Source organism: Chitinophaga sancti, from assembly GCF_034087045.1.
GTDB lineage: Bacteria > Bacteroidota > Bacteroidia > Chitinophagales > Chitinophagaceae > Chitinophaga > Chitinophaga sancti_B.
This window is the reverse complement of the sequence record NZ_CP139247.1, coordinates 7775671-7833341: the sequence shown is the minus strand read 5'-3', so window position 1 is coordinate 7833341 and position 57671 is coordinate 7775671. Positions and strand designations below refer to the sequence as shown.

Annotated in this window: 48 protein-coding genes (2 of these 48 only partly in view); 25 read left to right on the top strand and 23 right to left on the bottom strand. The window is 43.9% G+C overall.

Translation table 11 applies throughout. The features are described from left to right. Positions 1–757, top strand: the 3' portion of a protein-coding gene (locus tag SIO70_RS31375; protein ID WP_320577600.1) for a YfbK domain-containing protein. The gene continues 1052 nt to the left of window position 1, outside the view; only the last 757 of its 1809 coding nucleotides appear in the window; the start codon falls outside the window, past its left edge; the stop codon is at positions 755–757. A 186-nt stretch (positions 758–943) separates the two neighbouring features. Beyond that, a complete protein-coding gene (locus SIO70_RS31370) occupies positions 944–2065 on the top strand; it encodes a glycosyltransferase family 4 protein (RefSeq protein WP_320577598.1) in 1122 nt (373 codons plus the stop codon). Between the two features lie 282 nt (positions 2066–2347). Here SIO70_RS31370 and SIO70_RS31365 read toward each other — a convergent pair whose 3' ends face one another. From SIO70_RS31365 to SIO70_RS31350, 4 genes are all read right to left on the bottom strand, one after another. After that, on the bottom strand, positions 2348–3388 hold the full coding sequence (locus SIO70_RS31365; RefSeq protein WP_320577597.1) for a glycosyltransferase: 1041 nt from the start codon (positions 3386–3388) through the stop codon (positions 2348–2350). Between the two features lie 212 nt (positions 3389–3600). Continuing rightward, entirely contained in the window at positions 3601–4545 is a 945-nt protein-coding gene (locus tag SIO70_RS31360; protein ID WP_320577596.1) for a class I SAM-dependent methyltransferase, read from the bottom strand. Between the two features lie 99 nt (positions 4546–4644). Next, on the bottom strand, positions 4645–5808 hold the full coding sequence (gene dnaJ, locus SIO70_RS31355) for a molecular chaperone DnaJ (RefSeq protein WP_320577594.1): 1164 nt from the start codon (positions 5806–5808) through the stop codon (positions 4645–4647). Positions 5809–5874: 66 nt separating this feature from the next. Next, a complete protein-coding gene (locus SIO70_RS31350; RefSeq protein WP_083726279.1) occupies positions 5875–6432 on the bottom strand; it encodes a nucleotide exchange factor GrpE in 558 nt (185 codons plus the stop codon). 200 nt (positions 6433–6632) lie between these two features. Between SIO70_RS31350 and SIO70_RS31345 the strand changes: the two genes are divergently transcribed. Continuing rightward, positions 6633–7805 carry a class I SAM-dependent rRNA methyltransferase gene (locus SIO70_RS31345; RefSeq protein ID WP_320577591.1) on the top strand — a complete coding sequence of 391 codons (1173 nt, stop codon included), beginning with the start codon at positions 6633–6635 and terminating at the stop codon, positions 7803–7805. Positions 7806–7852: 47 nt separating this feature from the next. Here SIO70_RS31345 and SIO70_RS31340 read toward each other — a convergent pair whose 3' ends face one another. The 4 genes from SIO70_RS31340 to SIO70_RS31325 form a co-directional block, all read right to left on the bottom strand. Beyond that, complete coding sequence (locus tag SIO70_RS31340; RefSeq protein WP_320577589.1) at positions 7853–8206, bottom strand: T9SS type A sorting domain-containing protein; 354 nt, start codon at positions 8204–8206, stop codon at positions 7853–7855. Between the two features lie 214 nt (positions 8207–8420). After that, the gene (locus tag SIO70_RS31335) at positions 8421–8891 is read right to left on the bottom strand and encodes a redoxin domain-containing protein (protein WP_320577588.1); all 471 of its coding nucleotides are present in this window, start codon (positions 8889–8891) and stop codon (positions 8421–8423) included. Positions 8892–8939: 48 nt separating this feature from the next. Further along, on the bottom strand, positions 8940–9971 hold the full coding sequence (locus tag SIO70_RS31330; RefSeq protein WP_320577586.1) for a PorP/SprF family type IX secretion system membrane protein: 1032 nt from the start codon (positions 9969–9971) through the stop codon (positions 8940–8942). Positions 9972–10009: 38 nt separating this feature from the next. Next, positions 10010–14881: a PKD domain-containing protein gene (locus SIO70_RS31325; RefSeq protein WP_320577584.1), complete on the bottom strand. Its 4872-nt coding sequence runs from the start codon at positions 14879–14881 to the stop codon at positions 10010–10012. 248 nt (positions 14882–15129) lie between these two features. Between SIO70_RS31325 and SIO70_RS31320 the strand changes: the two genes are divergently transcribed. Then, positions 15130–15756, top strand: coding sequence for a rhodanese-like domain-containing protein (locus tag SIO70_RS31320; RefSeq protein ID WP_320577582.1), 627 nt, complete (start codon positions 15130–15132; stop codon positions 15754–15756). A gap of 186 nt (positions 15757–15942) precedes the next feature. Here the strand turns inward: SIO70_RS31320 and SIO70_RS31315 are convergent, their stop codons facing one another. Continuing rightward, the gene (locus SIO70_RS31315; protein ID WP_320577580.1) at positions 15943–17451 is read right to left on the bottom strand and encodes a carboxypeptidase M32; all 1509 of its coding nucleotides are present in this window, start codon (positions 17449–17451) and stop codon (positions 15943–15945) included. 50 nt (positions 17452–17501) lie between these two features. On the opposite strand from SIO70_RS31315, the gene SIO70_RS31310 reads away from it, so the two are divergent. The 5 genes from SIO70_RS31310 (at position 17502) to SIO70_RS31290 (ending at position 23566) form a co-directional block, all read left to right on the top strand. Continuing rightward, a complete protein-coding gene (locus SIO70_RS31310) occupies positions 17502–18596 on the top strand; it encodes a Nif3-like dinuclear metal center hexameric protein (protein WP_320577577.1) in 1095 nt (364 codons plus the stop codon). A gap of 9 nt (positions 18597–18605) precedes the next feature. Further along, positions 18606–19361, top strand: a complete 756-nt coding sequence (locus tag SIO70_RS31305) for a zinc ribbon domain-containing protein (RefSeq protein WP_320577575.1) — start codon at positions 18606–18608, stop codon at positions 19359–19361. Between the two features lie 44 nt (positions 19362–19405). Next, entirely contained in the window at positions 19406–20974 is a 1569-nt protein-coding gene (locus tag SIO70_RS31300) for a tetratricopeptide repeat protein (protein WP_320577574.1), read from the top strand. Positions 20975–21035: 61 nt separating this feature from the next. Continuing rightward, a complete protein-coding gene (recN, locus tag SIO70_RS31295) occupies positions 21036–22685 on the top strand; it encodes a DNA repair protein RecN (protein ID WP_320577572.1) in 1650 nt (549 codons plus the stop codon). 68 nt (positions 22686–22753) lie between these two features. Next, a complete protein-coding gene (locus SIO70_RS31290; RefSeq protein ID WP_320577570.1) occupies positions 22754–23566 on the top strand; it encodes an enoyl-ACP reductase in 813 nt (270 codons plus the stop codon). 231 nt (positions 23567–23797) lie between these two features. On the opposite strand, the gene SIO70_RS31285 is transcribed toward SIO70_RS31290, so the two are convergent. Beyond that, positions 23798–24019 carry a DUF2795 domain-containing protein gene (locus SIO70_RS31285; RefSeq protein ID WP_012794455.1) on the bottom strand — a complete coding sequence of 74 codons (222 nt, stop codon included), beginning with the start codon at positions 24017–24019 and terminating at the stop codon, positions 23798–23800. Positions 24020–24119: 100 nt separating this feature from the next. On the opposite strand from SIO70_RS31285, the gene SIO70_RS31280 reads away from it, so the two are divergent. Both SIO70_RS31280 and SIO70_RS31275 read left to right on the top strand, forming a co-directional pair. Then, positions 24120–24770, top strand: coding sequence for an ABC transporter ATP-binding protein (locus SIO70_RS31280; protein WP_320577553.1), 651 nt, complete (start codon positions 24120–24122; stop codon positions 24768–24770). A gap of 10 nt (positions 24771–24780) precedes the next feature. Next, the gene (locus tag SIO70_RS31275) at positions 24781–25350 is read left to right on the top strand and encodes a cob(I)yrinic acid a,c-diamide adenosyltransferase (protein WP_320577551.1); all 570 of its coding nucleotides are present in this window, start codon (positions 24781–24783) and stop codon (positions 25348–25350) included. Positions 25351–25487: 137 nt separating this feature from the next. Here the strand turns inward: SIO70_RS31275 and SIO70_RS31270 are convergent, their stop codons facing one another. Together SIO70_RS31270 and gatC are read right to left on the bottom strand one after the other, a co-directional pair. Then, positions 25488–26201 carry an ABC transporter ATP-binding protein gene (locus SIO70_RS31270; RefSeq protein WP_320577549.1) on the bottom strand — a complete coding sequence of 238 codons (714 nt, stop codon included), beginning with the start codon at positions 26199–26201 and terminating at the stop codon, positions 25488–25490. Between the two features lie 60 nt (positions 26202–26261). Beyond that, complete coding sequence (gene gatC, locus SIO70_RS31265) at positions 26262–26552, bottom strand: Asp-tRNA(Asn)/Glu-tRNA(Gln) amidotransferase subunit GatC (RefSeq protein WP_083726247.1); 291 nt, start codon at positions 26550–26552, stop codon at positions 26262–26264. Positions 26553–26690: 138 nt separating this feature from the next. On the opposite strand from gatC, the gene trpS reads away from it, so the two are divergent. From trpS to SIO70_RS31205, 12 genes are all read left to right on the top strand, one after another. Further along, the gene (gene trpS, locus SIO70_RS31260; RefSeq protein WP_320577547.1) at positions 26691–27689 is read left to right on the top strand and encodes a tryptophan--tRNA ligase; all 999 of its coding nucleotides are present in this window, start codon (positions 26691–26693) and stop codon (positions 27687–27689) included. 123 nt (positions 27690–27812) lie between these two features. Continuing rightward, positions 27813–28448, top strand: coding sequence for a deoxynucleoside kinase (locus SIO70_RS31255; RefSeq protein WP_320577546.1), 636 nt, complete (start codon positions 27813–27815; stop codon positions 28446–28448). A gap of 102 nt (positions 28449–28550) precedes the next feature. Then, complete coding sequence (locus tag SIO70_RS31250; protein WP_320577544.1) at positions 28551–29309, top strand: hypothetical protein; 759 nt, start codon at positions 28551–28553, stop codon at positions 29307–29309. A 23-nt stretch (positions 29310–29332) separates the two neighbouring features. Beyond that, positions 29333–30856, top strand: coding sequence for a helix-hairpin-helix domain-containing protein (locus SIO70_RS31245; protein ID WP_320577542.1), 1524 nt, complete (start codon positions 29333–29335; stop codon positions 30854–30856). Between the two features lie 637 nt (positions 30857–31493). Beyond that, positions 31494–34691 carry a SusC/RagA family TonB-linked outer membrane protein gene (locus SIO70_RS31240; protein ID WP_320577540.1) on the top strand — a complete coding sequence of 1066 codons (3198 nt, stop codon included), beginning with the start codon at positions 31494–31496 and terminating at the stop codon, positions 34689–34691. 40 nt (positions 34692–34731) lie between these two features. Beyond that, on the top strand, positions 34732–36168 hold the full coding sequence (locus tag SIO70_RS31235) for a SusD/RagB family nutrient-binding outer membrane lipoprotein (RefSeq protein ID WP_320577538.1): 1437 nt from the start codon (positions 34732–34734) through the stop codon (positions 36166–36168). 398 nt (positions 36169–36566) lie between these two features. Next, entirely contained in the window at positions 36567–39797 is a 3231-nt protein-coding gene (locus SIO70_RS31230; protein ID WP_320577536.1) for a SusC/RagA family TonB-linked outer membrane protein, read from the top strand. Between the two features lie 19 nt (positions 39798–39816). After that, positions 39817–41157: a SusD/RagB family nutrient-binding outer membrane lipoprotein gene (locus SIO70_RS31225; RefSeq protein WP_320577534.1), complete on the top strand. Its 1341-nt coding sequence runs from the start codon at positions 39817–39819 to the stop codon at positions 41155–41157. Positions 41158–41351: 194 nt separating this feature from the next. Next, complete coding sequence (locus SIO70_RS31220; protein WP_083726236.1) at positions 41352–41666, top strand: DUF3467 domain-containing protein; 315 nt, start codon at positions 41352–41354, stop codon at positions 41664–41666. Between the two features lie 49 nt (positions 41667–41715). Continuing rightward, positions 41716–42789 (top strand): Ldh family oxidoreductase, encoded by a 1074-nt coding sequence (locus SIO70_RS31215; RefSeq protein WP_320577532.1) that lies wholly within the window; start codon positions 41716–41718, stop codon positions 42787–42789. 69 nt (positions 42790–42858) lie between these two features. Further along, on the top strand, positions 42859–44181 hold the full coding sequence (locus tag SIO70_RS31210; protein WP_320577530.1) for an aspartate kinase: 1323 nt from the start codon (positions 42859–42861) through the stop codon (positions 44179–44181). Positions 44182–44640: 459 nt separating this feature from the next. After that, positions 44641–45315 (top strand): SdpI family protein, encoded by a 675-nt coding sequence (locus SIO70_RS31205; protein WP_320577528.1) that lies wholly within the window; start codon positions 44641–44643, stop codon positions 45313–45315. Between the two features lie 80 nt (positions 45316–45395). Here the strand turns inward: SIO70_RS31205 and SIO70_RS31200 are convergent, their stop codons facing one another. Continuing rightward, complete coding sequence (locus SIO70_RS31200) at positions 45396–45866, bottom strand: hypothetical protein (protein WP_320577526.1); 471 nt, start codon at positions 45864–45866, stop codon at positions 45396–45398. Between the two features lie 113 nt (positions 45867–45979). Here SIO70_RS31200 and SIO70_RS31195 point away from each other — a divergent pair, with 113 nt between their 5' ends. Together SIO70_RS31195 and SIO70_RS31190 are read left to right on the top strand one after the other, a co-directional pair. Then, a complete protein-coding gene (locus SIO70_RS31195) occupies positions 45980–46732 on the top strand; it encodes an XRE family transcriptional regulator (protein WP_083726227.1) in 753 nt (250 codons plus the stop codon). Between the two features lie 188 nt (positions 46733–46920). Then, positions 46921–47217, top strand: coding sequence for a cupin domain-containing protein (locus SIO70_RS31190; RefSeq protein ID WP_320577523.1), 297 nt, complete (start codon positions 46921–46923; stop codon positions 47215–47217). Positions 47218–47445: 228 nt separating this feature from the next. Here the strand turns inward: SIO70_RS31190 and SIO70_RS31185 are convergent, their stop codons facing one another. From SIO70_RS31185 to SIO70_RS31140, 10 genes are all read right to left on the bottom strand, one after another. Further along, complete coding sequence (locus SIO70_RS31185) at positions 47446–48342, bottom strand: histone deacetylase (protein WP_320577521.1); 897 nt, start codon at positions 48340–48342, stop codon at positions 47446–47448. A gap of 316 nt (positions 48343–48658) precedes the next feature. Further along, positions 48659–49306 carry a ligase-associated DNA damage response endonuclease PdeM gene (pdeM, locus tag SIO70_RS31180; RefSeq protein ID WP_320577519.1) on the bottom strand — a complete coding sequence of 216 codons (648 nt, stop codon included), beginning with the start codon at positions 49304–49306 and terminating at the stop codon, positions 48659–48661. A gap of 24 nt (positions 49307–49330) precedes the next feature. Then, complete coding sequence (locus SIO70_RS31175) at positions 49331–51793, bottom strand: ligase-associated DNA damage response DEXH box helicase (RefSeq protein WP_320577517.1); 2463 nt, start codon at positions 51791–51793, stop codon at positions 49331–49333. 66 nt (positions 51794–51859) lie between these two features. Then, complete coding sequence (locus SIO70_RS31170; protein WP_320577516.1) at positions 51860–52891, bottom strand: LD-carboxypeptidase; 1032 nt, start codon at positions 52889–52891, stop codon at positions 51860–51862. A gap of 30 nt (positions 52892–52921) precedes the next feature. Beyond that, entirely contained in the window at positions 52922–53299 is a 378-nt protein-coding gene (locus SIO70_RS31165) for an ester cyclase (RefSeq protein ID WP_320577514.1), read from the bottom strand. 61 nt (positions 53300–53360) lie between these two features. Continuing rightward, positions 53361–54227 (bottom strand): AraC family transcriptional regulator, encoded by an 867-nt coding sequence (locus tag SIO70_RS31160; RefSeq protein WP_320577512.1) that lies wholly within the window; start codon positions 54225–54227, stop codon positions 53361–53363. Between the two features lie 9 nt (positions 54228–54236). Then, entirely contained in the window at positions 54237–54740 is a 504-nt protein-coding gene (locus tag SIO70_RS31155) for an Lrp/AsnC family transcriptional regulator (RefSeq protein WP_083726211.1), read from the bottom strand. A gap of 60 nt (positions 54741–54800) precedes the next feature. Further along, positions 54801–56390: an ATP-dependent DNA ligase gene (locus tag SIO70_RS31150; protein ID WP_320577508.1), complete on the bottom strand. Its 1590-nt coding sequence runs from the start codon at positions 56388–56390 to the stop codon at positions 54801–54803. Beyond that, a complete protein-coding gene (locus SIO70_RS31145; RefSeq protein ID WP_320577506.1) occupies positions 56387–57394 on the bottom strand; it encodes a ligase-associated DNA damage response exonuclease in 1008 nt (335 codons plus the stop codon). Before SIO70_RS31145 ends, SIO70_RS31150 begins: the two co-directional genes overlap by 4 nt. Before the next feature lie 73 nt (positions 57395–57467). After that, positions 57468–57671, bottom strand: the end of a protein-coding gene (locus SIO70_RS31140) for an ABC transporter substrate-binding protein (protein WP_320577505.1). The gene runs 1092 nt beyond the window's last position; 204 of the gene's 1296 nt are visible here — the last part of the coding sequence; the start codon falls outside the window, past its right edge; its stop codon occupies positions 57468–57470.

Here is a 57671-nt window from a genome sequence, read left to right as displayed (position 1 = left end):
AGGTCAGACCAGCGATCTGGATATGGAACAACTCATCGTCAGCAAAAAGGAGAGTGGGGTACTACTCACCTGCCTGGGGTTCGGTATGCGTGATTATAAAGATAGCAAACTCCAAACCCTGTCCAGTAAAGGCAATGGTAACTTTGCCTATATCGACAACCTGGAAGAAGCCAGTAAAATATTCGCTAAAGAATTTGGAGGTACCTTATTTACTGTAGCCAAAGATGTACAGGCCGAAGTTTACTTTAACCCTGCTATGGTCAAGTCTTACCGCCTGATTGGGTATGAAAATAAAGTGATCAGCAATGCAGATACTACCGGAGGGCGTGTTTCCGGAGGGATTGTAGGGGCAGGGCATTGTGCGATTGCTATGTATGAAATAGTGCCTGGTACTGAACTCCCCAATCCCTACACCCACCCTCTTCACGACACCGATGTCGTATTTAAACCCCACGACTCCCTATTAGCCCAAATCCGAATCAACTACCAACTCCCAACAGACTCCTCCTTCCACACCATCTGGCACCAGATACACAATTCCTGTATCGACTTCCAGGATGCAGACGTCGATTTCCGTTTTGCAACATCCGTTGCATTATGTGGCATGCTTTTAAGACATTCTGCCTATAAAGGGGAGGGAGATAGCAAGATGGTATTAGAAATTGCAAAAAGAGCATTGGGAGACGATCCGGGTAACTACAGAAAAGAATTTATCAAGCTGGTAAAAAACCTGGAAAAGAATAAAAGCATCAACTAGTATTATTTTTAAAGGATATATAATTGATTTATAGTTAATTAATACATAATATGAATAGGGGAATTCTTACCTCAACTGTTATTTATTGTTAAATGTGTACCTTCCCAATTAAACTTTGCATCATTTATGCATCTAACCTTTTGTTAATGCAACCTATTGTGTAAGAACTAAAAACCTGGGAAACCTATGCATAGCAAGTCTGTAATGATTCTTGAACTAAACTTCGAGCGTGGATGGCGTGGTGGAGAACGGCAAACTATGTATACCATGTCCGGTTTCAAAGAGGCCGGTATTAATGTGGAACTACTTTGTAGAAAAAACTACCCGCTGGAAAAAAAGGCAAACGAGAAGGGCTTTAAAACCCAATCATTTTCAAATATTTTTGGCGTGCTCTTCTTCCTGATCTTCAAGGGAAGCCGTTATGATATACTTCATGCACAATCTTCCCATATTCTCACGTATGCAATTCTTTCCAAGCCCTTTCACAGGGCTAAGATCATTTTTACCCGTCGCGTGGATTTTGTTCCCCACGGAAAGATGACCTTGCTCAAATATAAACTCACTGACCAGGTCGTTGCTATCAGCCACGCCATCAAACGTATATTGACAGACTTTGGTGCTAAAGATGTCCGTTTGATATCCAGTGCTATTATGGCAAAGCAACTGGATAAGTCCAGGGCAGAAAGGATACTCACTGATGCAGGCGTCGATCCGTCATTACACCTGATCGGTACCACGGCTGCACTTGTACAACACAAAGATCCACTCACTATGATCGAAGCCATCCGTGAACTGGCAACTGTACGTCGTGATTTTGTATTCCTGCACTTTGGTAAAGGGGAGCTGGAACAACAAATGCGTGATAAAATAGCTGAATACGGATTGGAAGATGTGTATAAACTGATGGGCTTTTATGATAATGTGGAGGATATCTTCTCGGTGTTAGACATCTTCACCATGAGTTCAGAACAGGAAGGATTAGGTAGTAGTGTGCTGGATGCCTTTATGTATCGTGTACCTGTAGTTTCTACAAATGCAGGTGGCTTGTCAGATCTGGTACAGGGTGGGAGAGCAGTTTCCTGCGAAGTACATCAACCGGAACAACTGGCTGCCGGTATACAGTCGTTACTGGAAGAACCTTTGAAAAGAGAGTCAGTGGCCAGATGCGCATTTGCCTACACAACTGAAAGGCATAGCCTCAATTGTATTACACGTTCTTACCTGGAATTGCTGCATGAAATGGGCACCCGGATTGATCTGAATGCTGTTGAAAAATTAGCACATAAAATGCATCCTACGCAGGCATAATGCAATTTAGTGTAAAGGGGATAATGGATCTTATTGATAATGTAATGGCTGCTGTAATTACGTCTACTTAATTTCCAGCCCCGGAAAAATGCAGCCTACGCAGGTATAATGCATCTTAGTGAAAAGGGGATAATGAATCTTATTGTTAATGTAATGGCTGCTGTAATTACGTCTACTTAATTCCAGCGGCGGAAAAATGCAGCCTACGCAGGTATAATGCATTTTAATGTAAAGGGGATAATGGATCTTATTGATAATGTAATGGCTTACCTGTAATCCCGCCTACTTAATTTCCAGCGCCAGATTATATACCAGCTGCCCAATTGCACGATGATTATACTTCGTGCAAATAGCCTCATATGCACCTTGCGCCAATTGCTCTCTCAGCACCACATTCTCCTTCAATAAGAGAATCTTTTCTGCAATCGCCTCCGGTGTATTTGCTGTCAATAAAATACTTTTCCCATCTTCAAACACCTCCTTTATCGCAGGAGACTCTTTACTAATGATCGCCTTCCTCAACGCAGCATAATGAAATATCTTATTCGGTATCACTAAATCCGCTTTCTGCGTCTCTCCAAATATCCCCAAACAAATATCAAAATTATTCATCTCCCCTGCCAATTGATCATAAGCTACCCAACCAGGTAAACTAATATTATTCAATTGATATTGCGCTACTAATTGCTGTATTACTTTATACTCAAATCCATTTCCGATCAAACGGAAATGAATATCTGTATGATCTTTTAAAACATTCGCCGCCTCCACAATCATTCGTGTGCCCTGCAAAGGAATAAAACCACCATAGAACCCCACTACAAAAGTATCCCGTAATCCAATAGCAGGTGCCGGTGGAAATTCATCCGTATTCACCCCCACAGGCACTACATACAATTTCCGCAAAGGAATGCTGAAAGTCCTATGATAATAATCCCGGTGCCCCTCTGTATCGCAAATAACAAGGTCCGCCATACGCATAGAGATCTTATCCTTCAGATAATTTTTCAAAGCTCTCGGAGAATACCTGTTCACCTTCTTATAATCAAACACCTTAGACAGATACCTTGAGATCAATGGATCAAACAACACAGGCTTGCCGGAAAGCATCTTAATTATCGCCACATCCTGGTGTGTAAATGCAGGCAAAAAGATCACATCCGCATCCCCACACGCTTTGCGCAGGGCTGCGAAATTCCATTTACTTTGCTCCTTATAATTGTAAAAAGAAAGTGACACAGCAGGAATGGTACGTAAACCATCCAGGATAATTCTCGTGCGATTATAATCAGCTTCAAAATCTCCGGCTACCAATATTCTCATCTGTTGATCTTATAATATTTTCTGATCAGCTTCTGCTGAAACCAATATTCTTATCTGGTGATCTTATAACATTTTCTGATCAGCTTCTGCTGAAACCAATATTCTCATCTGTTGATCTTATAATATTTTCTGATCAGCTTCTGCTGAAACCAATATTCTCATCTGGTGATCTTATAACATTTTCTGATCAGCTTCTGCTGAAACCAATATTCTTATCTGGTGATCTTATAACATTTTCTAATCAGCTTTTGCTGAAAATCAAACGGCATTGTCTGCCCGGTAATATCCTTGATCGTACCCGCCTGAATCTGTTCCGTATCCAGCTGAAACTTACGATAGTTATTACTAAAATACACCACTCCCCCGGGTTTGGTCGCATGCAATACCTTATTCAATATCGACACATGATCTCTCTGTATATCGAGGAACTCCTTCATGCGCTTGCTATTGGAAAAAGTAGGAGGATCAAGCACCACCAGATCGAAATAATCAGCAGGCAATGTATCCAGGTATTGCAATACATCCGCATGTACAAACTGAAAATTACCTTTCAGATCATTCAGCTGCATATTCTCTTCCGCCCATGCCAGGTAGGTCTTAGACAAATCTACAGACACTACTTCGCTGGCACCACCTGCAGCTGCATACACAGAAAAGGAACCTGTATAACAAAAGAGGTTCAGCACTTTCATATCCTTCGCACTCTCCCGGACCATGCCCCTTGTAATACGGTGATCCAAAAAGAGACCTGTATCCAGGTAATCAGAAAGATTGACTTTGAATTTCAGCCCTGCTTCATGCACCACCACCTCATGGCTTTCAAAAGAAAGCTTCTCATACTGTTCCTGTCTGCTGGCTTTCCGTTGTCTTTGCTTCACCCATATCTTGTTCAATGGCACATCCAGTACCTTGCCTACTACTTCCAGAGAGCTATCCAGCCAATGCTCATGGGTCTCTTCATCCATACCATGCGGGCGATCGTATTCTGCCACATAGATATGATCGTCATAGCGATCCACACTGAATGGAAATTCATTGATATCGTCATCATACACCCTGTAACAGGTGATGTTCTGGCGGCGGGCGATTTTACCAATATGGCGATAAACCTTTACCAGCCGGTTTTCTAGCATTTGTAATTTGGAAGGATCGAACATGGGGAGTAAAATTATGGCTAAAAAGCGAAAAATCCGTTGACCGCTATGCGATCAACGGATTTTTCCGGCCGGGCAGGTCACCTGCCACAAGCTATAGCCTTAGCTAAATATGTCTCTTACTTTTTCAAAGAAGCCTTTCTCAGACTTATCTGGCTTAGGCTGGAAGTTGTCTGAACTCTGCACCTTTTCCAGGAAAGTTTTCTCTTCACTGTTTACCTGCTGAGGTGTCCATACATTCACATGGATCAGCTGATCGCCTTTCTCATAAGAATTCACGGAAGGGAAACCTTTACCTTTCAACCTGAATACCTTACCGGATTGTGTACCAGCCGGGATCTTGATCTTTGCCTTACCATCGATGGTCGGCACCTCTACCGAAGTACCAAACACCGCATCAGGGAAGGAAATGTACAGGTCAAAGGCTACATTCAGCCCATCCCTTTGCAGTTCCGGATGTGGTTCCTCTTCAATGAGGATCAGCAGATCCCCGGGAGCACCACCTCTTTCACCGGCATTACCTTTACCGCTCATGCTCAGCTGCATACCTTCCTGTACGCCTGCCGGAATGTCGATGCTTACCATTTCTTCACCATACATACGGCCTTCACCTTTACAGTGCCCGCATTTGCTGGTAATGATCTGGCCTTCGCCATGACAGGTTGGACAGGTAGCGACTGTCTGCATCTGACCCAGGAAAGTCTGGGTTACTTTTCTTACCTGGCCGGACCCATGACAGGTATTACAGGTCTGGAAAGCATTTTTATCTTTCGCACCTAATCCGCCACAATGCTGACAGGGTACATGTTTTTTAACCTTGATCTTTTTATTGGCACCTTTCGCGATCTCTTCATAGGTCATGCGGATCTTAATACGAAGATTGGAGCCGCGTGTACCTCTGCCACGTCTGCCACCACCACCGCCGGCACGGTTACCACCGAAGAAGCTGCCAAAGATATCGTCTCCGAAAATGTCTCCAAAGTTGGAGAAGATATCATCCATATTCATGTTACCGCCACCGTAACCACCACCGCGGTTACCCATACCCGCGTGACCAAAACGGTCGTACTGGGCACGTTTGTCCGCATCGCTCAATGCCTCGTAGGCTTCAGCTGCCTCTTTAAATTTTTCTTCTGCTTCCTTATTGTTGGGATTGCGGTCAGGATGGTACTGCATAGCTACCTTTCGGTAAGCCTTTTTAATTTCATCCTGGGAGGCAGACTTGGCGACGCCCAGTATTTCGTAATAATCTCTTTTGGTAGACATATATCGCACTAAAGCCGGCGTTTCGCCGGCATGGTTAAAGAAAAACTATTCTGTCAGAAAGTCACCTTATTTCCCTACAATAACCTTTGCATGACGGATCAATTTGTCATTCAGCATGTAGCCTTTTTGCAACTCATCCAGTACTTTCCCTTTCAGTTCTTCTGTAGGTGCAGGTATTTCTGTGATAGCGTCGTGAAGATCTGCATTAAATTCAGTATGCAAATTCTCCATAGGTTTCAGGCCTTTGGCTTGTAGTGTAGATTTCAATTTATTGAAAACCAGCATAACGCCTTCTTTAATGGCAGTAATGTCGGTGGTGTTTTCCAGTTGTTTGGTGGCGCGTTCACTGTCATCCAGTACGTCCAGCAGGGAAATGATCGTTTCCTTGTTGGCAGTCTGCATCAACTCGATCCTTTCTTTGGCAGTGCGTTTTCTGAAGTTGTCAAACTCAGCAACCAGACGGAGATACTTGTCCTTCATCTCATCCAGCTCCTGTTGTTTCTTGTCGAATTCGCTTTCATCCGCCAAGGCATCGTTAAGGTGGGAAGTGCCGGCCATGTTCTCATCTGCATTAATATCTGGCATACCTTTACCGTTTTCGGTGTCCTGTCCGTTTGTCTGCATATGGGTAGTGTTTTCGTTTGTTAACTTAAAATGTACAAAGGTACGTTAGACAATTTACTTGCCAAGCGCTCAAATGCCGCCAAAATGACAAACATCTTATATAAAGGTGTCATTTTGAAAGTTGAGTCCGTTCTGCATTCTATATTAACCATGTAAGATGCCTACCTTTTCTTTACCTTTGCGCCTTCGAACTATTGATAATGACCAAAGTTTTTTTAAAGAAAAAAATACAGAATCGCGTACTGCAGGGACATCCATGGATTTTTGGCAACGAAGTCGGTGAGATCCAGGGACCGGTAGATGCCGGCGATATTGTGGATGTATTCACGCATCAGGGCCACTTTCTGGGTAGAGGGTATATAAACCCACAATCTCAGATCCTGGTTCGCCTGCTGACCCGTGACAAAAACGAGATGATCGATGCCGAATTCTTCTACCGCCGCTTGCTCAAGGCATGGAAATACCGCCAGCAGCTAGGGTATGTGGAGAACTGCCGTTTAGTGTTTGGAGAAGCTGACGAAATGCCGGCGCTTGTCATAGATAAGTTCAATGATTACTTCGTATTGCAGACCCTGGCATTGGGTATGGAAAAGTGGAAAGGTGCAATTGTCGATGCCCTGAACAGAATTTTCTCTCCAAAAGGGATTTATGAGCGCAACGATGTACCGGTAAGGGAACTGGAAGGTATGCAACAGCAAAAAGGTTTCCTGAGTGCTCCTTTTGATACGAACATCATTATTAATGAGAATGGATTAAAGTTCCATGTAGATATCGAAAATGGCCAGAAAACCGGTTACTTCCTGGATCAGCAGGATAATCGCAGGGCCATACAACATATTGTAAAAGACGCAGATGTACTGGAAGCGTTCTGTTACACAGGTACTTTCTCCTGTCATGCAGGGCACTATGGTGCAAAGAGCGTATTGGGCCTGGATATTTCTGAGCATGCAGTAAATACTGCCCGCAGAAATGCCCAGCTGAATAACCTCGAAGATAAATGTAAGTTCCAGGCAGTCAACGCATTTGATGTGCTGAAACAGTGGACAAAGGAAGAGAAGAAGTTTGATGTGGTGATCCTGGATCCACCGGCATTTACCAAAAGCCGTGAGAATATCCAGAAGGCGATTACGGGTTACAAAGAGATCAACCTGAGAGGAATGAAGCTGCTAAAACCGGGTGGTTTCCTGGTTACAGCGTCTTGTACAAACCTGGTACCGCCATCTATGTTCCTGGAAATCATTGATATGGCTGCGAAAGATGCGAAGAAGAAACTGAGACAGGTGACCTTCCAGACACAGGCGCAGGATCATCCGATATTATGGAATATTGAGAATACAACTTATCTGAAGTTCTTAATAGTAGAAGTACAATAAAAAAAGGCTGTCGTGAGACAGCCTTTTTTTATATAATATCTTTAAAATCACTTGACGACATTGAACTTTCCAGACTCTATCAGGTTCCCCTGCCTATCTCTCAACTGGAAAATATACAACCCACTATAATAGTTATCCAGCTCCATCGTAGTCTTGTTACTTATATTCTTTACCTGCCCTACCATCTTTCCGAGAAAATTGAATACAATAAGATCATAAACCTGCTCGTTATTATGCTGTAATTCAAAATTAATTCTCGAGGATGCAGGATTAGGGTACAACTTCACAATTTTACTCACTCCATCAGTACCTGATGAAGCAGGTTTATACGTCTGCGCCTTAGAAACTAAGGTCGTCAGTAGTATAAAGCATGTAAGTAAAAGAGTAAAGGTTTTCCACATACCCGTAAAGATAAAGATTTTTTCGAATATCTATTAATTTTCGTTTTGAAATAGCGGGGAATGGTACAATAAAATTATCTTTTATATTAGATATATTTATTATTACATGAGAACCCGTTTTACCAATTCTTCTATTGTAAAAATAACAAATGGCAGGCCAAAAAGGAAGCACTGCCATTAGTTTTTAACAAAAATTAACGCTTTCCGTCAATTTTTATTGTAAATCAGCCAGTGTTTTCTTTATTGCTTCAAAATCTGGCAGATCGCCGGCAGACTCGAGCACCTGTGCATACTTCACAGTGCCTTCTTTGTCTACTACGAAAGCCGCTCTCTTGGATACCCCTTTCAGGTCCAGTACAAAGTTCTCATAATAAGCACCATAAGCCTGAGATGCCTCTTTATTAAAGTCAGACAGCAATGGGAAGTTCAGGTTCTGCTCTGCCTTAAATTTACCCAGGGTGAACGGAGAGTCTACAGAAATACCAACTACCGCAGTATTCAAACTGTTATAAGTAGCCAGGGTATCTCTTACACTGCACAGTTCTGCTGTACATACACTGGTAAATGCCAATGGAAAGAAAAGGATAACCAGATTCTGTCCTTTGAAATCTTCCAGGGTTACTTTTTTCTTCTCAGTATCATTCAAAGAAAAAGCTGGTGCTTTTGTGCCGATTGCAATGCTCATTTTATATTATTTTAGACTGGCAAATATAGTAAAGGATTAATAAGGGAATTAAAATCTTGGACAATGCACTGCATCCAACGTACTGTTCCTGCTATTCAGGAACCCTTTGAATACCAGTGCCAGCTCAAATCCCCCAAAACTCTGACTCGCCGTTTTCAGTTTTGAAATATTACAGTCGTATGTCATACTGATCTCGTACTTGTCCATATCCAGGCGCATGGTAGGAATGATCGCATCTCCCCATCGCACAAACAACCCGCCGTAAATACCTCTTGTGCTTTCCAGGCCCTCATTATATAACATATAACCCAGGATGGCTCCTCCATTATACTCGGAATACGACCCTTCATGAATCTGGTTGTACTGCGCAATCAGTTTCAACCTGTCTTCCATTGGGATGGTAATACCCGCATTGAAGGTATACTTTGGATCCATTACAATACTATTGTCTTTATAAAAGGACACCCTTGGACGTGTAAAGTGAAACATGGCTGCACCTATATAATAATTGATGTCTTCACCAATCGTACTGTTGAAACTAATACCTGCACCGGCATCCCAGTAACCATATCCACGCAGTGCCAGTCTGCCTTCTTCACCACTGGCTACAGTGGGATCATAGCGACCATTGGTATACTGGTTATTGAAAGTGAGCTTGGTGGCATCGAACTGTCTTTGCACAAAACCTCCCATGAAACCGACTGAAAGGAACATGTTCTTCACCTCGCTCATTGACTTATGGTAGTTGATAGCTGGCAGAATCTGCACAGACTGTAATCGTGCCGTACCAGCTCTGTCATAAGTAAATTGCGCACCTGTGGTGAGAAAATCCTCTCCACGGCCTACCGGAAATTTCAGTTCCCCGCTCACAGCCCCTGTCTGGTAGGGAATAGTCACACTGTTCCACTGGTTCCTGTACACTGCCTGTACGCGGTAATCTCCGTTAAAGATGCCTATCAGCGCAGGGTTACGCAGAATGGGGGTTTCATAAAATTGCGACAGGTGAATATCCTGTGCCATCACTCTGGAACTCAGACATAAACAAAGTGCCACAAACAGTTTTCTACAAGTCCTTCTCATGCTTGGCAAATTTTAAATAGGAATCTGGTAATCGCCGTTTAACGTAACAGCATCACGTTACCTTTCAGGGTAAAGTCTTCATTTGTATCGCAAACTACCTCAGCTACATATACAAACACATCCGGGTTCACTAGTACGCCTTTCACTTTTCCATCCCATCCACTTGTAATGTCTTCTACGTTAAAGTTGGTCCGCTCAAATACAAGTTGTCCCCAACGGTTATATATTCTCCATGATTTTACGGTTTTGATACCCTTACCTCTGATGTAGAAGATATCATTCTGTCCATCGCCATTAGGTGTAAAGGTATTTGGCAGCCAGGTATTGCCTGATTCACACACCATCCTGATGGTGATATCATCCACACCCTTACAGCCATATGTATTCGTCGCCGTTATAGTATAAGTCGTCGTCGTTTTTGGTGTAGCGGTAGGTTGCAGACAGTCTACACAATCCAGGTAATTCACCGGCCACCATTCAATGTCGGTAATATCAGCACTGCCTGTAGTCGGTATCAGGTAACTGTTACCTGTAGCCAATGTCAAATCCGGACCTGCATTCACTACCGGCAACGGATGTACTGTTACCAACGCTGTCGCCTGCGAAGTAAAGCAGGCATCCTTACCATATCCTGTCACAGTATAAGTAGTAGTCGTATCAGGGTAAGCCATCGGGTTCTGACCCGCAGGATTGCTCAATCCTGTAGCAGGAGACCAGGAATAGGAAGTCGCACCTGATGCATGTAGTTGTGCAGAACCACCTTTACAGATAAAGGTGTCTGTAGCCGTTACCTGGAATGGTTGAGATACCATCACCGGCACATCTCCTTCCACCTTACAACCTGCTGCATTTACCACTGATACATGATAGGTCGTATCTATTTCCGGACTGACTACCGGACTCGCACTATGAATATCATTGATCTTATAATCTGTCCAGTTGATAGTCACACCGGCATCTGTATTTGCATTGAGTGTGATAGAAGCACCACGGCAAATGCTGGCGCTCGCAGGGTTCGGATTCAGTGATGGATAATCTACTACACTCACCGTTCTCGTAGCTGTACTACTACAAATACCGCTGGCAGTAGTGATCGTCAGTGTAATTAACTGATCGCCAGCCTGGTTAAAGGTGGTAGCCGGTGGCGTTTGTACTAAATAGTTTTGTCCCAGTATCTGCCAGCTCCATTTGGTACCAGGTATATTCTTTGTTTCATGACCCACCAGCTGCATAGTCGCTCCTATACACAACGGCCCCAGTGTATCGATCACCGCTACTGGTTTAGGTTCTACTACAATCGCTTTTTCGATAGTGCTCACACAACCATAAGAACTGGTCGTAGTCAGTTTCACATTGTAAGTACCTGGCGCATCGTATACATAAGAAGGTGTCTGATCTGTACTCACATCATCAGTTTTGGTAGTGACACCAAAATCCCATGCATAGGTCATAGCCATACCCAGTCCTGCAGAAACGCTGGTGGATGAATCTGTGAAGAATACAGTACCACCATCACAAGCCTGTGTAACATCCGTACCAAAGTTAGCCGCCACTTTATCAGCAATTACTTTTGAATTACCATCTGCCGCTACGCGACAACCTCTGTCATCTTCCAGCAATACAACCGGGTAATACACACCTTCCTGTGGATAAGTGTAAGATGGTGAAGTAGGTGTAGTGGTGGTGGCTGAATAACCATCTCCAAAGTCCCAGATATATTTAACAGCCGCCGTAGAACTGGCATTCATCGTCACCGTCAGCGGATAACAACCTGTTTCAGGTGTAACAGTGAAGCTACCATCTGGTCCGGCGATAGAAATAGTTTTTGGTCCGGCTACCGCACTCGCACAACCACCCTGTGAATAAACAGTGAGTGTAATATCAAATGTACCAGCCTTGATATAGTTATGCAGCGGATCCTGTTCTGTAGAACTACTCACATCACCAAAGCTCCATGCAGAACTTACATAATCAGAGGAGAGGTTGGTAAACTGAATTTTTACTGGCGGACATACATCAGCCGCTACCGCCGGGAAGCTGAAGTCAGCAATCGGGTTAGGTACACGCAGGTAGTCAACAGTCGTAATCGTATCGCTACAACCAGTAGTGTTAGCAATGATCAGCGATACCGTATACTTGCCTGGCAGTGTATAAGTATGTGCAGGAGTCGCATCTGTGCTGGTCGTACCATCACCAAAGTCCCACTGGTAAGTGAGTGGTGTTGTGATGGAAGAGTTAGAGAACTGATAAGGAGTATTCAGACATGCAATGCTATCCGGTCCACCAAATGCCGCAATCATATTTGCAATACGTACAGTTGCTGTATAACTGTCTTCACAACCGGTATTGTCTTTCACGGTCAGTGTAACAGGGTAGTCATTGATCGCTGTATAAGTATGCGTGATATTTGTAGGTGCAGTAGTGTAAGTCTCCGGCGTGCTGCCATCTCCATAATCCCATGTCCAGGATACAATGGTATTACCTGTCTTGGTCGTAGATTGATCAGTAAAGCTCACTGGTACATTTCTACACTGTTTGGTATCAATGCTGAATTTCGCATTTGCGCCATTCACAGAAATCGGAATCGTATTGGAAGTGTGCAGGCAACCGTATACATCTGTCAGCACCAGGCTGGCCGTATAATCACCAGGTGTGGGATATACATAACCGATAGGGCCCTGTGCCGGTGCATTGTAAGTATTACCATCGCCAAAGTTCCAGAGGTAGCTGGCGAAATGGCTGGCAGTTACAGGATCCATGGCAAAATTCACGGTACCATTTTTACAAATGGTAGTGACATCTGAATAGATCTTGGGTGTTTCATCAATGATAGTGACATTCGTTTTGTATACAGACTGACAGCTACCATTATCAACTGTGAGTGTCACAGTATATGTACCACCTGCAGTATAAACATGTGTTGGATTCTGGGTGGTAGAAGATGTACCATCGCCAAAATCCCAGTTCCATAATTTAGTCGTACTTGTACCAAAGTCAGATTGATCGGTGAAAGTACGGGAGTAGATATTCGCACAATTCACTGTTTGTACAAGGAATGCAGCAGATGGCGGATAGATAGTGATCAGATCCGTTTTAGTGAGTGTCTGCCGGCAACCATTATTGATAACCGTTAGTATCACAGTATGTGTACCGATGCTAGTCCATACATAAGTCGGATTTTCCAGAGAAGAAGAACCATTGCCGGTATTGCCTGATTCCTCGAACGTCCATTCCCATGCAGTACCGTTAGGAACACTTGTGTTGGTGAAATGGAAAATAGTAGGCTGACAACCGGTTGTTTGATCTACAGTGAAATCTACTGCCACTGGTGTGCCCACCTCCACAGGGAAGGTAGCAGTCTGCGTACAGCCGCCCTGTGTAGTAATCGTTAAGGTAACGATATAATCACCTTGTGTGGTGAAAGTATGTGTCGGTATCTTGTCGGTAGAAGTGCCGCCATCGCCGAAATTCCATGACCAGCTTACAACCGGATCGGCAGTAGCCACGATAGGCGTGAAGGTATCATCCAGTGGCACACAACCATTTGGTATACCATCTATACTCAGAATAGGTTCCTTTACAGAGATGGTTTGGTAGGCGGTTGCTGTACAACCCGCAGCATTGCTGGCTTGTAGTGAAACAGTATAACTGCCTTCGGCCGTATAAGTATGTGCTGGATTTTGTACAGTAGAAGAAGTACCATCGTTAAAATCCCATTTCCAGCTGGTAGCACCGGTGGTTACACCAGTAAAGTTCACATTGGCAGGAACGGCACATGCGGTAATGGGAGATGCGGTAACCGTAGCAGTAGGAATATCAGAGATGGTGAAAGTCTTTGTCACATTTGCCTGACAACCATCCTGTGTCAGCGCCTGTAATGTGACAGTATAGGTACCAGCAGTATTAAAAGTCTTGACTGCGTCAATTGTATTTTGTACATCGCCATCTGAAAAAGTCCAGGTAGCGGTCTGCGGAGCAGGCTGAGTAGTATTGGTAAAATGGAGGGTTGTTCCCTTACAAAGACTCTCTGCAATAGTAAAGTCCGCTGCAATAGTAGCGACCTGGATATACTCAGTTTGTGTGAGTGTTTGTGTGCATCCATCGGCGGAAGTAGCCGTTAGTGTAACGGTGTATTTCCCTTCTGCGGTGTATGTATGGATCGGGTTCATATCACTGCTGGTACTACCGTCTCCAAAGTTCCAGAGGTATGTAATACCCGGATTACCAGTGGTATTGATCGTCGTATTGTTTGTAAAAGTAACGGTTAGCGGTGCTTTACAACTACCCTGTGTATTGCTGGTAAATGCTGGCTGAGGGGTAGCATTCGCATGAATAATCTGTGAATAGCTATTGGTACAACCATAGCTATTGGTCACGATAGTCGTAGCAGAATAGTCGCCTCCTACATTATAAGTATAATTAGCAGTACTACCCGTAGCTCCGTTACCATCCCCAAAATCCCAGTTCACACTACTGATCGTACCATCACCTGCGGTAGACTGGTCTGTAAATTTAACAGGTAATGGTGTACAACCGCTGGTTACATCCGTGGTAAACTGTGCTGTCGGTTTTTTATATACATTTACAGTATGGGTAGCGGTCCCTTTCGTACCGTCTGCAAACGTAACTGTAAGAGTTACAGTGTATGTGCCAGGTTTAGTAAAGGATCGGGTTGGGTTCCAGAGGGTCGATTTGGCTCCTCCATCCCCAAAATCCCAGGAAGCAGTGCCTCCTGTTGTAGACTGATTAATAAATTGTACATAGGCAGTCCCACATCCTGAAAAATTATCGGCAGTAAATGCTGCTGTGTTTTGTGCCTGAACTCTGAAGGCAGAGAGTAGGACTAATACACATGTGTATGCAACGGCATACCAGGTATGGACTAAAAGGCTTAGGCGTTGGTGTTTCATTCTCCGGATATGGCTAATGTCGTTCGGCTTTCGACAGTAGCATAGGTTTTAAAAAAATAAAGGTTCAATTTTTTAACGTTATACCTGTATAAGTCTAACGTTAAGTAAACGTAAACAAATTGTTAATGGTTCAGAGTAGAAAAGAAAATCACACAAAAGTTATTCCAGCTTTAACTGTTGGCACGAGCTCAACAATATACAGCAAATTTACGATGTGTAAGTATATTATGTGCTTTTTCATTTTATGTGTGAGTACTGCTGTATATGCACAAAATAACAATGTGGTAAAACCTGACGTATTTCAGACAGGAATTAAACAATCGGGTGTACAGGTATTTGATGTACGTACCTTGGCAGAGTACAGTAGTGGGCACCTCCCGCATGCTATGCAGGCTGACTTTACACGTGACGAAGAATTTAATGAGAGAATAAAATACTTGAATAAGGAGCAGCCTGTTTATGTGTATTGCCTGAGTGGACCGCGTAGTAATGCCGCCGCAAAGAAGATGCGCGAAGCCGGATTCGCAAATGTTGTAGAACTGGACGGTGGTCTGACTGCCTGGAAACAGGCGGGTCTTACAGTTGAAGGGGGCGCAAATACCCCTCAGCTTACACTGATCGATTTTACCGGTAAGATCTCTGAAGGAGATGTATTAATCTACATAAGCGCTGACTGGTGTCCTCCCTGTCAAAAGATGGAGCCAGTGGTAGCTGCTTATTTAAAAGCAAATGCAGGTATAAAGTTGTTAAAAGTAGACGGTAGTAAAGATACGAACGTGATTAAAACGCTTGGTGCTACTACCTTACCTACATTTATCCTTTACAAAGAAGGAAAGGAAGTCTGGAGAAAAACAGGCATCGTAGAATTAAACTAATGTCATCTATGGCAAGCCGAGGCCAATTGAATTTATTTTATTGCTATTAGCTGGACCGTATCCCTATACCAGCAAGCCATTATCCAAACAAACAGAGGTTATATCAACCTCCTGAGAATTGCTTAAACACCTACCTGTTAAATAAAAGATGGTGTATCATACTAATTGATACACCATCTTTTTGTTTTATACATTGTAAATGTGGTGATACTTTTCTGTAGCGTAATCCAGGAAGTATTTAAACGCCAGTGGTTCTCCCGTTACCTTTGCACACAATTCATTGCTGGTGTAATACCTGCCATGGTGGTGGATTTCATCACGTAACCATGTGAGTAACTGTTTATAATCTCCTTTTGTAATCTGCTCAATCAATCCCGGTATCTGCTTTTGTGCAGCGATGAAAAACTGTGCGGCATACAAACTACCCAGTGAATATGTGGGGAAGTAACCGAAGCTACCATGTGACCAGTGAATATCCTGCAATACACCTTGATTATCATCAGGTACATCTACATGCAGGTATTCCTTGTAGTATTTATTCCAGACTTCATTCAGGTCTTTGGTAGAATAGGTGCCATCCAGTAATCCCTTTTCAATTTCATAGCGGATCATTACATGGAAGTGATAAGTCAGTTCATCGGCTTCGGTACGAATCAGGGAAGGTCGTACCTGGTTGATGGCTTTATAGAAATCATCCAGCGATACTTTTTGCAGGTTGTCCGGAAAGCGTGCCTGCAAAGCTGCATAGTGATGCTGCCAGAAGGGTAGGCTACGACCTACATTATTTTCCCACAGCCTTGACTGTGATTCGTGGATACCTAAGCTCGCAGCTTCGCCGGATGGTAGTCCGTAGCCATTTACAGGTAGTCCCTGTTCGTACAGGGCATGGCCACCTTCGTGGATACAGCTCCAGGTCATGTTCCCAAAATCCTTTTCATCGATACGTGTAGTGACCCTTACATCCTGTGGGTTGAAGCTGGTGGTAAACGGATGTTCTGAAATATCCTGTCTGCCGGCGTTCATATCATACCCCATTGCTTTCAGAATTTCAATTCCAAATGCCCATTGTGCATGACGGTCGTAGTGCAGGTGCAGGAAGTCTTTATTGACCTGTGGTTTTGATTCGATGTGCTTTAATAAAGGGGCCAGTGCTGCTTTTACATCAGCAAAGATGGTATCCAGCATGGAGGTATTCGCCCCTTTTTCATATTCATTCAGCAGTGCATTGTAGGGATGCCCGTTATATCCAAGTATGTCTGCCTCCTGTTTTTTGAGCGCAACCATTTTCGCCAGCACGGGTTCAAAGATCCTGTAGTCGTTTGCTTTTCTTGCCTTGATCCATGCATGGTAGCATTCATTGGTCGTGGTAGATAACTCAGCTACAAAACTGGCAGGGTACTTTTTATTTTTTTCATAGTCCTCGAGAGAGAGGGCGATATTCTTAGTAGCAATGATGTCCATATCCTGACGGGCATGCAGGGTGGTCAGTAATTCACCCAGTTTATCTTCAGTAAATAGCTCGTGCGCCATAGAACTGAGAGTGGTGATCTGTTGCCCGCGAAAGGCGGCTCCTTTTTCAGGCAGGTAAGTTTCCTGATCCCATCCCAACACAGCAATCGCATTGCGTATATCGGCGATCTGTTGCATTTTCGTTTTGTACAAGGCGTACAATTCACCCGAAGATTGTGTCGTCATGCCAGTTAGTTTTTTGCAATTTTAAATAATTCCCATCATATTTGCTTGTCATGAAAATTAAAGATATCACAGCGGCCATCGCCGCATTTGCACCATTGCAATACCAGGAAAGCTATGACAATGCCGGTTTACTCTTCGGCAGTGGCGACTGGGAGGTAACAGGTGTACTGCTCTCCCTGGATACGACAGAAGCGGTAGTAGACGAGGCGATCAGCAAGGGATGCAACCTGATCGTGGCACATCATCCCATTGTATTTGGTGGTCTGAAAAAGATAAATGGTGCTAATTATGTAGAGCGGGTGGCTATCAAAGCTATCAAGCATGACATCGCTATATATGCAGCGCATACCAACCTGGACAATGTGAGGAACGGGGTCTGTGAGATGATGGGGCAGCGGCTGAGCCTGAAAAATACCAGGGTATTAGCGCCTAAAAAGGAGCTATTAAGAAAATTATACACTTTTGTACCTCATGAATCTGCCGAAAATGTCAGGTCTGCATTATTTGCAGCCGGTGCCGGACATATTGGCGCATACAGTGAATGTAGTTATAATGGGGCAGGAGAGGGAACTTTTAAAGCCGGAGCAGGCACCCAGCCTTATGTTGGGGAGGTCGGAACCCGTCATTTAGAAGCAGAAACGAAGATCGAGGTTATTTTTCCCTTATATTTGGAACAATATGTGATCAAGGCTCTTTTAGCCAGTCATCCTTATGAAGAAGTGGCCTACGATGTGGTAAAACTCGAAAACGAGTACGCACAGGTTGGGTCCGGTCTGATAGGAGAGCTGGAAGCGCCGATGGACGAGATGGCATTTTTGAAGTTCGTGAAGCAGCAGTTCGATACCGGTTGCGTCCGGTATACCCCACTCAGGAACAAGCCAATTAAAAGGGTGGCACTCTGCGGAGGAGCCGGAAGTTTCCTCCTGAAAAGGGCAATTGGGGCTGGAGCCGATGCATATATTTCGGCTGACTTTAAATACCATGAGTTTTTTGACGCTGAAAATCAAATAGTTATAGCGGATGTTGGACATTTCGAGAGCGAGCAGTTTACGGTTGACTTATTTTTTCATATATTGACTGAAAAATTCCCTAATTTTGCGCCTCTTAAATCTACCATTCGAACAAACCCGGTAAATTATTTATAAACACATTACATGGCTACTGTAAATAAAGATTACTCCGTAGAGGAAAAATTGGTGTCTGTACTTAGACTACAGAAGATGGACTCCAGACTGGATGAGATCCAGGTGTTGAAGGGGGAGTTGCCGATGGAAGTTAAAGATCTGGAAGACGAGATCGAAGGGTTAAACACACGTCTGGCCCATGTTGAAGACGAAATCCGTGGCATTCAGGACTTCATAACTAACAAGAAGAACCAGATTAAGGAGTCAGAAGCGCTGATTAAGAAATACGAGAAGCAACAGGATAACGTAAAGAATAACCGTGAGTTCGAAGCTATCACCAAGGAACTGGAAATGCAGTCCCTGGAAATCAAGCTGGCTGAGAAACACATTCGCGATGCAAATGACGAGGTAAAGGACAAGAGCCGTACCCTGGAATCAGCAAAGAGAACCATTGGTGAAAAAGAAGCGAACCTGAAACACAAGAAAGGTGAGCTGGAAAAGATCATCGGTGAAACTGAAAAAGAAGAGAAAGCTTTCTACAAACAAAGCGAAGAAGCTCGTGCAAAAGTAGAACCCCGCCTGCTGGCAGCTTACGAAAAAATCCGTAAGAACTACCGTAACGGTCTGGCTGTAGCTACTGTAGTGCGTGATTCCTGCGGTGGTTGCTTTAATGCAATTCCTCCTCAGCGTCAGGCGGAAATCCGTCAGCGCAAGAAGATCATCATCTGCGAACATTGCGGTCGCGTGCTGGTAGACAATGATCTGGAAGCAACTGTGACTATTTAATTAATATAGTTCCAAGAATAATTTTGAAAAGGGTTGTATCGTTTATGATACAACCTTTTTTCATTGCAGGCGTTTTTGGTTTGGAATTTGACGTAAAGCCGGCAGTTGTAAATATATTTGTGTTCATGCGTACCGTATTCCTGTTGGGATTGTTCCTCGCTCTTTTTTTTCCTGCTGTAGCCCGGCAAAAAGTATATGACTTTAATCCCCGCTGCCAGCAAGCCTATGATGCCATTATGCAATTGAAGGTTACCACGGGCACCGCTCTACTGGAAGCCGAAAAAAAAGAGCATCCCGATAACCTGATACCTTACTTTCTCGAAAATTATATCGACTTTTTCAATCTCTTTTTCAACGAAGATCCTGCTGTATATTCGAAACGAAAGGACCTGCGGGACCAGCGGTTGGATATGATGGCTTTGGGGCCTGAAGATAGTCCTTACTACCTGTATACCCAGGCAGCCATTCGTTTTCAGTGGGCTATGATCCGCATCAAGTTCAGCGAAAAGTGGGATGCCGTATGGGAAATCAGGAAAGCATTTGTGCAGTTTAAAGACAACCAGCGTAAGTTTCCGCAGTTTCAGCCAAACAGGATGATGATTGGTGCATTGCAGGCCGTATTCGGTACTATCCCCGAAGGCTATCGCTGGATTTCCAATATACTGGGCATGAAAGGCAATATCCGCGAGGGTATGCGGCAGGTACAACAGTCTGCCGAGAGCAATAATGACGTAGCGTTAATATTCAGGGCCGAAGCTTCTTATTACTTTTGCTACCTGAAACTGTTCATTGAAAATAAACCGGAAGATGTATGGGCATTCATCCAGAAACATCAGCTGGATACAAAAAATAATTACCTCTTTGCCCTCATGGTAGCGAATATCGCTATGAACAACCAGAAAGCAGCACTGGGTATCAAAACCCTGTCTGACAGAAATGACAGTGGCGGATACCTGGATATCAAATACAATAATTACCTGCTTGGGGTATTGAAACTGGACAGGCAGGATGAAGATGCAAATGTGTACCTGCAGCGATTCACCGACAACTTCAGGGGTAAATTTTATCTCAAGGAATGTCTGCAACGTTTAAGCTGGTACTATTACCTGCATGGGAATATGGATGCTGCCAATAAATACCGGGCACAGATCCTGACCCGGGGCAATACAGAAACCGATGCAGATAAGCAGGCCCTTAAAGATGCAAAAGGTGGTAAATGGCCGGATGCTGTACTACTGAAAGCACGATTACTGAGCGATGGAGGTTTTTTTAGCGATGCCCTGAAATTGTTACAAACGAGAAAGGCGGCAGACTATGCCCGCATGGAAGATAAACTGGAATATGCCTATCGCCTGGGGAGGATATATGATGAAATGGGAATGGATGATAGTGCAATTGCCATGTATGAAGTAACCATAAAAGCAGGAATGAACAGACCAGAATATTTTGCTGCAAGAGCATCCCTGCAAATGGGTTATATTTATGAAAAGAGGAATGACAGGGTGAAAGCACAACAATGTTATCAGACTTGTCTGGATATGAAAGGACATGATTATAAGAACTCACTGGATCAGCGGGCAAAGGCCGGAATTCAGCGATTGAACGGAGGTTGAGGTAGTCGCTGCGCAGATACAGTTCGTACCGAGAAATTTAATTTGCGGAATATTTTCCCATATGCTACAAAAACTAACAATTAAGAACTACGCCATTATTGAACAGCTGGAAGTAGATTTTTCCGGGAACCTGAACGTCATCACGGGCGAAACGGGTGCAGGTAAATCTATTCTGCTGGGCGCATTGTCATTGATACTTGGGGAGCGTGCAGATCCGGGGGTATTGCACAGTAAGGATACGAAATGTGTGATAGAGGGGAATTTTAAGGTGAAGAAATCGCAGGTGGCAGATTTTTTCCAGCAGCATGAACTGGATCTGGAAGATCAGCTGATCATCCGGCGTGAAATCAGCACCGCTGGTAAGTCCCGTGCATTTATCAATGATACTCCTGTGAACCTGTCCCAGCTACACGAACTGAGTCAGTACCTGGTAGACCTGCATCAGCAGTTCGATACCCTGGAACTGGAAAAGTCCGATTTTCAGCGGGAAGTACTGGATGCCCTGGTCAACCAGCCAACAGCCCTGCAGCAATACCAGCAGGGATATGGCAGATATGTAGCCGTACAGCGGGAGCTGAAGCAGCTACATGACCTGCGTAACAATGCAAATAAAGAACTGGATTATAATAAATTCCTGCTGGACGAACTGACAGAGGCCAGCTTCAGGGATCATGAAATAGAGGAGCTGGATGCGGAGTTGAAGGTGCTGAGTCACGCGGAGGAGATCCGGAATACCCTGAGCAAGGTGTACTTCCAGTTAAAAGAAGATGAACAACCTTTATTGCAGCAATTAAAACAGATTCAATCATCTGTACAGGGGTTGGCTAATTTTCATAAAGAAGCGCCGGCCATTGCAGCGCGTTTGCAATCAGCATATGTAGAGTTACAGGATATAACGGGAGAAATCGGGCATATGAATGATCAGGTACAAACGGATGGTGCCAGGTTAGAACAGCTGAACGAACGTTTATCACTCGGGTACAGATTGCTGAAGAAACACGCAGCACAGCATACGACCGAGCTGCTGAAGATCCAGGAAGAACTAACGGGCAAGGTAGAAGGAGTGCTGAACCTGGATGAAAAACTGGAAGGGTTAGAGAAAGAGCTGGAAACTTTACAGGGTAAGTTACAGGCACAGGCAGCAGGTATTACAGCTGGCCGTGAAAAAGCGGCAGGTCCGTTTGAAAAATCTGTGAATGCTTTGCTGGCACAGGTAGGTATGCCAAATGCAAGGTTGAAAGCATCGATAGTAAAAGGTGCATTGAACCAATTTGGACAGGATGTCATAGAGTTCTTATTCGATGCGAATAAGAGCGGCAACTTTGCACCTATCCGGAAAGTGGCGTCTGGTGGTGAGTTGAGCAGACTGATGCTGTGTATCAAATCACTGGTTGCACAGTCAGTAGCATTGCCAACGCTGATCTTTGATGAGATAGATACAGGTATCTCAGGGGAGGCGGCCCGCCAGGTAAGCTTTATCATGGAAGGCATGGCCAAAGGGCACCAGATCATCTGTATCACGCACCAGCCGCAGATTGCGGGTAAGGCCGATGCGCATTATTTTGTGTTTAAAGATATGAAGTCAGGAAAGGTGCAGACGAATGTAAGGTTGCTGACAAGAGAGGAGAGGATCAATCATATTGCACAGATGATGAGTGGGGAAAAGCCGACGGCTGCAGCCCTGGAAAATGCGAGGGAGCTGGTAAAATAGGGCCTTATCAATTAATGTTTTTTTTTCAACTATAACGCCTATTTTTGCCCCAAATAATTATCAACCCAATGGCTTATAACTTATTAAAAGGAAAGAAGGGTATCATATTTGGTGCATTGGATGAAAATTCCATTGCCTGGGCAACCGCACTTCGCTGTGTGGAAGAGGGCGCTGAAATCGTGTTGACAAATGCACCTATCGCTTTACGTATGGGAGAGATCAACAAATTGGCAGAAATTACCAATGCTCCTGTAATACCAGCAGATGTGACCAGCCTTGAAGACCTGAACAATCTGTTCACTAAATCCATGGAGCATTTTGGCGGTAAAATAGACTTCGTACTGCACTCTGTAGGTATGAGCCTCAACGTGCGTAAAGGAAAGCCTTATACTGACCTCGACTACGACTTCTCCCATAAAACCTTTGATATTTCAGCGATGTCCCTTCACCGTGTGTTGCAAACAGCTTATAAGCTGGACGCACTGAACGAGTGGGCTTCTGTAGTAGCACTGACTTACATCGCTGCACAGCGTGTATTTCCAGACTACAGTGAAATGGCTGATGCAAAATCCCTGCTGGAATCAATAGCACGTAGCTTCGGTTATCACTATGGTATCAGCAAAAAGGTACGTATCAACACAATTTCTCAGTCACCTACCCGTACTACTGCTGGTAGCGGTGTAAAAGGTTTTGAAGGTTTTATCAACTATGCTGAGAAAATGAGCCCATTGGGTAATGCAACGGCCAAACAATGTGCTGACTATACCGTATCACTGTTCTCTGACCTGACAAGGATGGTGACCATGCAGAACCTGTTCCATGACGGTGGATTCTCTTCTACCGGTGTAACGATGGATGTGATGCTGCAGATGGAAAAATAAGATAGTACGATCCAAAAATAATAGCCGTGAAAGTGAATATTAGCTATTCATTTTCACGGCTTTCTGTTTTATACCACAAAAATAGTAGTTTCTTTATCTGGCATGGATTTGCGCCAGATTTTGCCGGTAATTTTACTCCAAAAAAAGCCGGTCCTTCAATGAAGGAGCGGCTTGGAAATTTTTTAGCATAGGCAAATTTGCTGAGGCAACAATAAATGGAATATCTATGCGCTAATATTCGTCTTCATTAAAGAAGAAGTCATCCTGTGACGGATAATCAGACCAGATATCTTCTATTCCCTCATAAATTTCACCTTCGTCTTCCAGTTCCTGAAGATTCTCAATCACTTCAATCGGTGCACCGGAACGGATGGCGTAATCAATTAATTCGTCTTTAGTAGCTGGCCATGGAGCATCCTCCAGGTATGAAGCTAATTCTAAGGTCCAGTACATGTTATTGAAATTTTTACTGTCTTAAATTTTGGCAAAAGTATTATTTAATTTGAAATAAACAACTATTACTATCTTAACGGTGAATTACTTTTATTCAAGTATGCTGACCGCACGCAATCTTACCAAAAATTATTCCAACTTACCCGTTTTGAAGGGAGTGGATGTAACTGTGAACAAAGGAGAGATCGTTACGATAGTAGGATCTTCCGGAGCTGGGAAAAGCACCCTGCTGCACATTCTGGGTACCCTGGATACGCCTACCTCCGGAGAGGTATGGCTGAATGATGTGAACCTGACAGCACTCAAAGGCAATGCACTGGCTGATTTTCGTAACCGACACATGGGATTTATTTTTCAGTTCCATCATCTTTTACCTGAATTTACCGCGATAGAAAACGTTTGTGTACCGGGTTTTATAGCCGGTCATAATAAGAATGAAGTCAAAAAAAGGGCCGCTTTTTTGTTGGAAACTTTAGGCCTGGCTGACAGAATGGATCATAAACCCAACGAATTGTCAGGCGGGGAGCAACAAAGAGTGGCAGTTGCCAGGGCGCTGATCAATAACCCGGATATCGTAATGGCCGATGAGCCCACCGGTAACCTGGATTCGCACAATGCCCGGGAGCTGCACCAGCTGTTTTTCCAGCTGAGAGACCAGTTTAAGCAAACCTTTATCATCGTTACCCACAATGAGGAGCTGGCACCGTTGAGTGACAGGCAACTGGTCATGAAGGACGGGAAGATGCTCTAAAACCTATCTTATGTCATTTAAGATTTACACCAAAACCGGCGACAAAGGACAGACCTCCCTGATCGGGGGTACTAAAGTTTCCAAGAGCAGCCTTCGCATTGATGCTTATGGCACGGTAGACGAGCTCAATTCTTATATTGGGCTGGTGAGTGATTATATCTCTTTTGATGGAAATATGGTCGCTTTTCTGCGCGAAATACAGGATCGTTTGTTTACAGTGGGAGCTTCACTGGCCTGTGATCCTGAAAAAGATATTAAAATGCGTATTCCGGATCTGTATGAGAAAGATGTACAGGTGCTGGAAGCCAGCATTGATGCCATGAATGAGGAACTGCCGGAGATGAAATCATTTATTCTGCCCGGTGGGCATGTGGCGGTGTCTACAGCGCATGTAGCCCGTTGTGTATGCCGGAGGGCAGAGCGCTTAGTGGTAAGGGTACAGGAGAATGAGGAGTTTATAGCACCATTGGTACTACAATATTTAAACCGGCTGAGCGATCATCTTTTCGTATTAGCAAGATGGATAGGCCACCGGTTGAAGGTGGAGGAGATTAAGTGGACGCCGAGGGTGGGAGCGTAGGTTTGATGGATTGACCAAAGTAGGTTTGAAAGAGTGACCAGCGTAGGTATGATGGAATAACCAGCGTAGCCTTCTTTGAAAAATTAGCCTGGCCTTCCTGGAGTGACCAGCTAAGGCTTGCCGGAAAGGCTCCCTTTTTACGCTTTGACCAGCATACTATCCTCTACAGATCTGTCTGATTCAATCAGACCATCCCTGAGCCGGATAATTCTTTTGGCGTGGGCAGCAATGTCTTCTTCATGTGTAACGAGTACAACCGTATTGCCGGAGGCATGGATCTGTCCGAAGATCTCCATGATTTCCACGGAAGTTTTGGTATCGAGGTTACCAGTAGGCTCATCCGCCAGAATAATGGAAGGGTCATTTACCAGTGCGCGGGCAATAGCCACACGCTGACACTGACCACCGGAAAGCTCGTTGGGTTTATGTTTGTAACGCTCTCCCAGACCTACTTTTTCCAGCATATAGATGGCTTTTTCCTCTCTTTCCTTTTTGCTGATACCTGCATAGATCAGTGGCACGGCCACATTTTCGTACGCGGTGAGGCGGGGCATGAGGTTAAATTGCTGGAATACAAAGCCGATTTCCTTATTCCGTACCCTGGCCAGGTCATCATCTTCCATTGTGCTTACATCATGGCCATTCAGGATATATTTTCCGCTGGTAGGGGTATCGAGTGCCCCGAGCATATTCATTAAGGTAGACTTTCCGGAACCGGAAGGGCCCATGAGGGCAACATATTCATTTTTGAAAATGTCCATGTTAATACCTTTCAGCACGGGTAATTCATTAGAACCCATGTAATAGCTTTTACGGATATCTTCTAAATGGATGACGGATTGTGGGCGCATTTGCTTACAGTATTAGATACAAGATGATTGCCTGAGTTGTGCTATCTGGTGGTATAAGGATTACTTTTTGATCACTTTAGGAACTTTAAAGTATTGATCATTGGCTGCGGGTGCATTTTGTAAGCCTTCTTCCCGGGTGATGGAAGGAACCACTTTATCCTCACGGTACACATTACGATCGGCAGTCATGTGCAATAATGGCTTAACCTCTGTGGTATCCAGTTCATTCAGTTTTTCCACAAAGGTGATCATTCTCTGTAAATCTCCCTGGATGGATGTTTTTTCCGCCGGGGTAAATTCAAGTCTTGCCAGGTCTGCTAATTGATCTACCAGCTGTTCGTTCACTTCCATAAGTCAAATTAAATGAAAAGATAATAAAATATTTATTAAACCGGCGTTAAAGTTACTAAATACTAAAGAGAGTGTTACCTGAAAAATGCGCTCCTCTGGCAGGGTAGCTCCTAAGAATTTCCTAAATTGCACCCCATTATGGCAAACAAAGAGATAGTAGTAAGCGGTATCCGCTCTACCGGTTTTTTACACTTAGGTAATTATTTCGGCGCAATCCGCAATTATGTAAAGATGCAGGAGGCCTATAACTGTTATTTTTTCGTAGCAGACTGGCATTCCCTGACGACCCATCCTGATCCCAAAGACCTGCGTGGTAATGTTTACCGCGTACTGGCTGAAAATATAGCTTCGGGCCTCGACCCGGAAAAGGTAGCGCTCTACGTACAGAGCGATATCCCTGAGATCGCAGAATTGTACCTGTTGCTCAATATGATGGCTTACAAAGGCGAACTGGAGAGGGTACCTACTTTTAAGGACAAGGTACGCCTTCAACCAGAAAACGTTAATGCCGGTCTACTTACTTATCCTGTACTCATGAGTGCCGATATCCTCGTGCACCGTGCTGTAAAAGTGCCGGTAGGTAAAGATCAGGAACAGCACCTGGAAATGGCACGCAACTTTGCAAAGCGTTTTAACGAACGTTATGGAGAGCTATTCCCTGAACCGGTTCCATTTAACTTTGGTGATAACCTGATAAGGATCGCAAGCCTCGATGGTACTGGCAAAATGAGTAAGAGTGAGAACCAGATGGCTACTTTGTACCTGTCTGACAGTGATCAGTTGATCAGAGAGAAAATGATGAAGGCAAAGTCTGCCACAGGTAAAGAAGAAGATGGTAGCATGCCGGAAGCGGTCGCAAACCTCTTTAGCCTCATGGAGCAGGTATCTACCCCGGATGTAATCGCCCACTTTATGAAAACTTTCGAAGACGGTACTATCCGTTACGGCGACATGAAAAAGCAATTGGGCGAGGACATGGTGAAATTTATTGCACCTATCCGCGAAAAAGCCAAATCATTGCAGGAAGATCCGGCCTACCTGAACAAAATTATGCGCCATGGAGCTGAGAAAGCGAGAGAAAGTGCGGCACAGACTTTGCAGCAAGCGAGAAAACTCATCGGAATTAACTATTACTGATCATAAGAAGAACTGCAACATTTTTAGGCTGATAACCAGATAAAATTGTAAATTAATGGGATGTCATCTAATGGTAGTTGCTGCTCGCTGCTTCAAATTAATGATTAGTGACCTCGATACATCATGGCAAAAAATAACAAGCTCAAACACATCGCGATAGCCGGGAACATTGGTGCCGGTAAGACCACACTTACTGAACTGCTAGCAAAGCATTACAAATGGGATCCCCAGTTTGAAGATGTAGAGCACAATCCATATCTTAATGATTTCTATGAGGATATGCCGCGCTGGTCCTTCAACCTGCAAGTGTATTTCCTACATGGAAGATTGAAACAACTGTTGGAAATTCAGAATGGCAATGATATTGTGATTCAGGATCGTACCATCTATGAAGATGCGCACATCTTTGCTCCTAACCTGTATGAGATGGGGCTGATGACAAAGCGCGACTTTGACAACTACTTTAATTTCTTTGAGACGCTGAAGTCAATGGTGAAACCACCGGATCTGCTGATCTATCTCAAAGCTTCTGTACCTACCCTGGTGGCACAGATTCAGAAGAGAGGAAGAGAGTATGAAGAGAATATCCGACTGGACTACCTGAAGCGACTGAATGAATATTATAATAACTGGATAGAAAGATATACAGAAGGACCTTTGTTGATCATTGATATCGATAAAAATAAGTTTCCGGAGAGTGATGAAGATTTAGGTGAGATTATTTCGAAGATTGATTCACAGCTGCACGGGCTGTTTTGATAAGAAAAAATGCAGGCTGATTTAAAATGTCAGCGCCGCAGGCTATCCAAAAAAAGTCTCCCACCGTTTCGGCAGGAGACTTTTTTTTTGTAACTTCTATATATGAAATCCATTGTTGTTACCATTGTTTGCACCTGGTGCATGCTCACCATTTGTGCCCAACCTACTGCAGGTACCTATACGAAACATCATCAATACCTCTTCACCGCACTACAAAATCAAGCCGGCCTTACCTGGCTGAAAGGCCCTGCTATCGGTATAAATACAGAAAGACGTTTTTTACTAAATGCACTCAGTATCCACACCCTTGCTATTGCATGGCCTACACACTCCGGCACCTTCGCCGGCATTCTTAAACAAACAGGATTCCGTGCCTGGCATGAACAATTATTTGGCCTTGCTTACAGCCATAACATGGGAGAGAAATGTAGCGTAGGTATGCAGGTAAACTACCTGAATACGATGACGATGGGATATGGTAGTACCCATGCCCTGACAGCGGAAGCAGGTACCCTGGTACAAATCACCCCGGTGTTATTTGCAGGACTACATGCATTTAATCCTGTCAACACACCGGATGTACCTGTGATCTTCTCAGCAGGGTTGGGATATGAAGCCAGTGAAAGTTTCTTACTAAGTACTGCATTGATCCAACAGGAAGGCTTGCCACCTGCCTTCAAAGTCATGTGTGAATACGCATTCATCCCTCAATTCCTCATGGAATTAGATTGGTGTAATGATCCTATGCAAAGAAATATGGCGGTGTCATTTGGGCTAAAGAAACTATTTATAAAAGTATATGCAGCCCATCATCCACAATTAGGTTTCTCACCCGGAACAACGATTATATGGCAAGTGTAAAATTGATAATAGTAATATTGTGTATGCCATTATTAGTATACGCAAGACAGGAAGATGATATTGTCAATGATGATATGCAATGGCAACAGCTGGAAGTATACAAAAAACATCCTTTATCACTGAACAGGGCAGACATTGCTGAACTCACTTCATTAGGGCTGTTAACTTCATTACAAATTGATGAATTGATCAATTATAAAAAGCAATTCGGCAACCTGTTAAGCATCTATGAATTACAAGCTGTGCCTGGGTTTGATGAAACAACTATTCAGTTAGTATTACCCTATGTAACAGTCGCAGAAAATATCAAACCAGACAAAAGTCCAATCACCTTACTGGCAAGAAAAGACCTGTTCCGATATCGTAGTTCTACCATAGGCATGCAGCTGAAAAAGGATAATTATAGTGCTTACTATTTCATCAAAAATCACAGGAAAATAAAAGCCTTAGCGATCGGAGATTTTACTGTAAACATGGGACAAGGTTTGATTAACTGGCAGGCATATGCACTGGGCAAAAACAGCATGATCACACACATCAAAAGAGAAGGAGAGATCATAAGAGGTTCAAATACCAGTGGTGTGAATAGAGGCGCCGCCATTACATTGCAACAAGGTCATTGGGAGACCACCGGTATTGTATCTCTACATCAGTTGGGCGCAAATGTCTCTTATAAATTACCACAGGCACACATTGGCATCAACTGGCTGGAACATAATGTCAGCATGGATTACGCCATCTCCATCCGCAACTATCATCTATTCGGCGAGCTGGCTGTCAATCATCGCACAGCTACCATCATAGGTATGCTCACAAGTGTTGGTAAGAGCGCAGACCTTGCCCTGTTTTACAGAAATTACAACACAAACTATCAACCCATTCATGCCAATGCAATGGGAGAAAATTCAAGTCCTGTCAATGAAGAAGGATTGTACACAGGGATCAGTATACACACTATTAAACACTGGCAACTGGATGCCTATGCAGACATCTTCCACTTCCCAAGATTGCAATATAAAACCAACGTACCTACGGACGGACAGGAATTATTTGCATCGCTGACCTACACACCTGATAAAGAAACACGAATCTACTTCAGGTACCAATACAAACAAAAATTCCAGCAATCAAAAGGGAATGAATTTATTCCACCGATGATTGAAACCCGCCATGAAAATTACAGGTTTCAACTCACATTATCCCCAGCCAAAGACTGGACGTGGAAAACACGTGTAGAAGCAAACACCTGGCAGGATGATAGTGGCAACCAGTACGGAGGTCTATACCAGCAGGAACTGGCCTGGCAGTTCCCCAAATGGCCACTGCGCTGTACGCTTAATTACATCTGGTATAGCACAGGAGGTACTGCTACCCGCTTTTATATTCCAGACAGAAGCGTGCTATACGATTATAATTTGTCTCAATTGTATGGCAAAGGAGCGAAGCAAAGTTGTACCCTCCGATGGAAGCAAAAGAAACATTGGCAGGCATGGGCGAGAATTGAAATAAAGGGAACTTTGACAATGCAGGTAGTCTATACTGTGTAGCATTAAGCATTCCCATTAAGTGACATATATCAGCTGGTGAGAACAAAAAACTATCACCTCCTTATCAAGGAAAAAGTTTCATAATGTTTTAAAAAACGACCAAAATCTCATTACAAAATCAATAAAACTGTTTAAAAATGCTAAAATATTGCAGAAATAGAAGTGTTATTGAATGTTAAATTTTCTTCTATAGAATATTGCAAATAATTTGCATACATATGAAAAAAAATTGCACTCTTAAAAAAAGGTTAAATTTTTCTTGGTGGTGAGTAAAATTTTTCTCTAAATTGTGCTCTTCAACCAAAATCTAAATCGTAATCATGAAAGAGGCCAGTTACTCTTTATCCTGTTTATATTTTCTGAATGATTTGTCAACCTGTGTACAGCGGTGTAGCAGTACGCTTTTTTGCTTATGAACAAAGGATAAGATTATTCTGTGCTTCAAACTACCATCCAGGTTCTTGCCGCCTTCATCCCGGATGGTAACTTTTAAAACAACAACAACTAAATCGAATAACAACTAAATCGTAATAAGACCAGCAATACTGTGTTCTGAAAACTTATTGACCAGAGAAAAACTATTGAATTAGGGGAACCTATATAAAACTTTTATTGTCAACTAAAATCTAAATCGTTTATGAAAAGAGCGTTACTCTTTTTCACCATGCTCATGGTGAGTGTAACCCTGACGTATGCGCAACAGCGCCAGGTTACAGGGAAAGTCACCGGCCCGGACGGTTCACCTGTACCTTTTGCTACTGTACAAATCAAAGGAACAAACACTGGGACAACCACAGATCAGGATGGATTTTTCAAACTGAACGCAAAACCAGATGCCGTATTGATTATTCGCAGCGTAGGATATATAGCACAGAACATTCCGGTAGGTTCATCCGGTACTGTCAACATCGCATTGAAATCTGATGACCAAAACCTCCAGGAAGTAGTAGTAACCGCTCTGAACGTAAAGAGAAATAAAAACGAACTGCCTTACTCTGCACAGATAGTGGCTCCTGAAGACTTAAACAGAACAAGAGATGTGAACATTACTACCTCACTGGCCGGTAAAGTTTCAGGTCTTGAAATCCGTAAAAATAATACCCTGGGTGGTTCCACGAATATCGTACTGCGTGGCGCCAAATCCCTGACAGGCAACAACCAGGCTCTTTTCGTAGTAGATGGTGTACCTATCGATAACTCTAACACCAACACCAAAGATCAGACAGAAGGTGTGGGTGGTTATGACTATGGTAACGCTGCCGCAGATATCAACCCGGACGATGTAGAATCAGTGAGTGTACTGAAAGGTGCCGCTGCTACTGCATTGTACGGTTCCCGCGCTTCCAATGGTGTGGTAATGATCACGACCAAAAAAGGTGCAAGAGGATTTGGTGTTACCTTCAATACAGGTGTGAATGTAGGTAAGTACGATCCTTCCACATTTGCAAAATATCAAAACAAATATGGAGCTGGTTATGGCTCTGGTTACGGTTCTCCGGATGGTTACTTCTACTACACCGATGTAAATGGTGATGGCGTAGATGACCGCGTAGTACCAGTTACAGAAGATGCTTCCTATGGTGGTAAGTTCGATCCTACTTTACAGGTATACCATTGGGATGCTTTTTATGACAAGTCACCCAACTACATGAAGACCCGTCCATGGGTTGCTGCCAGCAACAATCCAAGCGCACTGTTCGAAACTGCTATAGGTACCAACAACAGCATTTCAATAGATGGTGCCAGCGATAAAGGTTATTTCAAACTGGGCTATACCAAATTTATTGACAAAGGTATTATGCCAAACAGCCGTATTGCAAAGGATCTCATCAACTTCGGCGCTTCTTACAACATCTCCAACAAGTTAACCGCAAGTGCATCTGTCAACTCTTCTATCATCGATGGTCTGGGCCGTTACGGTACAGGTTATGACTCCAAAAACCTCATGACAAACATGAGAGAATGGTGGCAAACCAACGTAGATGTGAAGGAACAGAAAGACATGTACTTTGTTGAAAAGCGTAACATCACCTGGAACCAGGCAGATGTTGGTGCGCTGAACCCTATCTTCTGGGATAACCCTTACTGGACAAGATATGAGAACTATGAAACTGATGGCCGTACCCGTCACTTCGGCAACATCAGCCTGAACTATAAAGCAACTGACTGGTTAGACATCGTAGGCCGTGTATCATTGGATAATTACAATGAACACCAGGAAGAAAGATCCGCAATCGGTTCTATCGATGTTTCAAAATTCAGCGAATTCAAACGTTCCTTCAGCGAGTATAACTACGACCTGATGCTGAACTTCAACAAGAATATTACCCAGGACCTGACCTTCAAAGGTATTCTGGGTGGGAACGTAAGACAGACTAATATTAGCTCTATCTTATCTTCTACCAACGGCGGTCTCCTCATCCCTCGTTTGTATGCCCTGCTGAATACAGCAAACCCAATGGAGGCACCTACCGAAATCGCTACCAGAGAAGAAGTAGATGGCATTTATGCCGCTGCCAATTTCGGCCTGAAAGAATTATTATTCCTGGATCTGACCCTGAGAAGGGATCAGTCTTCCACACTTCCTAAAGGCAACAATAGTTACTATTATCCCTCTGCCTCTCTTGGCTTTGTATTCTCTAAGCTGATACCGGAAGCTACCTGGTTATCCAATGGTAAAGTAAGAGTAAACTGGGCAGAAGTAGGTAACACTGCACCCCCATTGTATACTCAAAACTATTACGATGTGCCAACTGGTATCGATGGGGTAGCATTAGGTTCAGTAGGTGGTACCAAGTATAATCCTGATCTGAAACCAGAAAAAACAAAGAGTTTCGAAGCCGGTCTGGAAATGTCTTTCCTGAATAACCGTTTAGGTTTCGATGCGACTTACTACAAACAAAATACCGTTGACCAGATCGTACCATTACCAGTTTCCACATCCACTGGTTACGATTACAAAGTGATCAACGCTGGTAACATCCAGAACCAGGGTATTGAATTGTCTGTATTCGGTACACCTGTAAAAACAAAAGACTTCTCCTGGACAATTAATGTAAACTGGTCCCGCAACCGAAATAAGGTAGTATCATTACCTGGTATTGACAAATTGCAGATTGGTGACTTCCAGGGTGGTATTACTGTAAATGCAGTCGTAGGCCAGCCTTACGGAACTATTACTGGCTCTGACTATATCTACAAAGATGGCCAGAAGGTGGTAGATGCAGATGGCTACTATGAAATCACTGGTACCTCCAACCATACTATTGGTAATGTAAACCCTGACTGGATTGGTAGTGTCTCCAACACAGTTAAATATAAAAACCTGGCGCTGAGCTTCCTGATCGACGTACGTCATGGTGGCGACATGTTCAACATGGATATGTACTATGGTCTGGCTACAGGTCTCTTCCCTGAAACAGCACTTGTCAATGATCTGGGCAATGAGTCGAGAGCACCTCTCAGCGAAGGCGGTGGTGTAATTCTGCCTGGTGTAACTGATGATGGTAAACCCAATGCTACACGTATTGCCAACGATTATGGTGTATATGGTTACTACTACAATGCAGACAAAGCATTCGTATACGATGCGAGCTATGTAAAACTGCGTGAAGTATCGCTGACATACTCTTTACCAACATCTTTGATCAGGCACATCAATCCTTTCAAAGGCATAGATCTTTCACTGACAGGTCGTAACCTGTGGATCATACATAAGAACATGCCTTATGCAGATCCTGATGATGCAATGAGCTCCGGTAACGCACAGGGCTTTATGGTGGGTAGCTACCCTTCCGTAAGAACTTTTGGTGCTAACCTGAGATTACGTTTCTAAAAGTGCTGATCAGATGTTTAAAAAAAGTAAAAAAGTAATCATGAAAAAATATATCATATACGGTTCCTTTGCTGCAATGGGTATACTGTCTACGGTATCCTGTACAAAGAACATTACCGACTTAAATACAAATCCGAATAAACCCAGCTCCGTAAGTGCGTCTTCACTGTATGCCAGTGCAACAAAAGAAATGGCAGATGCGATCACCAGCACAAACGTAAACCTGGGTATCTTCAGGTTGATCGTACAGCAATGGACGGAGACTACTTACATCGATGAGAGCAATTATAACCTCGTGACCAGAACAATTCCTGACAACTTCTGGGACGCTTTCTACACAGATGCGCTGATGGATCTGAAAGAAGCAAAAACAGTACTGGAAGCAGATGAAAGCACCGATGCTACTGTGAAGAAAAATATGCTGGCACAGATCGATGTGATGTCAGTATATGGCACCTCTGTATTGGTAAATACCTTTGGTAATGTGCCTTATTCACAATCACTGAATTCTGACAATCTGTTCAACAAATACGATGACGCACATACCATCTATACTGACCTGATCGCCCGTCTGGATGCCGATCTGGCTGCATTCGATGAAAGCGCAACAGGTATGGGTACCTCCAATATGTTGTTTAGTAGTGATGAGATTGTAAACTGGAAAAAGTTTACCAACTCCCTGAAATTACGTCTGGGAATTTTGCTGGCAGATATTGATCCGGCTACAGCACAAACTATTGTAACAGCAGCATCTGCAGGTGCATTTGATACACAGGGTGAATATGCAAAGTTCCCTTACTCAACCGTTCCTCCAAATACCAACCCACTGTGGGAAGATCTGGTACAGAGCGGACGTCAGGATTTCGTAGGATCTAATACATTTGTTGATTATATCAACTCAGTAGAAGATCCAAGAAGACCTTTTTATTTCACTACCATTGGTGGTATATATAAAGGTGGTACTAATGGAGTAAAAAGTCCTTATGCAAACTATTCACATCCCGGCAGCCTTTTGGAGCAGAAAGACCTGCCTGGTGTGTTCATCGATTATTCTGAAGTGGAATTTATCCGTGCAGAGGCTATAGAAAGAGGCTGGGCTGTAGGTGGTACAGCAATTACACACTATAATAATGCAATTACAAATTCAATTCTTTACTGGGGTGGTACAGAAGAGGATGCTGTAACCTACCTGGCAAGAACAGATGTAAATTATCTGACTGCTGCTGGTGACTGGAAACAGAAGATTGGTATGCAGGAATGGATTGCATTATACAATCGTGGTTTTGATGCATGGACGGCACAGCGTCATTTGGATTATCCTCAGTTGACGCCTCCTCCAAAGGCCCAGTCTGGATATCCGGTGCGTTTCACTTATCCGATTGCAGAACAGAACCTGAATACTACTAATTACAATGAAGCAGCTTCTGCTATTGGTGGAGATGTGGTAGAGACGAAGTTGTTCTGGGATATTTATTAATAAGCAATACCCTAATAATAAGAAAAGGTTGCCGGTGTTTACCGGTAACCTTTTTCGTTAAAGAGACCCGCTGCAGTAAGGACGTTTGTTTTTTTTCTGATGTGGTAACTTCCTAAACAGTAAGAACTCGTTTTTCCGGGGAAAATCAATGGATTTCTACCATGCTATACCAGGGCAATCCCTGTAAATGAACTATTTATAATCCCTGTATGTTATAATTATAATTGAATGCTTTACGGAAACTAAAAATCTAAGGGAACGACCATATTCTGATCCTAAACTGTCAGGATGCTTCTATTTGTAAGTTTTTAATTCGCACCATATTACATGAAACCGTGCTGCACCGCAGCATGCATCCTCTTCATGCCATGTGGTTAACATAATAAACCATCTCCGTTATGTTAAAACACTTACTTACCTTATTCATTATTGTATCTCTCCTCACAACACTACATGCACAACAACGTGTGGTAACCGGTAAAATCACCGGTCCTGATGGAGGTCCAGTTCCTTTCGCGACCATCCAGGTCAAGGGAACCAACAAAGGTACTACTGCCGACCCGTCTGGTAATTTTAAGTTAGCCCTCGACATGGACAATGCGATACTTCAGATAAGGAGTGTCGGCTATACCATGAAAGAAGTTCCCGCAGGCAGCGGTGGCGTAGTGAATGTCTCTCTTGCACAAGACAATCAAAACCTTCAGGAAGTTGTTGTTACAGGTCTTGGCATCAAACGTGAAAAGAAAGCACTCGGCTATGCCGTACAGGATGTAAAAGGTGACGAACTCACGAAAGCAAGTCAGGGCGACGCGCTCAGGGCGATGTCCGGAAAGGTAGCTGGTATGCAGGTAATCGGTTCCGGGGGTACACCCGGTGCCGCTACCTATATCAAATTAAGAGGTACCAATTCACTCACTGGAAACAACCAGCCTTTATTTGTAATAGATGGCATCCCCGTCGATAACGGACAAAACTATTCCGGCGACCCATCTGATGGTACGAACAATTTATTGCAGGGTGCTACCAACACCAACCGAGGTGCAGATATCAATCCTGAAGACATTGAAAGTGTCTCTGTCCTGAAAGGCCCTGCAGCTGCAGCTTTGTATGGGATTGACGCTGCGAACGGTGCCATCATCATCACCACCAAAAAAGGAAAGGCCGGCAGAATGCAGGTCGATTTCAGCACAGGTATTTCCTTCGATGTAGTGAACCGTTTGCCAGGCATTCAGAAACAATATGTAAAAGGATCGGGGGGCGCCATTGCTCCATTTCTATCCAGTAACCGGTATTCATGGGGAGCCAATATAGATACCCTTTACTGGGATGGTAATGCCAATGAATGGGATAAACACGGTAATGTAGTTGGCGCGTCCGATGCAGCTGCAAAAACGAAGTTTGTACCTTATGATAATACAAAAGATTTCTGGCGCACTGGTGCAACTTACAACAATTCGCTTTCCTTCACAGGTGGTACAGATGCAGCGACTTACCGCATGTCTGTTTCTCACATGTACCAGAACTCTATCGTGCCGTTGCAAAGCTATACACGTACTTCCATCGCGATGGCAGGTACATTGAAAATATCTGACAGGGTAAAGGTATCCGGAAATCTGAACTACACCAATGATGGTGGTAATATGCCACAGAATGGTAGTAACACCTCCGGTATCATGCTGGGGCTGACCAGGACACCCATCTCTTTTGACAATTCAAATGGAGGATTAAAAGCAGACGATCCGAACACTTACCTATTGTCAAATGGATTAGTCAGATCCTATAGAAACAGTACCTATGATAATCCATACTGGACCATCAATAAAAATCCATATACCACATCAGTCAATCGTCTGATCGGTAGTACACAACTGGATTGGAATATCTGGAAAGACCTTTCCCTCACTTACAGGGTGGGTACAGATGTATACCAGGATAACCGTCACCAATACTACGAAATCCAATCAGGTGCTTATTCCGGTGGACGTGTGTTTGATGATAGATATACCTACAGAAGTGTGAACTCAGATGCGATCCTGACATGGGCAAGACAACTCTCTAAAGATTTCAGACTGGATGTAAAGCTGGGTAACAACTATTACTCCCGCAAGCTCGATGAGTTGTATACACAAGGTGATGGTCTGACCGCTGCGGGGTACGACAACATCAGTAATGCCACCGTACAGAAGTCTTATAATTTCGTTACACCATATAGAAGAGTATCCGGTTATTTTGATATCAACATGGATTACAAATCAATGTTGTTCCTGGAAATAACAGGACGTAATGACTGGTCTTCCACATTGCCAAAGAACAGCAACTCTTTCTTCTATCCATCTGCCAGTTTAGGTTGGGTATTCACAGAGCTGAACGGATTGAAGGATAACGATGTACTGAATTTTGGTAAGATCCGTTTGTCAGTGGCACAGGTAGGTAAGGACCCCGGTGAGTTCCGTACCCGCTCGTTCTTTGCACCTACTACATTTGCAGATGGTTATACCTCTGGCGTCTCTTTCCCGTATGATAGCAAAGGTGCTTTCTTCCTTGACAATGTATTGGGTAACCCCGGTCTGAAACCAGAGAAAACAACATCCTACGAAGCTGGTTTACAACTGCAATTCTTTCACAACAGATTGGGAGTGGATGCGACTTACTACTACTCAAAAGGTACTGACCTGATCGTACAATCACCGATTGCAGGCACATCCGGTTTCCAGTTTGTGACATTGAATGCAGGTAGTATCCGCAACAATGGGGTGGAGCTGACATTGACTGGTAAGATCCTTGCAGACAGGCCATTTACCTGGGATATGAACATCAACTACTCCATGAACAGGAGTAAGGTGCTGAAACTGGCACCGGGTATCAGCCAGATCACAGTCAATGGTTTTACAGGTACAGTCATCGCGCATTTACCGAACCAACCTGCAGGGATCATCTATGCATATGGTTGGCTCAGGGATAGCCAGGGACGAATCGTGATCAGCGATAAAAGTGATGACTATGGTTATCCGGTGGTATCAACAGCGCAAAAAGCAGTTGGTAACCCTAACCCAAAATTCCTGATGGGATGGGGCAATACATTCAGCTATAAAGGATTTACCCTGTATACGCTGGTTGACTGGAAATGTAAGGGAGATATATGGAATGGTACCCGTGGGTCACTGATGGCGATTGGTACATCCAAATATACGTTGAACAGGGGCTCGGAACATACATTTAACGGTGTGCTGGGGCACCTGAGTGATGCGGGCGAAATCGTACACACAGAAGGTGGTTCAGAAGTAGCGGGTGTAGGAGCAGTCAATACCACAGCAGTACCACTGGATGAAGCCTGGTACCAGGGAAATGGCGGTGGATTTGGTGCACAGACAGAGAGCTTTATCGATGATGGCTCTTATGTAAAACTGCGTGAAGTGACTTTGTCATATGATTTCAAAGGATTCAAAGAATCGAAGTTTATAAGGGGTATCACGGTAAGTACGTTTGCACGTAACATCATTTTATGGACACCCTATAAGGGGATAGACCCGGAAACAAGTTTGACAGGAGCGACAAATGCACAGGGGATTGATTATTTCAATATGCCTGGTACATCCAGTTATGGTCTGAATTTGAAGTTCCATTTCTAAACCGTTAAAAAGTAAGATCATGTTCCGAACAATAAAATTTATCGTACCTGTAATGATATTGATGGTAGTGGCGGGAGGCTGTAAACGGGCTTATTTTTACGATGGCATCAACGAAGATCCTTCCCAGCTGCACAATCCGACACCTTCCTCCATCTTAGCGGGTGTGGAACTGGCTTCTGCTTATAATTGGGGAGGTGATCCTTCCAGGTTTGCATCTCTCTTTATGCAGCAAACGACAGGTGCTGCAAACCAATCTGTGAGTTACAGTCTTTACAACCTGACACCTGATGATGTGGATAATATGTGGAACGCAGGTTTCTATGCAGGCATCATGACAAACTGCGATACCCTGATCAGGATTGCATTGGCAGATGGTCAACTGCACTATGCAGGGATAGGGATGATCATGATGGCGACCAATCTTGGTCAGGTAACAGATTTCTGGGGAGATGTACCTTACACCGAAGCATTTCAGGGGTTGAATAACACCTCTCCAAAATACGATTCGCAGGAACAACTGTACGATACGTTGCATAGTTTGCTGGACAGGGCCATCACTTTTTTAAGCACAGATGATGGTTCTGAGTTTCAGCCCAGCAAAACAGACGACCTGATGTATGAGGGAGATCTGAATATGTGGATAAAATATGCGCATTCACTGAAAGCAAAATTCTACCTGCATACGGTAAAGGTGAATACTTCGGCTATCACTAATTGTCTGGCGCAGATCGCCAGTGGTTTTGCAGCAGGAGAGGGGGCTTCTCTCACATTTGTAGGTAGCAGTGCGGTAACGACACAGAGCCCCTGGTTCCAGTTCAATGACCAGCGGGGGGATATCACCTTTGATGGCTACCTGAATGACCTTATGTATGCTGCGGGGGATGACAGGTATGGGGTGTATTTTGATACGTCAGACAGTACGTTGTTGGGTAGTTTATATGGTTCAGAGAATTCTCCTGTGTATTTTATGAGTTATGACGAGTTGAAGTTCATCGAAGCAGAGGCAGAATTCCGGAATGGCAATACAACAGCCGCAGCTACGGCTTACAATGATGCGGTGGCAGCGAACCTGTTGAGAACGGTGGATAGTACGGATTATCTGGCGAATGTGACAAAGACAGCGGCGAATATTACACTGAAAGATATAATGGTACAAAAGTACATTGCATTGTTCCTAAGCCCTGAAACATGGACAGATTGGCGCAGAACCGGTTATCCTGCGCTGACTGCTCCTTCCGGGAATGTGTTGAATGGCTCATTGCCGAGGTCTCTTTATTATCCGAGCAGTGAGGTGAGGTATAATACGAATACCCCATCCAACACGACTTTGACGAGAAGGGTCTGGTGGGATGCCCAGTAATTCGGAATTAAATTTCAACAAAAACCGGTGGCCGCCACCGGTTTTTTGCTTTTGGCAAGAAAAAATTAGCCATCGTTAAGAAAAAATAATGATACCTTTTCTTTGCTGCCGCAGGCCAACTCTCCGGCCAATTTCTTTTTTAGAATTTATTTTACATCCTCTTTTTTACATTTGTACCGAAAATATAACAGAACATGGAAAATCAGCAGGACGAACAAGCCCAGCTCAATATAGAATTGACCGAGGAAATTGCAGAAGGTGTATACGCTAACCTGGCGATTATCACTCACTCCAATGCAGAATTTGTAGTCGATTTTGTGAATGTAATGCCCGGAATGCCCAAAGCAAAGGTAAAATCCCGCATTATCCTCACTCCTCAGCATGCAAAGCGCTTCATGAAGGCAATGTTGGACAATATCAAGAAATTCGAATCGATTCACGGAACTATTCAGGACCAGGAACCGGTATCCCTTCCCATGAACTTTGGAGGACCTACCGCTCAGGCCTAAAACAGGACCAGATCAACTGATACAAAAATCAATAGCACGGAAATCCATCATGAGCCAGATTTTCTCCTATCCTCATTTAAGGGAATTTACCCAGGAAGTTTTTAAACGCATGGGTTGTTCAGACGAACATGCGGCAACAGCCAGTGAAGTTTTATTATCAGCAGATCTCAGAGGTATTGATTCTCATGGGGTAGCGCGCCTTGTTGGCTATGTACGCCTCTGGGAAAACGGTCGTGTAAATGCCACTCCGAACATCCGGGTAGTACATGAAACCCCCAGTACAGCTGTAGTAGATGGTGATCGTGGCCTTGGCCTGGTCGTAGCTCCTTATGCCATGCAGGTAGCAATAGCAAAAGCTGCTAACGTGGGTAGTGGCTGGGTGAGCGTAAAGAACTCCAACCATTTCGGCATTGCCGGCCAGCATGCCATGATGGCGCTGGATAAAGACATGATTGGTATGGCGATGACCAATGCCAGTCCACTGGTAGCACCAACCTTTGCCACAGAGCGTATGCTGGGTACCAACCCTATTGCAGTAGCGATTCCTGCCAAAACACAACCTGCCTTTGTAGCGGATTTCGCTACTACTACGGCTGCCAACGGTAAGCTGGAGATCCTGCAGCGTAAAAGCGAGGAAGCTCCAACCGGATGGATCCAGGACAAAGAAGGTCATTCCAGCACTAATCCACATGAACTCAAAGATGGCGGCGCCCTGTTGCCACTGGGTGGCGACCGTGAACATGGTAGTCATAAGGGATATTGCCTGGGAGCGATCGTCGATATATTTTCAGCAGTGTTGTCAGGAGCCAATTATGGTCCCTGGGCACCGCCGTTCGTAAGTTTCCTGCCATTGGCACCTGATCCTGTAGGAGAGGGGCTGGGCCACTTTCTGGGAGCCATGCGTATAGACGCCTTCCGCCCTGCTGATGAGTTCAAGGAGCATATGGACAAGTGGATCACCCGCTTCAGAAATGCAACACCGGTAGCAGGAGAGCAGGTATTGATACCTGGTGATCCTGAGCGTGAAATGGAAGCACATCGCCGCCAGGGAGGTATTCCATTACTGGACCCGGTGATAAAAGATCTGAGAGAAGTTGGGGAGAAATTTAAATTGAGCTTTTAAAGTCAGGAATTAAGCGCGAACTTGCGCTTTTTATAAGAGTTACGTCAAACACATAACAATACAACAGTAATGAAGATCTTAAAATTTGGCGGCACGTCGGTAGGTAAACCTGAACGCATGCATGCCGTGGCCCAGCTGGTGACTGCTGATGACGCTCCAAAAATCGTCGTGTTGTCTGCATTATCCGGTACCACCAATTCCTTGGTTGAGATAGGACAGTCCTTGTCTGAAGGTAAAAAGGAGCAGGCTAAGGGGCAGATAGATAAGCTGGAAGCACACTACCGCTCATTTATTGAGGCGCTGGTGAAGCAGCCTGAAGCACGTGTAAAGGCTGGTGCTGTTATTGACGAGCATTTTGAATTCCTGAACATCATCCTGAAGATTAGCTTCAACGAAGCTTTGAACAAGGATATCCTGGCGCAGGGTGAATTACTCTCTACCAAACTGTTCAGTGTATATCTGGAAGAAGCGGGTATCCATTCTGAATTGATATCAGCCCTGGATTTCATGAGCATAGACGAGTACGAGGAACCGGAAATTCCAAAGATCAAGATCCGCCTGGGCAACCTGTTGGATAAACATAAGGATAATAAGATTTTCGTTACACAGGGGTATATCTGCCGCAATCACAGAGGAGAGATAGACAACCTGAAACGTGGAGGTAGTGATTATTCAGCATCCCTGATCGGTGCAGCTATCCAGGCAGAAGAAGTACAGATCTGGACAGATATCGACGGTATGCATAACAATGATCCTCGTGTAGTAAAGAAAACTTTCCCGATCGATCAGCTGTCATTTGACGAGGCTGCGGAGCTGGCGTACTTTGGCGCTAAGATCCTGCATCCTGCATCTATATGGCCAGCACAGCACTTCAACATTCCGGTGAAGTTGCTGAACACGATGCAGCCTGAGGCACATGGTACCATTATTACAGAATTGCCAGGTGGCGATGGTGTGAAAGCAGTAGCTGCCAAGGATGGTATTATCGCAATTAAGATCAAATCCAGCCGTATGTTGCTGGCATATGGTTTCCTGCGTAAGATCTTCGAAGTATTTGAAAAATACCGTGTACCTATTGATATGATCACTACCTCAGAAGTGGCGGTATCACTGACAATAGAAAATACACCACAGCTGGATCAGCTGCTGAAAGAACTGCAGCCATTTGGTTCAGTAGAACTGGATCATCATCAGACTATCGTTTCAATCGTGGGTAACGAAGTAGCGGCAACGCCTTCTATCCTGAAGAAACTGTTTGAAGCGCTGAATGAAGTGCCTTTGAGAATGATTTCTTATGGCGGTAGCCGTCATAATATTTCTATCCTGATTGGTGGTCAGCATAAGGAGAAAACGCTCCAGTTATTGAACAAGGGATTGTTTGATCTGGAATAGTCTTAAAAGGGAATTATAAAGGAACAGGTCGTCTCCAATAAAGGGGACGACCTGTTTTTTTATGGTGATTGTGAGGGAAAGCCTCGGAGGTAAAATTACTAATATTATTAGTAAATACTAAAATAGTTAGCATAATAACAACTTAATAACAAACCCTGGAATTCCAGCCATTTCTGTATTTCGCCCCTTATCGCGGTTAGTTCTTTTCCGGCGGATTGTCGCGCTTACTGCGGTTTTGTCCTTTCCTGCGGATTGTCGCCGATGCCTCGGCGCGACAATCCGCTTGCCAGACTAAGAACGGATTTGCCTTTGGCAAATCCGTTCTTAGTCTGGCAATTAAAACAATCTGCTATTAAAACAAATCACCATTTAAACCATTCACCCTTCACAATTGTAATATATATGTATGCCAACGGTATAGTATTTGTCACCTTTCATGTACACCAAATCCATGTTGTTATGAAAAAGACGGATTTAGGACAAGAACTATTATTGTTGCTCTTACTATTGATGCCGATGGCATACCTGGGAGTCATCTGGCCTTCAATGCCAGACCTCTTCCCAAACAACTACAGCATCACAGGCATACCGGAACGGGTCGGTACCAAAAGTGATTTCTTATTACTCATGACCTTCCTATTCCTCACCAACCTCATGTTATACTTCCTCTTCCGCTACCTCCCTCACGTAGACCACGCGGACTTTCCGGAAGCAAATGAGCGCCTGCAGCGACAGCAATACTATCGTATCCGCTTCTCCATTCACATATACCTGGCCATATTCACCGGCGCAATTATCTGGATGGTAAGTCAGGGGCGCGCTTTAATAATGGAGCGTTGGGTATTTACAGGAGTGGGCATATTAATCGCGGTGATCGGGATCTATTTACGCAAATTACAACCGAATTATTTTGTGGGGGTACGTACACCTTGGACACTGCAAAGCACCGAAATCTGGCAGCAAACGCATCTGATGGCAGGCAATCTTTGGATGTGGACGGGGATCGCCACATTCGTTGGAGGGTTCTTTTTACCCGTAATGACGGGGGTATTTTTATTGATTTTTACAGGAGCTATACTGGCAGCATTGCCGTATATCTATTCATTCCGTTTATATCATACGGATAAGGGGTGACAATGATGAAAAAACGACGAAAGTAAAAGGGGCTGATGTGACAACATCAGCCCCTCTGTATTTTTGAATAATCGTATCGGTTAATACAACCATCCTCTCATAGCACCCGCTTCGCGGAAAGGCCATGGTGTCAGCAGTAATACCAGCACCAAAACAATACCGAAGAAGATCAGTCCCTTCTTATGTTTCAATGCATCGGTCGGTGCTTTCTTTACTTTTGCACGACCAATGTGTACCAGGATGAATGCTAAAACAGCCATAGTGATATGTTCTACCGCATAGAAGCGACGAACACTACTTTTCATTACAGCGCCCATACCCATTTCGGATATTGCTTTCATTGCAAATGGACTGGCTACAAAGTACAATAACAAGCCTACCAGCAATTGCAGGTCAAAGAAAATCATAAAGAATAAACCAGCCTTGTTGTCCGCACCGGTAAAAGGTGTTTTGCCACTAACGCCTTTCCATGAACGGTAAACGGCCCAAATGCCAGCCAGTAAAATTGCCCACCTTAACAGGGAGTGAATAATCAGCAACGGTGTATACATAAATCTTTGAGTTGGATTTCCTGACAAAAATAAGTGAGAATCACCGGATTTATTTGGTTATTCCAAAAATTATATACTAAATTTGTTAGTAATTCTACTAAATAATTTAGATTATGTCAGTTGTATGCCGCAATTTAAAGTTTCTGCGTAAGCAGAAAGGATGGACGCAGCAGGAGTTTGCTGATAAACTAGGGATCAAACGTTCCCTCCTGGGAGCTTATGAAGAAGAGCGTGCAGAGCCCCGTACAGAAGTGCTGGAACTGGTCAGCGATATGTTCAGGGTTTCTATTGACGATCTCCTTCGGCGTGATGTAGGTTCCCAAAAAGATACTTTCCTCGAAAAGCGCCGCCAGCAAAAGCTCGGCAATAGCCGCCAGTCCATAGAGTTTGTACCCGTAAAAGCTGCCGCTGGTTACCTCGCAGGTTATAACGATGATGAATTCATCGAAGAACTGAACACCTTCACCCTCCCTATGATGGGCGCTGGTAGTTACAGAGCTTTCGAAATCGCCGGTGACTCCATGTTACCTACACCATCCGGTTCTGTAATCGTTTGCCACAAAGTTGACGGTTGGGAAGATATTCGTAACAACGAAGCCTATGTGGTGGTGACAAGCAGAGAAGGAATTGTGTATAAACGTTTGTTGAAAAGTAACCGCACAAAAGGAAAACTGACATTGGTATCTGATAACCCTCAGTTCGAACCTTATTCCGTAGGTATGGATGAAGTGCTGGAACTCTGGCAGTCTGACGCTGTGATCAGCAAAGCTGCTCCACAAAGCCGTATGAGTGTGAACCACCTCGCAGATATGGTGAGCCACCTCCAGGATCAGGTAAATATGCTGAAGAAAAAGACCAGGAATTAATTACAACCTCAATTACTTTTTCAAAAGATAAAATGCATAGACTTCTAAGCATTGGGAAGACTATGTACAGGGAGGCGCATGTCGCCTCCAAATCAATCAACCTTTAAAAACGAATATCAAAATAACCATCAGAATAAATAAAGCTACTTACTCCAACCCCTTTTTTTAATAATCTCAAAGATTAAACTATGCGTATCGCATTTGTTGACGCATTGCGCCAGCTGGAAAACAGTGGAGAAGCAGCCGTGACCCTATGGGAACACAATACAATGAGGGTAATATTGTTATGTCCCGAGGATGTTTACACACAGGAGCCGGATTCACAAAATGAAACGTACATCGTTATGTCAGGATGTGCAGAAGTACAATACAAGGATAGAGTCGTAGATATTGATTCAGGGGATTATCTTTTTGTACCGGCAGGAACGTGGCATAAGTTTATTAATGTTTCAGAAGATTTTATGCTTTGGAAGATCATTATCTGACATCGGGACTTATGGCGAATGAAATTACTTTATGCTTTGGAAGATCATTATCTGGCATCGGGACTTATGGCGAATGAAATTGCTTTATGCTCTGAAAATCGTTATCAGACACCGCGGACTTATGGCGAATCAATTGTCTTCCTGCACTTAGAAAAAATTAAATGCATGCATGTTATTTCGATGAATCAAATGCCTTTTAAATCTAAACACCGCCGTTCTTAGAGAAAATCAGAAGATGGCTGCCGCTGTTTTGAATGTATTACAATGCGCATTCACAATATGCCTCAGTTGTGGAGAATACCCTCCTCCCATCGCAACTGCACAGGGAATTCCATATTGTTTTACCGTATTTAACACCAATTCATCTCTGCAGCGGCATCCATTTTCGGTTACTTTCATCCTCCCATACCGATCAGTCGCCAGTATATCTACCCCGGATAAATAAAATACAAAATCAGGCCGTTCCCTCTCGAATAAAGAAGCTAAACAACTCTCTAACTTAGGTAGATATTCCTCATCCGTCGTGCCATCAGGCAACCCAACATCCCATACAGAAGTCTCTTTATGAAAGGGATAATTATGCTCCCCATGCATACTGAATGTAAACACCCGTTCATTCCCCTCAAATATGGCAGCAGTGCCATTCCCCTGATGTACATCCAGATCTATTATCATCACATATCCAGCCAGCTTTTGATGCAACAAATAATTCGTGGCTACCGCAAAATCATTCATCAGACAAAACCCTTCTCCATGATCAGTAAACGCATGATGCGTACCACCCGCCACATTTAAACCAATACCATGCTCCAATGCATGCAATGCACAATCAATCGTTCCCTGGCAAATCACCCTTTCCCGCATCACCAATGCTGGTGATTGTGGCAAACCTATCTTACGCACTTCCTTCTCACTCAGCTTCCCATTTTTTAATTTATCCCAATATTCACGGGTATGCGTCAGAAGAATTGTCTCTTCACTCACCGGTTGGGGTTTATGAAACTGATCAATAGTAACAATCCCTTCCCGCAACAGCTGCGCAGGAATCAGTTCATATTTTGCCATCGGAAAACGATGGCCTTCAGGTAACGGGTGTGCAAATATGGGATCGTAAGCAATCAGCATGACATTCAACTATTCTTTAGAACACTATTATCGGCGATATATCACTAACCAATCTGTAGAATACTATTATCGGCAATACATCACTAACCAATCTGTAGAATACTATTATCGGCAATACATCACTAATCAATCTTAGAACACTATTATCGGCAATATATCATTACCCAATCTTTAATACACTATTATCGGTAATACATCACTAATCAATCTTTAGAACACTATTATCGGCGATATATCATTACCCAATCTTTAATACACTATTATCGGTAATACATCACTAATCAATCTTTAGAACACTATTATCGGCGATATATCATTACCCAATCTTTAATACACTATTATTAGCAATCACAAATACCGCATCCGCCTCCTCTGCATCCAGCATCGCTAAACCTGTAAACCGCCCGAACGCCGGCAGAATACTGCAATTACGCCCGAAATAAAAACAGGGTAAACGCAAACGCTGTCTGCCAGTACCCGACACCGCCACCCCCGGATGAATGTGACCAGAGAAGGTATACTTAGCACCATTCCCCTCCTCACATGGCTCATGCGCAAAATGAATCTCATTAATCTGCAATTCATCATACACCTCCACATCAATATCAACATACACCTGTTTCGCCAGTATATCATGATTCCCCTTCACCAGCTTAAATTTGATATGCGGAAACTGTTGTCTCCACAACTTAAACAAAGGCACATCATTGTTATGACTACTGTGAAACATATCGCCCACAATAATCACCTGCAACGGATGATAAACAGTAATGAGTTTTTGTAAACGATACAGATCATCATGCCCGATATTGGCAGGAACAGCAATGCCTGCTTTTCTGAAATGCGCAGACTTGCCTAGGTGCAGATCTGATACAATTAAAGCCTGCTCTTCTTTCCAGAATATAGCGCGGTGGGCGGATAACAGCCACGTCTGATTCCTGAAATTATAAATCACTTCATCCATAGATCCTTGCAAGTTCCGATTTTATTAAAAATCCGGGCGCATTTTTTTTATCCTGTCTTCCAGTTTCTCACTGGTCAGTTGTTCACGCAAACTATCCACCTTAATCGGGAAACAAAAAGGTGTCAGCTCTTCCGGATAAGTGATCACGATTTTACTATTATAAATCCTGTCAAGACTTTCTCTCAAACGGGCTTCTTCCATCTGGTAAAAGAACGCTTCGTTAAAAGCCTGTCTCAGCAGGAGATTCTGCGGATCGTATTCTGTAAATACATTAAATAACAAAGATGCCGATGACTGCAAATGACGGCTTTGTTTATGCTTGCCCGGATATCCCTGGAATATCAATCCTGCTATCACCGCAATGTCCCTGAATTTACGACGGGCCATCTCTGTAGAATTCACACTAGCCAGCAAATCGTTGTTCAGGTTATCTAACGAAAACAATTCATACACATCATGTGGCGTAAGTGGAATAACCTGGTCAGACAATAATTCAAAACCATAATCATTCATGGCAATCGAGAACGTAATAGGCGTACGTTTACTTAACCGGTAAGCCAGTAAAGTAGCCATTACTTCATTCACCAGCCGACCCTCAAACGGATAGGCGAACAGATGATAACCATCCCTTGTATGAATCATTTCTATCAACAGCTCATCTGCTTTCGGCACATGAGAAAGATATTCCTGTAGTTTAAATAGCGGCTGTAAAACCTGTAATTCAGGTTCAGTCGTATCACCGGAAAGCGCTTCATTAAAAGTTTCACGCAATATCTTTCCAAGGTTCGGGGAAAGGGGTAATCGTCCTCCCATCCAGCTGGGTACAATGGCTTTTTTTGCATTGGACTTCCGCACTAACACAGTCATATCCTTGATCATAACAAACTCAAGAATGCGGCCACCTAAACTGAAAGTATCGCCAGCTGTAAGCCGGGCAATAAACCATTCTTCAATCATGCCGATAAATCCACCACCCATGAACTTTACTTTCAGCATCGCATCGCTGACGATGACACCGATATGTAAACGGTGACGCATGGCCTGCATACGACTACGACAAATAAAGAAGTCACCTTCCCTCTCAATCTTTTTAAATTCATCATAGCTGTACAAGGCGTCTCCACCAGTGGTGAGAAATGCCAGTATCCATTCCCACTCATCTTCCGTCATTTCACGAAAGCAAAAGGTATTTGTTACCTCTTCCCATATTTCAGGGGCGTGGAAGCCATCAGAAATAGCCAGTGTCATCAGGTATTGCAACAATACATCGTATGCAAGGATCACCGGCATCCGGCTTTCTACTATCTGCTGTTTAATAGCCGACTTAAGCGCCGCAGCTTCTACGAGCTCTAAACTATGTGTGGGCAGAAACCATATTTTGCTGGTAGCTCCGGGTTGGTGTCCGCTACGACCTGCGCGCTGTAAAAACCGTGCTACACCTTTTGGACTACCTACCTGTATCACTGTATCCACAGGCCTGAAATCTACTCCCAAATCCAGGCTGGAAGTACATACCACCGCTTTCAGCGTACCTGTATGCAAGGCTTCTTCCACCCATATTCTCAACTCCATATCAATAGAGCCATGATGTAGCGCCAGCGCTCCTGCGAGGTCAGGGCATTGTCTTAATATCTCCTGGTACCAGATCTCTGTTTGCGAACGGACATTTGTGAAAATAAGCGTGGTATTACTTTCATTGACAATGGGCAGCGCCTTATAAAGTAATTTTGTACCCAAATGCCCCGCCCATGGATATTTTTCTATCTCATCAGGGAGAATACTTTGTAGTGCTATTTTTTTACCCAACTTCGCCCGCACTATCACAGCCTCGGGATCAGGTGCTCCAAGCAACACATCCATAGCCTCTTCCAGGTTACCAATAGTGGCAGAGATCCCCCAGACTTTCAATGGCGGACGTCCGGCTTTTTTCGTCAATCCGCGCAGACGACTCAGGCCTAATTCTATCATCACACCTCTCTTGGTGCCCAGCAGTTCATGCCATTCATCGGCTACTACTGTAGTCAGAGAAGTAAATACTTTTGGATATTCTTTTTGCCCGATAAGGAGATGCAGACTTTCCGGGGTGATGATCAATACCTCGGGCATATTCTTTTTCTGCGCAGCACGGGTAGATACTGGTGTATCTCCACTCCGGATACCCACCTGCCAGGGGATATCCAGCTCCTGCAGCACTTCCTCCATCGCACGCGCAATGTCTTTGGCCAGTGCCCTCAGCGGCGTGATCCATAGCAGCTGCAGACCATTCTTAGTTTTATCCTGATAGTCTTTGGGATGGCGGTTGATCCAGTCGATCACCACACCCAGAAAAAGAGAAAATGTTTTACCGTATCCGGTAGGGGCGTTCACAAGGCCCGATTTGCCTTGCAGGTAATAATTCCAGGCTTCTTCCTGGAACACAAAAGGCTGCCGGTCTCTGGCGGCGAGCCAGTCTGTAACCACTTTCCATCCACTCGCTGTATTTTTCATGAGTGTATGAAATTAAGGAAAAAGCAGGAAAAAGTCTGTCACCGTATAAGGTTTCGTTTCATCGTATTAACTAACAATCTCCTTCATAGAAACCCTGTTATTCTGAACCTCCAGATGATGCATCACCCCACACTTCAATGCATAATTCCCTTTCTGATGCCCCACCGGAAAATTGAAACAAACAGGATAATCAAAATCCTTCACCTTCTCCTTCACAATATCATACACCGTTCTCCCGAATTCCTCTCCCGGATCATCCGCTTTCAGCTTGTTAAACCCACCAATCACAAGCCCCGCGAGATTATCTAATTTATGCGCCCGCTGTAAACTATTAAAATAGCGATCAATGGTATACAGGTATTCACTCACCTCCTCCACAAAGAGAATTTTACCAATGGTATTGATTTCTGAATTAGTCCCCAACACACTTGCCAGCATAGATAGGTTCCCTCCAATCAATACACCTTTTGCTGAACCAATCCGATTATTAGCATCTGCCGGTGTGAGGTATTGCATAGGTTTCCCGGTCAGGGCCTGCTGAATGGAAAGAATCGTTTCCTGTACTACTGCTTCGGCCTTTGCAAAATCATCAGGAAAACTATTACACATTTTAGAATGCAGAGAAGCAATCCCGAACAACCGGTTGATATGACAATGCAATACAGTAATATCACTAAACCCAATCACCCATTTCGGGTGCTGTCTGAAATTATTAAAATTAACCTGGTCAATAATACGGGCGCAACCGTATCCACCTCTCGCACACATGATCGCCTGAATAGAAGGATCATCCAGCATAGCCTGCAGATCCTGTAATCGCTCTGCATCTGTACCACCAAAACTAAAATCACTTTTCCCAACCGTATTTCCTATGCGAATTTTGAAACCCCAGCTCTGCATAATGCGAATAGCAGGCATGATTTCTTCCTGCCTGATATGCCCCGCAGGACAGGTAATACCAATCGTATCACCCGCTTTAAGATAAGGTGGAAAAATAGTAAAATTCTCATCTTCGGCTACAGGTGCAGGAAGATGAGAAAATGCCGAAAGCCCCAGCGATGTGATGGCAAGAGAAGAAAGAAAATGCTTACGATTCATTTTATTAATGTAAGCATTAATCTCCAATTTTTATGCAGGTTGAATATGCCTTTCTGCCCAATGATCTACATATTGACCATCCTTTACTTTCACGATATCAATCGTTGGCATCGCTACTTTTGTACCCGCTTCAAAACCCATGAAAGGAATACCAAGCGTACCACGAATAGTTTTTCTTGTAATAACGGTATCACCCTCTTCAAACATCTCATGGATCTCTATCGTGATATCCGGCAATGCTGGTTTCAATACATTGTGATAAAAAGCCAGCAGACCAGCTTTCCCTTTGTCCGTACCTGCTGGTGTTGAATGGTTTGTAAAGGAAGGAGAAACGATTTCTTCAAATACCTGTAAGTCACCTTTTACAAGCACTTCTTCATTGAATCTTAATACGACTGCTTTTGACATAAAGTATAATTTATATCAGCAAAATTAGTCCGGAGTAAAAAAAAGGAATAACGTTAAAAGCTCAAATTGTTGCTTTTTTAGCTCGCAGCGCGTGGGGAGTATCTCCAAATTCCTGTTTGAAGATCTTTATAAAATGTGGCACATTTTCAAATCCACAGGCCAGTGCTACTTCAGATACATTCATGTCATCATTGAGCAATAGCATTCGTGCATGCGCCAGTCTTTTTTCATTGATCCATTTCTTTGGAGAGCAATTAAAGTACTGCTGGAAATCACGTTTAAAAGACGCCAGGCTTCGGCCTGAAAGCTGCGCCAGTTCGCCCAGTGTAAGGGGCTGTAATAAGTGGGTATTAACGATGTATTCGATATTGGCTGGCTGTGCATGTGTGATGCCTTGGAATAAATTCAGAACGGCATCCCTGTGCTCACCAGCCAGTAGTAATAAAAATGCTTCCTGTATTTTCAGTTGTAAAATTGCCTCCATATTCTCCGCACGATTCTGAAAGAACAGCATGTACTGTTCCCTGAAACTATGCAGCAGATCGCTGGTAGGCAACATCACATACGATTGGGGATCGGCTATAATTTTATCTGGTTGTAACTGATGCTGCCGAAGAAAATTTTGCAGCATACTATCCGGGAAAAAGAGTAGGAGCGCTTCGTATTCAAATCCATCCGGCACCACTTCTGTCATACCATAAAGACCTCTTTTCAAAATCACAATACTGGATGGATTCACATGCAGTACTTCATCGCCCAGGAAGATAGTTTTATTCCCCGCCAGGGCAAACAAAATAGTATGTTCTTTCAGAAAGATGACCCGCCTGTGTGCACCAATGGCCTTTTTGTATTTGGCATACGTATAACTGTCGGATTGTAATACAGTCCAGTTAAAGTCTTTTGTATATTCCGGATAGCGGATGATCATAGCGTGAGATTAATACACCACCCGGTGTGTCGCTTTGATCACAGACATTACGAACACACTCTCCATGTGGCCGATATTATCCAGCTCTCCCAGTTTATTCACATTGAAGTCGTGGTAAGCGATCATATCTTTTACCTGTACTTTCAACATGAAGTCGAACTGACCGGAGATGTTGAGGCATTCCAGTACTTCAGGGAAAGAAGTAATTTCCTTGATGAATTTACTGCCTGCTTTTTTACCATGCTCTTTGAGGGAGATGTAGCACAATACAGTCAGGCCCTTGTCGATCTTGCTGGGATCTACAATAGCAGCATACTGACGAATTACGCCGGCCTGTTCCATCTTACGGATACGTTCGTAAACCGGGGTTGCACTCAGGTTAAGACGTGCTGCCAGGTCGCGGATGGTCATCTTGGCATCTTCCTCCAACAGCTGAAGGATGGCGATGTCTTTTTCGTCCAGCGCAATTTCGGTTGCGTTATCTTTTTTAATTGTGTTGTTACCCGGGTTCATATTGTATAGTATAATGTTCTAATTAGCCTACGAAAATAAGTACAATATACTAAAATTTCCCTACTGCTGCATTTTTAATAATAATTGGAGATCAGCCAGGGTATTGATCTCTTCAGGAGGCTTATCCTTCCTCCACCTGCTGATACGGGGAAAGCGCAGCGCCACCCCTGACTTATGCCTGTTAGAAGCCGCAATCCCTTCAAAAGCAATCTCAAATACCAGCTCAGGTTTCACTGTCCGCACCGGCCCGAACTTTTCTATAGAATTCCTTTTTACCCAGTTATCCACCTCATTGATCTCCTTATCTGTCAACCCGGAATACGCTTTTGTAAACGATACTAACTGATCCCCATCCTTTACTGCAAATGTGTAATCAGTATACAAATTTGATCGCCGCCCATGCCCCTTTTGTGCATATATCATGACGGCATCTATTGTCAATGGATCGATCTTCCATTTCCACCAATCACCTCTCTTGCGACCCACCTGGTAAGCAGAATCTTTTTTCTTCAACATCAATCCCTCGCTTCCCATTTCACGGGCCTGCATCCTAAACTCTATCAATGCTGACCAGTTATGAAAAGTGATCGCCGGCGATAACCGCAATGCAGGATGATTCACCCGCTCCACCACCTGCTCTAACAATTGCCGCCTTTCAGATAATGGAGACGTTCTGATATCCTTCCCTTCCCATTCCAGTAGATCATAACTCAAAAACACTACCGGCGCCTCCTGCAATTGCTTCTTCGTCACATTCTTCCTTCCAATTCTTGTCTGCAAGGTCTGAAACGGCAAAGGAAAATCATTCGCATACGTTAGGATCTCCCCATCTATCACTGTCCCTTCCGGCAAATGCTCCAGCAATGGTCCATACTCCGGGAACTTCTCCGTTATCAATTCTTCCCCTCTGGACCACACAAATAATTGCCCCTGTCTTTTAATGATCTGCCCACGTATCCCATCCCACTTCCATTCCGCCTGCCATTCCTCCGGCACTCCCAGCACATCCGGCGCTGTCTCCAATGCATACGCGAGATAAAAAGGAAAAGGCTTCGACGCATCTGCACCCTTTACATCTTCATTCAATAATTCATCCAGTGTGATCTGTCTGGGATCCCAGTTTCCACTGATCATATGCGATAGGGTAGGGGCCGGAATAGCATGTGTAGTGGCAAGTGCATTCACCATCATCTTCTGTGATACCCCGATCCTGAAACTTCCCGTTATCAATTTATTAAACACAAACCGTTCACTTGTATCCAGTTCATCCCACGCATTCAATATGAATTGCTGCTTTTCCACTTCACTTGCTTTCTCCAGTTTGAGAAGTTGTTCCAGCCAAAAATGCAAAGGATGTGTAGCAATACTCTTGCCCGGCGGTAATAGCAATGCAATCGTCTCTGCCAGATCACCTACTGTATGATAACACTCTTCAAACAACCACCCCGGCAAATCCGTCATCTGCAAGCACCATGTCGCCAACTGTGTGGCATTCACCGTTCTCTTTGGCCGCCGGCCGGTAAACAACGCTAACACCCATATGCTATCCTTCGGATCAGCACTCGCAAAGTATCGACTCAGCGCATCCAGTTTCTCATTCGTCTTCGTGCTGTTGCTCAGCAATTTTATAAGGTCTGCAAATGCTTTCATGATGGATTCGTTTCTTCTTCTTCAGTGACACCATATTCAGTTTTTACTTCTTCCGCAGGTATCCCATTCTCCTGCAGGTAGCGTGCAAATGCACTACTAAAACCATGGGTTGTATACACCTTTTCTGCCCCCGTGGCTTTCACAGCAGTTAACAATCCATGCCAGTCAGCATGGTCTGATAAAATAAATCCTGCATCCGCATTCCTTCTTCTCATATGCCCCCGTACCTGCATCCACCCACTGCACACACCCAGTGAATAGGGATTGAAACGCCGCATCCACGTAGTATCCGCAGCAGAGGGAGGGCCAATCACTAAATTGTTTTTAAACACACTATGCGGAGTATCGGGCGTAATACGATGCAGCTCCGGCAGATCCCAGCCATTGTCCCGCAGCATTTGATTGGTGATGTAAATAGCGCCATGCGCCCATATCTCAGGACTAATATCTCTCAGGTGATACAACAACCGTTGCGCCTTGCCCAGGCTATACCCCAGCAACACACTCGTCTTACCCACCTGCTGATTATCATATACCCATTTCCGGATGTTATCAAACACAACCTGCTGGGGTTGCCAGTTATAGACAGGCAGTCCAAAAGTACACTCTGTAATAAACGTTTGACAAGGCACGGGTTCAAATGCTGCAGAAATGCCATCGTACTCCGTTTTATAATCTCCACTCGCTACCCATACTACCCCCTCATGTTCTACCCTTATCTGTGCAGAACCAATCACATGCCCCGCAGGGTGCAGAGAAATGGTCACACCATTCATGCGGATCTTTTCTCCATACGCCACTCCCTGCACATGGATCTCCGCTCCCAACCTGAGTTGTAGAATGGGTACACTATCATGATGACAAAGGTAATTTTCGCTTCCCCCACGGGCGTGGTCGGAATGTGCGTGGGTAATAACAGCCTTTTGAACAGGCTGCCAGGGGTCTATGTAGAAATCGCCGGCAGGACAATAAATGCCTATATCTGTGAATTGGAGTAACTGCATGATAGTGAATCTACAATTATCATGCACATAAAAAAAGCCTTGCGTGAGCAAGGCTTTAAAAAGATCAAACTACTTATTGAAAATTCATTTTTATATCACTCGAATCTCCCTTCTGTATAATATAGATATTCTTATTCTCGAAATAATCAGGTGCCTTATCACCTTCCTTCAGGTAGATAGGCTGGTAATTAAAGCTGCTGAATACTTTCTTATTCGGATCATTGATATCCTTGTTGAAGTACACACCATTTGTACTCAGTTGTTTTACAAAGTACCA

What these genes read in the sequence shown, in the direction of transcription:
- SIO70_RS31370 (WP_320577598.1), top strand. Translation starts at nt 944, where the DNA reads ATGCATAGCAAGTCTGTAATGATTCTTGAACTAAACTTCGAGCGTGGA.
- SIO70_RS31365 (WP_320577597.1), bottom strand. Translation starts at nt 3,388, where the DNA reads ATGAGAATATTGGTAGCCGGAGATTTTGAAGCTGATTATAATCGCACG.
- SIO70_RS31360 (WP_320577596.1), bottom strand. Translation starts at nt 4,545, where the DNA reads ATGTTCGATCCTTCCAAATTACAAATGCTAGAAAACCGGCTGGTAAAG.
- dnaJ (WP_320577594.1), bottom strand. Translation starts at nt 5,808, where the DNA reads ATGTCTACCAAAAGAGATTATTACGAAATACTGGGCGTCGCCAAGTCT.
- SIO70_RS31350 (WP_083726279.1), bottom strand. Translation starts at nt 6,432, where the DNA reads ATGCAGACAAACGGACAGGACACCGAAAACGGTAAAGGTATGCCAGAT.
- SIO70_RS31345 (WP_320577591.1), top strand. Translation starts at nt 6,633, where the DNA reads ATGACCAAAGTTTTTTTAAAGAAAAAAATACAGAATCGCGTACTGCAG.
- SIO70_RS31340 (WP_320577589.1), bottom strand. Translation starts at nt 8,206, where the DNA reads ATGTGGAAAACCTTTACTCTTTTACTTACATGCTTTATACTACTGACG.
- SIO70_RS31335 (WP_320577588.1), bottom strand. Translation starts at nt 8,891, where the DNA reads ATGAGCATTGCAATCGGCACAAAAGCACCAGCTTTTTCTTTGAATGAT.
- SIO70_RS31330 (WP_320577586.1), bottom strand. Translation starts at nt 9,971, where the DNA reads ATGAGAAGGACTTGTAGAAAACTGTTTGTGGCACTTTGTTTATGTCTG.
- SIO70_RS31325 (WP_320577584.1), bottom strand. Translation starts at nt 14,881, where the DNA reads ATGAAACACCAACGCCTAAGCCTTTTAGTCCATACCTGGTATGCCGTT.
- SIO70_RS31315 (WP_320577580.1), bottom strand. Translation starts at nt 17,451, where the DNA reads ATGACGACACAATCTTCGGGTGAATTGTACGCCTTGTACAAAACGAAA.
- SIO70_RS31310 (WP_320577577.1), top strand. Translation starts at nt 17,502, where the DNA reads ATGAAAATTAAAGATATCACAGCGGCCATCGCCGCATTTGCACCATTG.
- SIO70_RS31305 (WP_320577575.1), top strand. Translation starts at nt 18,606, where the DNA reads ATGGCTACTGTAAATAAAGATTACTCCGTAGAGGAAAAATTGGTGTCT.
- SIO70_RS31300 (WP_320577574.1), top strand. Translation starts at nt 19,406, where the DNA reads ATGATACAACCTTTTTTCATTGCAGGCGTTTTTGGTTTGGAATTTGAC.
- recN (WP_320577572.1), top strand. Translation starts at nt 21,036, where the DNA reads ATGCTACAAAAACTAACAATTAAGAACTACGCCATTATTGAACAGCTG.
- SIO70_RS31290 (WP_320577570.1), top strand. Translation starts at nt 22,754, where the DNA reads ATGGCTTATAACTTATTAAAAGGAAAGAAGGGTATCATATTTGGTGCA.
- SIO70_RS31285 (WP_012794455.1), bottom strand. Translation starts at nt 24,019, where the DNA reads ATGTACTGGACCTTAGAATTAGCTTCATACCTGGAGGATGCTCCATGG.
- SIO70_RS31280 (WP_320577553.1), top strand. Translation starts at nt 24,120, where the DNA reads ATGCTGACCGCACGCAATCTTACCAAAAATTATTCCAACTTACCCGTT.
- SIO70_RS31275 (WP_320577551.1), top strand. Translation starts at nt 24,781, where the DNA reads ATGTCATTTAAGATTTACACCAAAACCGGCGACAAAGGACAGACCTCC.
- SIO70_RS31270 (WP_320577549.1), bottom strand. Translation starts at nt 26,201, where the DNA reads ATGCGCCCACAATCCGTCATCCATTTAGAAGATATCCGTAAAAGCTAT.
- gatC (WP_083726247.1), bottom strand. Translation starts at nt 26,552, where the DNA reads ATGGAAGTGAACGAACAGCTGGTAGATCAATTAGCAGACCTGGCAAGA.
- trpS (WP_320577547.1), top strand. Translation starts at nt 26,691, where the DNA reads ATGGCAAACAAAGAGATAGTAGTAAGCGGTATCCGCTCTACCGGTTTT.
- SIO70_RS31255 (WP_320577546.1), top strand. Translation starts at nt 27,813, where the DNA reads ATGGCAAAAAATAACAAGCTCAAACACATCGCGATAGCCGGGAACATT.
- SIO70_RS31250 (WP_320577544.1), top strand. Translation starts at nt 28,551, where the DNA reads ATGAAATCCATTGTTGTTACCATTGTTTGCACCTGGTGCATGCTCACC.
- SIO70_RS31245 (WP_320577542.1), top strand. Translation starts at nt 29,333, where the DNA reads ATGCCATTATTAGTATACGCAAGACAGGAAGATGATATTGTCAATGAT.
- SIO70_RS31240 (WP_320577540.1), top strand. Translation starts at nt 31,494, where the DNA reads ATGAAAAGAGCGTTACTCTTTTTCACCATGCTCATGGTGAGTGTAACC.
- SIO70_RS31235 (WP_320577538.1), top strand. Translation starts at nt 34,732, where the DNA reads ATGAAAAAATATATCATATACGGTTCCTTTGCTGCAATGGGTATACTG.
- SIO70_RS31230 (WP_320577536.1), top strand. Translation starts at nt 36,567, where the DNA reads ATGTTAAAACACTTACTTACCTTATTCATTATTGTATCTCTCCTCACA.
- SIO70_RS31225 (WP_320577534.1), top strand. Translation starts at nt 39,817, where the DNA reads ATGTTCCGAACAATAAAATTTATCGTACCTGTAATGATATTGATGGTA.
- SIO70_RS31220 (WP_083726236.1), top strand. Translation starts at nt 41,352, where the DNA reads ATGGAAAATCAGCAGGACGAACAAGCCCAGCTCAATATAGAATTGACC.
- SIO70_RS31215 (WP_320577532.1), top strand. Translation starts at nt 41,716, where the DNA reads ATGAGCCAGATTTTCTCCTATCCTCATTTAAGGGAATTTACCCAGGAA.
- SIO70_RS31210 (WP_320577530.1), top strand. Translation starts at nt 42,859, where the DNA reads ATGAAGATCTTAAAATTTGGCGGCACGTCGGTAGGTAAACCTGAACGC.
- SIO70_RS31205 (WP_320577528.1), top strand. Translation starts at nt 44,641, where the DNA reads ATGAAAAAGACGGATTTAGGACAAGAACTATTATTGTTGCTCTTACTA.
- SIO70_RS31200 (WP_320577526.1), bottom strand. Translation starts at nt 45,866, where the DNA reads ATGTATACACCGTTGCTGATTATTCACTCCCTGTTAAGGTGGGCAATT.
- SIO70_RS31195 (WP_083726227.1), top strand. Translation starts at nt 45,980, where the DNA reads ATGTCAGTTGTATGCCGCAATTTAAAGTTTCTGCGTAAGCAGAAAGGA.
- SIO70_RS31190 (WP_320577523.1), top strand. Translation starts at nt 46,921, where the DNA reads ATGCGTATCGCATTTGTTGACGCATTGCGCCAGCTGGAAAACAGTGGA.
- SIO70_RS31185 (WP_320577521.1), bottom strand. Translation starts at nt 48,342, where the DNA reads ATGCTGATTGCTTACGATCCCATATTTGCACACCCGTTACCTGAAGGC.
- pdeM (WP_320577519.1), bottom strand. Translation starts at nt 49,306, where the DNA reads ATGGATGAAGTGATTTATAATTTCAGGAATCAGACGTGGCTGTTATCC.
- SIO70_RS31175 (WP_320577517.1), bottom strand. Translation starts at nt 51,793, where the DNA reads ATGAAAAATACAGCGAGTGGATGGAAAGTGGTTACAGACTGGCTCGCC.
- SIO70_RS31170 (WP_320577516.1), bottom strand. Translation starts at nt 52,891, where the DNA reads ATGAATCGTAAGCATTTTCTTTCTTCTCTTGCCATCACATCGCTGGGG.
- SIO70_RS31165 (WP_320577514.1), bottom strand. Translation starts at nt 53,299, where the DNA reads ATGTCAAAAGCAGTCGTATTAAGATTCAATGAAGAAGTGCTTGTAAAA.
- SIO70_RS31160 (WP_320577512.1), bottom strand. Translation starts at nt 54,227, where the DNA reads ATGATCATCCGCTATCCGGAATATACAAAAGACTTTAACTGGACTGTA.
- SIO70_RS31155 (WP_083726211.1), bottom strand. Translation starts at nt 54,740, where the DNA reads ATGAACCCGGGTAACAACACAATTAAAAAAGATAACGCAACCGAAATT.
- SIO70_RS31150 (WP_320577508.1), bottom strand. Translation starts at nt 56,390, where the DNA reads ATGAAAGCATTTGCAGACCTTATAAAATTGCTGAGCAACAGCACGAAG.
- SIO70_RS31145 (WP_320577506.1), bottom strand. Translation starts at nt 57,394, where the DNA reads ATGCAGTTACTCCAATTCACAGATATAGGCATTTATTGTCCTGCCGGC.